This window comes from Arthrobacter subterraneus, from assembly GCF_900099735.1.
Lineage (GTDB): Bacteria > Actinomycetota > Actinomycetes > Actinomycetales > Micrococcaceae > Arthrobacter_D > Arthrobacter_D subterraneus.
Map to the genome: position 1 here is coordinate 172,148 of NZ_FNDT01000003.1, position 57,103 is coordinate 229,250.

The following is a 57,103-nucleotide window of genomic DNA, read 5'->3' on the forward strand; positions in this document are numbered from 1 at the left end:
CGTGCGCCCACCGATCCGACCCTTCACCGATTCCCGGTCCGAGCGGGTGTTGGTGGCACGGGGCAGCATGGCGTACTCGGCTGTCACCCAGCCCTTGCCCTCGCCCTTCAGCCACCGGGGAACTCCGGTGGTGAACGATGCGGTGCACAGCACGCGGGTGTTGCCGAACTCGATCAGGGCAGATCCTTCGGCCTGGTTCGACCATCCACGGGTGATGCTGATGTTTCTGAGCTGGTCCGGTGCCCGGCCGTCTGCACGGACAACGGCGCTTCCGATGGACGATGCCGACTCGGATGCAGACACGGAAGATGAGGGGGAAGTCATGGCTCCAGTCTGCCACGAGCCTGTTCCACAGGCGCGATCCGGCGATGTCAGCGGAACGGTGAAACTGCACCCTCACACCTGGTACGAAACCCCGGCAACCGCCACAGCGACGTCAGCGAAACGGTGAAAACGGCACCCTCACACCTGGTACGAAACCCCGGCAACCGCCACAGCGACGTCCCCCGAATAGCTGCTGCGCGCCTCTTCCATGGCCAGAACCGCATCATTCCAGACCGGAAGGTGCGTAAGCAGCAGTCTCCGTGACGCAGCGGCTGAGGCTACGTCACCTGCCCTTTTGCCCGTCAGGTGGACGCCGTGGATCCCGTCATCCCTGCCCTCGTGGAAGGCAGCTTCGCACAGGAAGATGCCGGAACCGGAAGCGGCCTCGATGAGCCCCTCACACGCGTCCGTATCTCCCGAATAGGTCAGCACCCTCTTCCCGCCCGGAGCTTCGGGGTCATCGGCTTCGACCCGGAGGGCGTAGGCCTCCTCCACCGGGTGCAGGACGGGATAGGGGGTGATGGTGAACGGTCCGATCCGCACGGGGGTACGGGGCGACCAGGCGCGGAAGTCGAAGTCCTCATGCATACCCGGCTCGAGCTCCAGACCGTAGGCGGTTGCCATCCGGTCTGCTGTGCCGGCCGGACCCCAGACGGGGATCCGAGGCCTGTTCCAGCCCGCCGGATCCCAGTGCACCGCTACATGAAGGCCGCACAGGTCCATGCAGTGGTCGGGATGGAGGTGGGTCAGCAGGACTGCGTCGATGTCCCGCAGGTCCATGTAACGCTGCAACGCGCCGAGAGATCCGTTGCCAAGGTCAAGGAGGATGCGCCAGGTCCTGCCGTCCTCCTGCACCGTCACGAGGTAACAGGAAGCCGGCGAGTGCGGCCCGGGGAACGAACCGCTGCACCCCACGATGGTGAGCTTCATGAACGGCGGTCTCCGCCGATTCCCGCGTCAGCCCGCGCGGCGGCGATCATCTCAGGCGTGATGCGGGACATGGATCCGGTTGGATACTGGGCCGACACATGGTCCACCTGTTCCACGCTCAGGACTTCGGGGCCGAGGAAGCGCCGGGCCAGCTCTTCGAACCGGGCAGCGTTTCCCGTTGCGACAAAATGGTGCCGCGGCTGGCCCGGCTCCTTGCGCAGCAGATCGTGGGACACGAGGGCGCGGTAGACGTCCTTGGCCGTTTCCTCCGCACTCGAAACCAGGGTCACCGAATCGCCCATGACGTAGGAGATCACTCCAGTCAGCAGCGGGTAGTGCGTGCAGCCGAGAACCAGGGTGTCGACGTCGGCCTCCTGCAGCGGGCGAAGGTACCGGGCAGCGGTTTCCAATACCTCCTGGCCGGCGGTCACACCCGCCTCCACGTAATCGACGAACGCCGGACAGGCGGCGGAGAAGATCTCCAGATGCGGGGCGGCAGCGAAGGTGTCCTCGTAGGCTCTTGACCCCACGGTGGCGCTGGTTCCGATCACGCCCACCCGACCCGACCGGGTCGAGGCGACGGCGCGCCGGACTGCGGGCTGGATGACCTCGATGACCGGGATACCGTAGCGGGCCGTGTAGCGCTCCCTCGCATCACGGAGCACTGCCGCCGATGCCGAGTTACAGGCGATGACCAGAAGCTTGACGCCGGAATCCACCAGTTCATCCATCACGCCGAGCGCGTAGGCCCGAACCTGGGCGATAGGCAGGGGGCCGTACGGGGCGTGCGCGGTGTCTCCCACGTACAGCACCGATTCATGGGGCAACTGGTCGATGACCGCCCGGGCGACGGTAAGGCCACCGACGCCTGAGTCGAAGATGCCTATGGGTGCTTCAGTGGACCTCAAGGCGGCCAGCTCGGCAGCCGCAGAGTCGGCGGAGTCAGAACTCATGATCCTTTGAGGATAGGACCCGGCGCTGCCGTTGGCTAAGCGGAAGCACGTGTCCTTAATCACAGCACCGCTCCAGCGAACCGCGCGGGGCTGCCTCCGGGACCTATTCCTGAACCTCGACAGAAGCCAGCAGCGCCTGCATCAGGCCTTCCTGTACCCAGGTGACGAAGTTGTAGACGAGCGCGAGATAGGACTCAAGATCCTCAGCGTCCTCGAGGTCCGAGATCCCGTGCAGCCTGGCTGCGTCTTCATCCGTCTTGATTTCCAGCCGGTCCGCCAGCACCAGGCGCACATCGTTGAGCGCACGGGCCAGTACCTGGGCCTGATCGGGGTTCAACAGGACCTGCGGATGCTCGAGGAGCAGCGCCGCCGCGCGCAGGGCGCTGACTTTTTCCTCCCGCAGGGAGCGTTCGGTGAGCCGGCGGAATTCCAGCGCACCGTCGTCGTCGTTCCTGACCGCGTCCGGCAGCAATCGGATCACCGCGCTGTCCTCCGGTCTGGTGGCTTCCTGATCCAGGCCCACGAGGGCCGCCAACGGGTCCTCGTTTTCCCGCTTCTCAGGCTCGAGCAGCTGGACCACGTCGGCGAACAGCCGCCGCAGCAGCCTCAGCTCGCCCTGCTCGAACTCACCGGCGATACCCCGACGTGTTTTCCGGAATGCCCTGGCCACTGCCGCCCCCTACGCGTCCGCTGTCTGGAAAGTAGCCCACAGGCCGTAAGAGTGCATCGCCATGGTGTCCTTCTCCGCCTGCTCCCGCGATCCGGTGGAGACAACCGATCTGCCCTGCTCGTGAACCTCCAGCATGAGGGTGCGGGCCTTCGCCTCGCTGTAACCGAAATAGGTCTGGAACACGTAGGTCACGTAACTCATCAGGTTCACCGGGTCATTCCACACAATGACCACCCACGGAACATCGGTCATAGTCAGCGAGTCCTCTTGCGTTTCCTCAGCCTGACGGGTTTCGGGAACAACGCCAACACTCATGGTTCCCATTGTAGGTTGGCGGGCGGCGCCTTCCGTGCCGGAACGGCGGTACTCACACGGTGGCCACGGGGCTAGAGTTTTCATGTGAGCCCACACAGAACCTGGCAGCACCCCAATTCCGCCCTTTACACGGACCACTACGAGTTGACCATGCTGCAGGCGTCCCTGCATTCGGGAGCCGCACACCGCAGGTCGGTCTTCGAAGTATTCACCCGGCGCCTGCCCGAAGGGCGCCGGTACGGCATTGTGGCGGGCACCGGGCGGCTGCTTGAGGGCCTGAAGCACTTCCGCTTCGGGCAGGCGCAGCTGGACGCACTGTCCGCCGCCGGTGTGGTTGACGACTCCACGCTCGGCTGGCTTGCCGACTTCCGCTTCAGCGGGAACATGTGGGGCTACGCCGAGGGCGACGCCTACTTCCCCTCCTCCCCCATCCTGATAGTGGAGGGAACGTTCGCCGAAGCCTGCATCCTGGAGACCTACCTGCTCTCCGTCCTGAACCATGACAGCGCCATCGCCTCCGCCGCGTCACGCATGACAGGTGCCGCGGGTGCCCGCCCCTGCATCGAGATGGGTTCGCGCCGCACACAGGAGGAGTCCGCGGTGGCAGCAGCCCGCGCTGCGATCATCGGCGGTTTCGCCAGCACCTCGAACCTTGAGGCCGGACGCCGCTACGGCCTGCGGACCGTCGGCACGGCAGCGCACTCCTTCACCCTGCTCCATGACTCCGAGCCCGAGGCGTTCGCAGCCCAGGTGGCAGCACTCGGGAAAGGGACTTCCCTGCTGGTGGATACCTACGACGTCGAGCAGGGCGTGCGTAATGCCGTGGCAGCCGGAGGTCCGGATCTCGGCGCGGTGCGGCTCGACTCCGGCGACCTCATCGAGCAGGCCCGGTGGGTGCGGCAGCTCCTGGATGATCTGGGCAACCACCAGACGCGCATTGTGGTCACTTCCGACCTTGATGAGTTCGCCATCGGCCTGCTTGCCGCGGCACCGGTGGACTCCTACGGTGTCGGCACGTCACTCGTGACCGGGTCCGGGGCGCCCACCGCCGGAATGGTCTACAAGCTGGTCAGCCGCACGGACGACGACGGCACCTTTGTTTCGGTGGCAAAGGCGGCCAAGAACAAGGTCTCCGTGGGCGGCCGCAAGTATGCGCTGCGGCGCCTCGACGACTCCGGGACCGCTGTGGCCGAGGTGATCGGGATCGGGAGCAATCCGCACGACGACGGCAACGACCGCCCGCTGCTGCAGCAGTTTGTGCACGACGGCGAGGTGCTCCCCGGCTGGACCGGACCGGAGGGCGTCCAGCGCGCCGTCGAGCGCCACCGGGACACCATGGCGGAGCTGCCCGGATCCGTCATGCGGTTGCAGCGCGGGGAGCCGGCCATCCCCACCGAGTACGAGGAGTCCGCATGACACGCGCACTGATCATCGTCGACGTCCAGAATGATTTCTGTGAGGGAGGCTCGCTCGCGGTCGAAGGCGGTGCCGGGGTTGCCCAGTCGATCAGCGACTACATCGACGCCCAGGGCGACCACTATGACTACATCGTCGCCACCCAGGACTGGCACATCGATCCGGGCTCGCACTTTTCCGACCAGCCCGACTACGTTGACTCCTGGCCGGTGCACTGCGTTGCGGAGCAGCCCGGCGCCCAGTTCCATCCCGACCTCGACACCGAAACGGTGGATGCCGTGTTCCGGAAGGGACAGTACGAGGCGGCGTACTCAGGTTTCGAGGGTGTCCTGGCTCCGGAGGACCAGGTACCGACCGGGGAACAACGACCGGCAATCGGTGTGTCCACCACTGCCGATGACGCCGTCTCGCTCGATGACTGGCTCCGGGACCACGAGGTCGATGAGGTGGCCATTGCCGGCCTGGCGGCCGATTACTGCGTACGGGCTACCGCACTGGATGCAGTGGTGGCCGGATACGCCGTCCGCCTGCTGGTGGACTACACCCGGCCCGTTCACCCCGAGCGCCTCGGCGACGTGCTCGCCGAACTTGAAGACGCCGGGGTCGAACTCATCGACTGACGGACAGCTGGTGCGGAAGCCGCAGACTCCCCCGGATGCGGGTGCGCTGGATCCGGTGAATCACGTGCGCCCGATGGATCCGGTGAATCACGTGCGCCCGATGAACCAGTCCTGAAGCTTCTTCAGCCGCCGCTGGAGCTGTTCCTCGTTGGCCTGCGCCACAGCCGGTCCACCGCATGCCTTGCGCAGTTCAGTGTGGATCACTCCGTGGGGCATGCCTGAACGCGCAGACCACGCCGACACGTTCTTTGCCAGTTGGCCGCGCAATTCGGTCAGCTGCCGGTGGTCGACCACCTGGGGCGCCGCCGGTTCGGAGGCTGCGGCGGGCCTGCGCCGCCGGGACTGCTGTTCCTGCTGCCTTTGCCGGAGCAGCACTCCCACCTGGTCTGCATCGAGCAGGCCCGGAATGCCGAGGAAGTCCAGCTCCTCTTCGCTGCCCATCTCACCGCCGGTGCCGAACTCGCCGCCATCGAACAGTACGCGGTCAAACGATGCCTGCGACTCGAGCGCCTCGAACTTCTGCTTCGTCAGCTCATCGGACGCCTTCTCCGCACGGTTTGCGGCCTCCATCAGCGCCTCTTCGGGCGCAAAGCCGTCCTCGTTGTTGTCCGGACGGTCAAGCGCGTGGTCGCGTTCCAGCTCCAGCTGGTTGGCCAGCGCCATGAGGTTCGGCACGGAGGGCAGGAAGACCGACGCCGTCTCCCCCCGCCGTCGCGCACGGACAAAGCGTCCCACGGCCTGTGCGAAGAAGAGCGGCGTGGCCGTGGAGGTCGCGTACACACCCACTGCCAGACGTGGGACGTCCACACCCTCTGACACCATCCGGACGGCCACCATCCAGCGGGTTTCGCTTGCCGAAAACTCCTCGATCTTCCCGGAGGCCTTCGCATCATCAGACAGGATGACCGTCGGCGACTCCCCGGTGATCTTCTTCAGCCGCCCAGCGTACGCGCGGGCGTCGTCGTGGTCGGTCGCGATGACCAGGCCGCCGGCGTCCGGGACAGTTCGCCGGACCTCGGTGAGGCGGCGGTCCGCGGCGGCCAGCACCGCGGGGATCCACTCGCCGTTCGGATTCAGGGCAGTACGCCAGGCCTGCGCGGTGATGTCCTTGGTGACAGCTGCCTCGCCGAGTGAGGCCGCCATTTCTTCCCCGGCGCTGGTCCGCCACCGCATCTGACCGGAATACGCCATGAAAATCACCGGCCGGACCACATGGTCGCGGAGCGCATCGCCATAGCCGTAGGTGTAGTCGGACCGCGAACGGCGGATACCGTCCGCGTCCTCGGCATACTCCACGAACGGGATCGCAGCGGTATCCGAGCGGAACGGTGTTCCGGTCAACGCCAACCTGCGGATGGCCGGTTCAAACGCCTCACGGATCCCGTCACCCCACGAGAGCGCGTCACCGCCGTGATGGATTTCATCGAGGATGACCAGCGTCTTTGCGCCTTCAGTCTTGGCCCGGTGCAGCATGGGCTTGCTGGCAACCTGGGCATAGGTCACTGCGACGCCGATGAAGCCCTCGCCGTGCCGTCCGTCGGCATTGCGGAAATTCGGGTCGATCGACAGACCTACCCGGGCTGCAGCGTCCGACCACTGCCGCTTCAGGTGATCCGTGGGAGCGACGACGACAATGCGGTTGACAATCCGCCGTTCCACCAGCTCCGTGGCCACCCGCAGGGCGAAGGTGGTCTTGCCCGCGCCCGGCGTTGCGACGGCCAGGAAATCCCGGGGGGAGTCGGCAAAGTACTTGGCGAGTGCTTCTTCCTGCCACTGCCGAAGCTTGGGAGCGGTGCCCCACGCTGCGCGTTCCGGGTACGCGGGAGGGAGAGCCGGGCCGGCACCGAACAGTGCGTGGGTACTCACTCTTGGAACGGCACCTTTCGTGTCTCGGATGTTGCCGGAAGCGGGTCCCGGTCGCCCCGGGTGGCCCTCAACCCGGCCACTATACCGACAACGGCAAAGACGCACAGAGCCAGCCAGATTGCAACAAAGACCGGCACCTGACCCGGCGCTTCCGGGTCCCGCAGCAGGGCGAACAGCCCTCCTGCTCCAGCGGTTCCGATCACCCCGCCCAGCTGGTCCGAGAGCTGCAGCGCCGCCGAATTCCGTCCCTGCTCATGAGGTGGAGACAGCTTCAGCACAAGTACAGACGTGCTCGACAGCGTCAGACCCATGGCGAAGCCCGCCGCACTCCACACCACGACGAGGACCCAGAAGGGAACCTGGGCGGCCGCTGCGAGCGCCAGTCCTCCGATGCACAGCGACAGCAGCGAAGCCCCGATGACAAGCAGCCACTGACGCCGGAAGCTCACCCGCGCCTGGACAAAGGAGCCCGCGCTCCAGCCGATGGCCGCGGCACTCAGGGCAAGGCCCGCCGTCGAGGCACTGAGACCGCGGGCTGACACCAGCATCAGCGGAACAAATGCCTCCGCGCCGAAAAAGGTCACGGTCAGCAGTCCGCGCGTGGCAATGACGCTGGGAAGCCCGGGCGCCAGCCGCACCGTGCCGGCGGGCAGGAGCCGTGGAAACGCTACGGCAGCTGCGGCCGTTCCGGCCACGCCCAGCACCACAAGGAGCCAGGCCGGAACGGGATCCGCGAAGCCGTCGGCGGCAATCCTGGTGAGGGCGAACTGGGCAGCGAACACGCCAGCGGCCAGCAGCAGACCCATCGCCACGCGGCCCCGGGCCGCGCTGTCCAGCGGGCCCCCCTGCCGGGGCACCGCCAGCTGTGCGGTACGCGGCCAGACCAGCAGGAATGCTGCGACAACGACCGGCGCCACACCCAGGAAAACCCAGCGCCAGCTTGCCTGCTCTGCGAGCACCCCGGAGATATACGGCCCGATCAGCGAAGGCACTACCCACGCTGCCGCAAGCCAGCCGAACACTACCGGCTGCATTCGCTGCGGATAGGCCCTGGCGATGATTACATAGACGGCAACGATCATGAACCCGCCGCCGAGGCCGGAGACTGCACGTCCGGAGGTCATGATCCAGAAGGCCGGTGCAGTCCCGGATATGGCGAGCCCGGCCACCATGAGTCCCAGCCCGGATGCGAGCGCCGGACGTGGGCCACGCCGGTCGGACCAGATTCCGCCCAGGACGCTGCCGAGCAGGGAAGCGGTCAGATACATGGAGAAGGCCAACCCGTAGCTGGATACGCCGTCCAGTTCCGCCGCAACGGCGGGCATTGCGGTCACCACGGCCATCGCCTCGAAGGCCGCACAGGTGATGATCGCGATGACTCCGATTGTCAGGGGCCGCAGTGATGCGGACATCGCCCCGCCGCTCGGCACCGCCTCGGGTTGGAACATGGTTTCCTTCCAGGCACAGACAAGCCCGCCGGGCAGGCGGCCCGGCGGACTTGTCATCAGGTGCTAGGAGTCTTCCCCTGAGCGCATTGAGCTGTAGATTTCCTTGCAGGTGGGGCATACCGGAAACTTCTCCGGGTCCCTGCCGGGGGTCCACACCTTGCCGCACAGGGCAATGACGGGCTCTCCGGACAGCGCCGACTCCATGATCTTCTCTTTACGGACGTAGTGGGCGAACCGCTCCCGGTCCCCGGGTTCCACTTCCTCGCGCAGTTCTTCGCGCTCGATGGTGGCCGTGGAGGTTCCGGAGTCGCCCGGCGCTCCGTGGGGGCTGTCGTCAAAGGGATCTGCTGGCGTACTCATGGCTCCATCCTACTGCCGATGCTCCGCGCACAGGCGGGACTCATTTGTTGACAGCCACTGCCTCCAGCAGTTCGGGCCCCCGCTTGTCGTACCACGCCCCGCCGATCCGGATCCCGCCGTAAAAAACAGCAGTCCCGACCACCACTCCCGCGCAGAGTGTCAACCAACCGAATACCGTGCTCCCGGTGGCAAGGTAGGCGATTGCCAGTCCGACCTCCGGCGCGAGGAGGACCATCAGGACTACCCAACCGATGCCCTGGATGGCAAGCATGGAGAAACCGGTTCCGGGGGGTGTCTTGAATGGGCTCTCCCCCGGTAGCGGGACGTTGTAGGTGTAGCGCGCTGACACGACGCTGGCAAAGCCGGTGCCCGTCAGTAGGGTCCCGACGGCCAGCCCGAGCATCATGGGCAGATCGGCCAGTGACCCGCTCAGCCAGAGCGGAGCAATGGTGAAGACGAGCACCACGGGAACCGCAAAGACGAGGAGCGCCGCTGCCCTGCCCGCGCGGTCGGCCCGGCCGCTTACGCCGGCCGACAGGTGCATCCAGAACGCGGTGTTGTCGTAGGAGATATCTGCTGAGATCGACCAGGCAAGCAGGAACGCAGTGACCGGGCCGAGGTAGTTCAGCAGGAAAAACCCTCCGGAATCGCCGCTGATGAACCACAGCAGGATCGGCAGCAGGGGCACAACGAGGATTGACGCTGCGTACCTCGGGTCACGGACCCAGTAGGTTAGCGCGCGGGCGGCGACTGCACCGGCGGGTGTGGCCGGCACACGTGCAAACAGTCCCACGTTGCCGCCCGGCTTGCGGCTCACTGCGTTATACGGCGGGGTGACAAGGGCATGGCTGAGGCTGGCATGCCACAGGTACGTCACTCCGGCGATTGCGCCGAGACCGATACCAAGACGCGCCAGCGCCGTGAGCCCGTCGCCGGCAGCGAGATCGGCCGGTATTGCAACAAAAACTCCGAGCGGCGTCCACGCCAGGATGTTCGCCAGTTCTCCGGCGAATTCAGGGGAATTCCGGAAGCCTGCGGTAACGCCCGCGAAAATGGGCCCGAGAAGGACGAGCGGAATGATTGCCACCATTGAGCTGACATCCCTGAACCGGCGGAAAGATGCAAGGGCCGTGCCAGCCGTCGTCACCAGGCGGGAACCCGCTACGCAGAGCAGGACGGCGCAAACGGCGCAGATCGCCGCCGCGAGCGCGGCAATCGGGTAACGGATCCATGTCAGAGTCAGGGCAAGGAAGGCAATCAGCGTGACGGCACCGGGGATGCCGATCACCCCGCTGAGGGTCAGCCCTGTCATGAGTTGTCGCAGGGGAATCGTGAAGGTGACAAAGCGGGCCGGATCCAGAGTCATATCGACGCCGGAGGCAACCAGCGGGATGACCACCCACCCAAGCACGGCAGCCGAGCCGCCCAGTACCACCACAGTGCGCATCAGTTCCAGGTCGAGGGCTCCGAGCGCTATCAGGCCGGCAACGATCATTCCGAGCAGGCCGAGGCCGTACAACGCACCAAGGATGACTCCGACAAGCTGCCAGGTACTGCGGCGCAGGGAATTGCGCAGTAACAGGAGCTTGAGCTTCAGGAGGTGCGCAACCATGCCAGTCCCGCCCCTGGATTCCTGCCGCCGACAAGCTCGACGAAGCGGTCCTCGAGGGTCGCATCGCCGCGCACATCGTCGACCGTACCGGCCGCCAGAACCGTTCCGGCGGCGATAACCGCGACGTGATCGCACATTCGTTGGACGAGATCCATGACGTGGCTCGACACGATCACCGTCCCGCCACCACTGGCATAGGTGGCAAGGATGTCCCGGATGTTGGCTGCCGATACCGGATCCACTGATTCGAACGGCTCGTCCAGCACCAACAGCCGCGGCGCATGCACAAGGGCCGAGGCCAGGGCAATCTTCTTCGTCATGCCCGCCGAGTAGTCAACAACGAGCGTTCCGGCGTCCTCGACGAGGTCCAGCGCCTCCAGCAGGTCCGACACCCTCACCGCAACCTCCTCCCGGTCCATCCCGCGGAGGAGGCCCGCATAGGTCACCAGTTGCTCTCCGGTCAATCTGTCGAACAGCCTGACGCCATCCGGCAGGATCCCCATCAGCTTCTTGGCCTCCAGCGGCGCCCGCCACACGTCTACTCCATGCACCCATATCTGGCCGTAATCCGGACGCAGCAGTCCGGTTGCCATGGAGAGCGTGGTTGTTTTGCCGGCGCCGTTCGGCCCGACCAGCCCGTAGAAGGACCCCGTCGGAACATCAAGATCGATGCCGTTGACCGCGATCCTGTCGCCGAAGCGCTTTGCCAAGCCGCGCAGGGCCAGCGCCGGCCGCACTCCCGGAGCCTGCGAGCCGCCGGACCGGCCGGACGGTTCCGGCGCAGGCGGCATGGAGGGCAAGGGCTGGGAAGTCATGGGTCCACGCTAACAACGGCGCACGTGCGCCTTCGTCATCCGAAAGGACTAAAAACCGCCCGCACGCTGGTACTGGGGTGCCCACGGCAGATCGGCGCCGAGCTTGTCGGCCGCCCTCGCCCACCAGTGGGGATCCCGCAGCGCGGCACGCGCGATCAGCACCGCGTCCGCTTCACCGTTCCGGATCACCCCGTCCGCAACCCCCGGATCATTGATCAGGCCGACAGCGCCGGTGGGTACCCCGCTGTGCCTTCGGACCTGTTCGGCAAGGTGCACCTGGTACCCGGGCTCGGCGGGTATGACTGCATCAGGAACAGCTCCGCCTGAGGAAACGTCGACAAAGTCCACACCGCGCTCGGCCGCTGCTGCGGCCAGACGCCCCGAACTGGCGCCGTCGAGGCCTCCGTCTACCCAGTCCGTCCCGGAAATTCTCAGCAGCAGCGGCATGGAGTCCGGAAGGACTTCCCGGACTGCGTCGATCACAGCCAGGGTGAGCCGGAACCGGTTTTCCTCCGATCCACCCCAGCGATCCGTGCGGGAGTTCACGAGAGGACTGAGGAACTGGTGCAGCAGGTACCCGTGAGCCGCGTGTATTTCGACCGTGTCGAAGCCTGCCTGGACTGCCCGGGCCGCAGCGGACCGGAAATCCTCGATCGTGGCGAGGATTTCGTGTTCCGTCATGGCCCGGGGCGGAGCATAGCTGCCGAACGGCTCGCCGGTAGGTCCCACCGTCTGCCAACCGCCGTCGCCGGCCGCAACAGAGCCGCGCCTGCCGCTGAAGGGCCACCAGGCGGACCCTTTGCGCCCGGCGTGCGCGAGCTGGACGCCGATCTTCGCGTCCACCGCGCCGTGCCGGTGCACAAAATCGGTGATACGCCGCCATGCCGCCGTATGTTCATCGGTGTAGAGCCCGGTGTCGCGGGGACTGATCATTCCGGCGGCGTTCACGGCGGTGGCCTCGGTGATGATGAGCGCTGCGCCGCCTGCGGCGAACTGGCCCAGGTGCATCAGGTGCCAGTCATGGGGAACCCCCGGCGCATGCACAGCGTCCGCGGAATACTGGCACATTGCCGCCACCCACCCACGGTGCGCCAGGGTCAGGCTGCGCAGCGTAAGTGGGGAAAACAGGCCCGTGTCAGCCATCAGAACAGGGCCCTCGCCAGCGCGCTGCGCGCCTTGTTCACTCTGGGATCGGTAGGGCCGATGATGTCGAACAGCTCCAGGAGCCGCACCCGTGCCGCTTCCCGCTCCTCACCCACAGCACGCGCGATGAACGTGGTGAGCCGCGCGAAAGCATCCTCCACGTGTCCTCCCGACAGGTCGAGGTCTGCCACCGCCAACTGTGCGTCCAGGGAGTCCGGCGACTCTGCGGCGGCAGTGCGCACGGCCGTTGCGTCAGCGTCCTGCAGCCGCTGCATGAGCTGCACCTGCGCCAGCCCGGCTTTCGCGTCCGCGTCGGCGGGCTGTTCGGCCAGCGCTTTGCGGTAAGCCGCGGCTGCAGCCTCATAATTGCCCGCCTCGATTGCGTCGAACGCCTCCTGGTGCAGCGGCGGAAGCGGTGCTTCAGCCGGCTCACCCGCGGTGTCCGGCTCACCGGCAGGAGCGTCGTTCAGGGAGCCGCTCACGCCGTTGGCCTGGGCGACCTTCAGAAGCTCATCGACATAGGTCCTGATCTGGGGTTCTGCGAGCACTCCCTCGAACAGGGGTACCGGCTGTCCTTTCAACACCCCGACGACGGTGGGCACGCCCTGTGCCTGGAACGCCTGGGCGATCCCGGGTTGGGTCTCGAAATCCACGCGCGCGAGCAGGATCCGGCCGGCCTGTTCCACCGCGATTGCCTCGAGCACGGACAGAACCTGTGCCGACTGGTCGCTCCAGGAAGCACCGAGCGCAACGATCACGGGCACCTGCGCCGACAGCTGGACCAGCTGCGGGAAGACCTGCTCGGTGACGTCGACAATATAAGGACTGCTGCCGGGGGCGGCAGCCGCGGGCGCCGGGTTCGCTGCACCCGGTCCGCCCTGGGCACCGGCCGGCGCGTTGGCTGATTGCGCCCGGGACTTCAGCGCGGACAGGTCGACAGCGCCGCGCAGGTTCATCGACGACGGCGCGGGGCCGCCCGGAGTGTTGGGAGTGCTCATGCTTTCACCTTATTACTGAAGCCGACATCAATGGACAACTCGAATCCGTCCGGGATTCTCCGGGTCAGCGCAGTTCTGCAGAGAGCAGCTGCTGCGCAGCGCCGATCACGGTGATCTTCTGATCGCTGCCGGCCGCCGGAACGTACATCATGACCGCCTCGCCGTAGCGCACATCAATACCTTCCTCCGTGGACTCCTCACCCGTGAGGGTCTCGTAGACCGTGCCTTCCAGCGCGATCGAATCGCCGGGTCCTTCGGGAACGCTGCTGTAGGTGTGGTCGAGGTATCCGAACACCATCGCTCCCCCGTCCCCGGTGGAGATCGCCCTTGTGTGCTCGGGCACGGGCTTGTGGGTGAAGGTGATGTCTGCGGAGTCATTTCCTGCATCGGCCACCACATCGGACTGGAAGGAAGTGATCGCGTCCGCGAAGGAGTTGGGCTCGAAGGTTGCCGCGTTGCGCCCCTCCGGCTTGGTCAGGTAATCCGCGATGGCGGCGACCGCGTCCTCGGGAGAGGCAACAAGCTCCTCACCGCCGTCGACGGGCAACATCTGCAGCCCCTCCGGCGTCCCGGCCGTGGGGAAGGTGGTTCCCGGCAGCATCTGGATCGACGAAGTAAGCCTGTAGTTCGACCGGGGATCATCCTGTACCAGTACCAGCGCCTGCGGGACCGGATTGGACTCTCCCTGGGTGAGCGCGACGACGGTGCGCGGCCACTCACTGCCGGTGGGGATCATGCTGGTGAGGACGGGATCCGCTGCCACAGGGGTGGGCGCTGCCACCTCGTCGGCCTGTGACCGGACTGAATAGTTGGCGGTTCGCAGCGAAGCGGCCGCACCGGCAACGCGGGACTCAAGCAGTGTTGCGTCGGCCGCGGCGTCGGCCTCCGCCACCGTGGTGGCCACGGATGCCAGAATCCGCTCAAGCTGGGTTTCCAAAATCACGGGGTGCTGTTCCGCAGATTCCGCTTCAGCCGATCCGGAAGGCGCTGCGGGTTCGGTCCCGGTGGCGTGGCCGGCCGCGGTTCCGGAAAGCCCGAGCGCGACGGTGAGTCCGAGGGCAGCCAACGGCCGCACCGGGTGGGCCGTGAAGCTGCTTCCCCGGGGGCCGCGGCGTCCCTCGTTCCGGGCACGGGCACGGGTGCCCGCGGCAGCCGGGTCGCGGCTGGGCCTGCGCGGCTTCGTGAAGCCAAGGGCCACACCGAGAACCAGCAGGAGTGCTCCGACGATGATCAGCGGGACGGCCCAGGGAGTGGCTGTGTCATTGGGGCTGGTGATGGAAACTGCAGTCGGCGCGGGAGTTTCACCGTCCGCGGCGATGAGGATCGACCACTCGCCCTCCCCCGGGTCCAGCCAGCGGTGGGTCAATGAACCGTCAGCGGTTTCCTCGCTGGTCCAGAGATCGGCACCGCTCGGATTTGGAACGGTCTCCTCGCCCTCGGTGAACTCGGTGGCCAGCTCTTCCTCGCCGATACCGGTGACGGTCAGGTGCGCGGCATCCGCCACCCAGGCGTCGACGTCGGACGCCCGCCCGACCGCGAGAGTAAAGGTACCCTCGGACTGCACGCTGATGTCGATGTCCTCAGCGTCCCCCTCCTTGGCGCCGGCATCTATGACCGTCACCGGGCCGCTCTGCGCATCGGCGGGGACCGAAACCGTCACCGTTTCCGGCGGTGCCCACCAGGTGAGCTGGCCGATGCCCAGCAGTACCAGCAGCGCGCCGATCGCCATGACGGGAACAGCAAGAGGAAAGCGCACTCGAGAAACCTAACGTTGAAATGGGTGGGCCCGGGTGAGCCGGGCTGGCGGGACTAGATCCCATCGTAACGAAGATGTCTCAACGGAACCTGAGCGTCAACGCCACCGCACTTCCCAATGGCCCGGACACCGCCGGCGACTCCCGCGCAGCGCGTTCCGGTCCTGTTAGTGTTTCGCTAGTTGAGCAACCGGTGTTGACCGTGCCGACACGCAAACGAAAGCGGACCATACGTGAGTGAACGCGAAGACGTGCCGATCAGCGAGCCCCTGCCCCGCCCGGCGTCGTCAGTGAACCAGACGCCGGAAGAACCCGGCGCAGAGGAGCCGGCACCCCGAGTGGAACCGGCCCCCCGAGTGGAGCCGCGCCGTCGGGGACTGGGGCCGGCCATGACCCGGCTGCGTTCCATGGTGCCGGTTGCTCAGCCCCGGCCGCGCTTCGAGTTCCCGCCGGAGCGCGCCGGCAGGGTTCCCGTGGACGAGTCGGTAAGCATCGGCGATGACCGGCTCAAGTTCGGTGGTGCGCAGCCCCGCTCCATGCGCCAGCACCCGATCCACTTCGGGTTCATGGCCAGCGTCGGGGTGGGACTGGCACTGCTTGCGTATTTCATGATCACCAACGTCGGTCAACTGCTGGTCTGGATCGGCGCCGCGCTGTTCATTGCGCTCGGCCTCGACCCCATTGTGCGCTGGCTTGAAGGGCGGAGGGTTCCGCGTCCGGCAGGGATCACGCTGGCCCTGGTGATGCTGGTCGGCATCATCGTCGGGTTCTTCGCGGTGCTGATCCCCACGATCGTCTCCCAGACCGGCCAGCTGGTCGAGCGGGCTCCGGGCTACGCGAGCGACTTCCTCGCCTCCGATTTTTTCCAGACGATCGACCAGCAGTTCCAGGTGCGCGAACGCGTCACGGATGAGGTCGACAAGTTCTTCGCGGACTCCGAAGCAGTCGGCGGGATCTTCGGCGGCGTGCTTGGTGTGGGCACTGTCATCCTCAACAGCATCTTCGGGGTGCTGGTCATTCTGGTGCTCACTCTGTATTTCCTCGCCTCGCTGCCGGGCATGAAAAAGTGGGCATACCGCCTGGCGCCCCGCTCCCGCCGCGAACGCGTGGAGCGGCTCGCCGAGGAGATCACGAGCAGCGTCGGCAACTACGTCATCGGCCAGGCGTGTGTGGCCCTGCTGAACGCGTCCTTTGCCTTCATCTTCATGACTATCGCTGACGTTCCGTTCTCGGTCCTGCTCGCATTCATTGTGGCGATGCTGGCGTTCGTTCCGCTGGTCGGCGCGGTGATTGCCGCCGTCGTCGTCAGTCTTGTGGCCCTCACCGCCGGGTGGCAGACCGCGGCACTGTTCGCAGTGCTGTATGTGGCCTATCTGCAGGTGGAGGCATATTTCATCTCTCCCCGCATCATGCAGAAGGCTGTGGCGGTACCCGGTGCGGTGGCCGTCATCGCGGTGATCGCGGGCGGAAGCCTTCTTGGCGTGCTGGGTGCACTGATCGCCATTCCGCTGGCCGCCGGTGCCATGCTGCTCCTGAAGGAAGTCTTCATCGCACGGCAGGACAACCAGTAGCCGTCAGCTCCGGCGCGGACGGCGTCACTCGGCGCGCGCTGTGGGCCCCGTCCATTCAGTGGGCAGCTCCACCGCCCTGCCGAGTACGACGCCGGCAATCTCCTCAAGCGCCCGGCTCACGTACTTTTCCCCCACCCAGAGATGCTTGGCGCCGTCCACGCCCACCACGCGTGCCTGCGGCACCCGCGCAAAACGCTCGGCAGCTTCGGGCGGCTGAAGGTAATCGTCATGCTCCGGCACCAGCACATGGAGGGGAAGCTCTGCCTGCGCCCACGAGTCGAGGTCAGCGTCGGACGCACGATGCAGCGGCGGTGACAGCAGGACAGCGCCCTCGATGAACTCGGCGACCGGCTCCCGGGCACCGTACTTGAGGCACAGCTCCGTACCGAAGCTCCATCCGACCAGCCACACGTTTTTCAGCCCCTGCTCCACGACCCACCGGACCGCGGCCTCAAGATCATGCCGTTCCAGGTTGCCGCCGTCGAATTCACCGTCACTGCAGCCGTGCGGTGAGCAGGTACCCCGGGTATTGAAGCGCAGGACGGCGATGTCCGCCAGCGCGGGCAGCCGGAAGGACGCCTTGCGGTAGACGTGGGAGTCCATGAAACCGCCCGCTGTGGGCAGGGGATGCAGTGTCACAAGCGTGGCCGCCGGCTCCCTGTTCTCCGGCGCGGCAAACTCACCGACCAGGGTCAGGCCGTCCGACGTGGTCAGCTCGAGAGCTCGCCGCTCGGCCGGCAGAACCGTGCCTGCCCTGATTTCGGATGGTTCGGAGCTGTCGGAGAACTGGTACGCAGGCGCTGCACTCATCATCCAATGCAGTCTACTGAAGCCGTGGAGTGCCTGCGGAACCGCGACGGCGCAGCTGGCCACAGGTACTCACGCCGCGGCCAATCCAGTCAGCCGGATCGCCGGGTACGCCAGCAGGTCAGATGCCAGTGGCGCCGGTCCGCCAGCGCGGTTTCCGCACCGAACAGGGAGTCCTCCTGCCAGGCCACCAGGTGGGCAAGACCGGGCGGAATATCCCGGTGGCACCCCGGACAGACATAGTACTTGGCGGCATTCCGTTCGGTGATCCGCCTGACTGACCAGACGCCGTCGGGCGCTGATTCCCTGGTGGGGATGCCGGCCCGGGCGCGCTCAAGATCCAGCTCCGGAGCCTCGGACCACTTTCGCCGCGACTGCCCGCGGGGTCTGCGCGGCTGATTGGAACGGGGCATGGATCCAGTCTGCACCGGGTGCGCTGTGAACAGGAAACCCGCCGGTGCCGGTAAAGTGCCAAGGGTGCGTCTAGTCATTGCCCGCTGCTCCGTGGATTACATCGGACGTCTCCGTGCCCACCTCCCGCTCGCTACCCGGCTGCTGATGGTCAAGGCCGACGGGTCGGTGCTGGTCCATTCCGACGGCGGCTCCTACAAGCCGCTGAACTGGATGAGCCCTCCGGCCACCCTCCGGATCGTCGAGCCCGCCCCCGAGGACGCGGAGCTGGGGGTATCCGAGACCTGGAACGTGCAGCACGCCAAGAGTGACGACCGCCTGGTGATCAGCATCCATGAACTCCTCCACGAAAGTTCACACGACCTCGGCGTGGATCCCGGACTGGTCAAGGATGGTGTGGAGGCTGACCTGCAGAGACTGCTCGCCGAACAGATCAACCTCCTCGGAGACGGTTACTCCCTGATCCGCCGCGAATACATGACGGCAATAGGCCCTGTGGATATCCTCGCCAGGGACGGCCAGGGACGCACGGTGGCGATTGAGCTCAAGCGGCGGGGTGATATTGACGGTGTGGAACAGCTGACCCGGTATCTGGAGCTGCTGAACCGGGATCCGCTGATGGCCCCCGTGCGGGGAGTCTTCGCAGCGCAGCAGATCAAACGCCAGGCGCGGGTACTTGCCCAGGACCGCGGCATCGACTGTTTAACGCTCGACTATGACGCCATGCGGGGCGTTGACGACGTCGATTCCCGCCTCTTCTAGCGTTCGCGACAAGGCCCCGGCAGCGCCTGAATTCGCTTTGAACCGGTTACCTGAACCCGGAACTTCCGCAATAGCCGAATTTCCGCTTAACAATCGGTTTATTCACCGGATTGTCCGTTGACCAGCCCATACGGCTATGTGATGCTTATTTCAGTCTTTGTGTACGTGGTTTTTCATGCTCGCAAGACAGGTTGCGAGCGTGAAGCTCCTCGTCAGTGCAGGGTCATTCTTGTCCTCGATGGAATTCACGCGGAGTAACTCGCGGCCGGCATACAGTGTGCCGGTCAGAATATGTTCCATTATGAGGAGAAATATAAATGGCACAGGGAACCGTCAAGTGGTTCAACGCTGAAAAGGGATTCGGCTTCATCACACCGGATGACTCCGAGGGCGACGTCTTTGTTCACTACTCGGAGATCCAGACCGGCGGATTCCGCACCCTTGATGAGAACCAGCGCGTGCAGTTCGAGATCGGTCAGGGCGCCAAGGGCCCCCAGGCCACCGGCGTCACCGCGCTGTAACTCGTTTCCGCGTAATAGTGACGGCCCCCGCAATCCTGCGGGGGCCGTCACTGCTTAAGCTGTTCTGCTGTGCCTGATGCGGTTCTGCTGTCAGATTCGGCCGCTTACCGCCAGGTACCGATCCCAATGACCGGACCGGCCTCCAGCCACGATGACAGCCCGGCGTACACATCGAACTTCATTGCCAGCAACACGTCGGTCCCCTCATAGCTCAGCGAAACGATGATTGTGCCGGGCTGGACCTGGGCCTTCTCCTGCTCGGAGGGCTCACGCCAGCCCTTCAGCTCGAGCGAGCTCCGAAGGTAGCGGTGCCTGGGACGCGGGCTGAGGGACACAAGACGAAGCCACTCCAGATGCTTGTCCGTATAGCGACAAACCCCCATCCGCCATCCCCGGTCAGGGAGGCGAATGGAGGCGTCAAAGGTTCCGAGTGCAGTGCGCAGCTGGTAGCGGCGGAGGCAGAAGGCGCCGATCATCAGCACGAGCAGTGCGCAGAGCACCGCCAGGGTGATGAACGTGATTCCGATGCCGTCCATCAGGGTTTCGCTACTTGGTGTCTGCGGTCACTGAACCGCCAATCCTGGCATTGTCGGCAACGATCACCACGCGGTTGCTGTCCACGGAGAAGAAACCGCCGTCGACACCAACCGTGAGTCGTTCGCCGGAGACCGGCTGAATGGCAAGTTCGCCTTCGGCGAGGATGGCAAGCACCGGTGAATGGCCGGGAAGAATGCCGATTTCCCCGTCAGAAGTGCGGGCTTTGACCATGGTTGCCGCACCGGACCACACGAAGTGGTCCGCCGCGACAATTTCAACTTCAAGTTCAGCCATGGGGGCTTACTTTCCGCTCTGCTCTTGGATCCGCGCCCACTGACGCTCAACGTCATCAAGACCGCCGATGTTGAAGAACGCCTGCTCGGCGATGTGGTCGAGATCGCCATTGCAGATCGCGTTGAATCCCTCGATGGTGTCCTTGATGCTTACAGTCGATCCCTCGACACCGGTGAACTGCTTGGCAGTGTAGGTGTTCTGCGAGAGGAACTGCTGGATGCGGCGGGCACGCGAGACCACGATCTTGTCTTCTTCGGACAGTTCGTCAACACCGAGGATGGCGATGATGTCCTGAAGTTCCTTGTTCTTCTGCAGGATCTGCTTGACCCGTACGGCGGTGTTGTAGTGATCGTGACCGATGTACTGCGGATCGAGGATACGCGAGGTAGAGGTCAACGGGTCGATCGCCGGGTACAGACCACGCGACGCAATCTCACGCGAGAGTTCCGTGGTCGCATCGAGGTGCGCGAAGGTGGTTGCCGGCGCCGGGTCCGTGTAGTCATCCGCGGGGACGTAGATGGCCTGCATCGACGTGATCGAGTGGCCCTTGGTGGAGGTAATGCGCTCCTGCAGCAGGCCCATCTCGTCAGCCAGGTTGGGCTGGTAGCCCACAGCCGACGGCATGCGGCCCAGGAGGGTCGACACCTCCGACCCGGCCTGGGTGAACCGGAAGATATTGTCGATGAAGAGGAGAACGTCCTGCTTCTGGACGTCGCGGAAGTACTCAGCCATCGTGAGAGCTGACAGCGCAACCCGAAGACGCGTTCCCGGCGGCTCATCCATCTGGCCGAACACAAGGGCAGTGTCCTTGAGAACACCGGCTTCTTCCATTTCAACCCAGAGGTCGTTGCCCTCACGGGTACGCTCACCCACGCCGGCGAAGACCGAGGTACCGCCGAAGTTCCGTGCCACACGGGTGATCATTTCCTGGATGAGGACCGTCTTGCCGACGCCCGCACCTCCGAAGAGCCCGATCTTTCCACCCTTGATGTAGGGGGTAAGCAGGTCGATGCTCTTGATTCCGGTCTCGAGCATCTCGGTGGAACCTTCGAGGGATGCGAAGGACGGAGCCTTGCGGTGGATCGGCCACCGCTCGGTGATTTCCAGCTGCGACTCGTCGACGTCAAGGGGCTTGCCCAGAACGTTGAAGATGTGGCCCTTGACGCCGTCACCGACCGGAACGGAGATGGCAGCGCCGGTGTCCTGCACCGTCGTGCCGCGGACCAGGCCGTCGGTTGCCTGCAGGGAGATGGCGCGCACCAGGTTGTCGCCCAGGTGCTGCGAGGTTTCAAACGTGATGGTGCGCGTCTCGCCGTTGAGGGTCACCTCGGTGGTCAGCGCGTTGTAGATGGCGGGAATGGCGTCAGCGGGGAACTCGACGTCGACAACCGGGCCGATGACACGGGCTATGCGGCCGGTCGCGCCGGGGGCAACTGAGTCCGTACTGTTCTCAACAGTCTGGGCAGTCATCTCTCTCACTTCATTCGGTAGATGGCGTGGTGCTAATAATAGTGCGTTGGGAACCCGGAGGGGTCCGCGGAGGCCGGGGGTCAGGACGCGCTGAGCGCGTCCGCACCCGCCACGATCTCCGAAAGCTCCTGCGTGATTTCCGCCTGGCGGGCGGTGTTGCGAAGGCGCGTGTACTTCTTGATCAGGTCGGTGGCGTTGTCCCCCGCCGACTTCATGGCCCGCTGGCGTGCTGCGAGCTCGCTCGCGGCAGCCTGGAGCAGGGCCGCGAAGATCCGGGACTCGATGTACCGCGGAAGCAGTGCATCCAGAACCCGCTCGGGTTCGGGCTCGTATTCGTAGAGCGGGAGGAGATCGGACTCGCTGCCGGCTTCCTCTTCCACAACCTCCAGCGGCAACAGCCGGACCACCGTGGGCTCCTGAATGACCATCGAACGGAAACGCGTGTAGACAACGTGGATCTCATCCACGCCGCCGTCTTCGAAGTCCGTTCCGAACTGGTCAAGCAGCACCCGGCCGATCTCACGCGCGGTCTCGAACTCCGGCGCATCCGTGCCGCCGGTCCACACCTGCTCGTAGGACCGGCCACGGAAATCGAAGTAGGCCTGGGCCTTGCGTCCAACGAGGTAGGGCTTGACTTCCTTGCCCTCCTCACGGAGCAGCTCAAGAAGCGACTCCGCCTGCTTGAGCACGGTCGCAGAGTAGGAACCTGCCAGCCCCCGGTCCGAGGTCATGATGAGCACTGCCGCCCGCCGGATCTGCTCCGGTTCGGTGGTCAGCGGGTGGTCAATCTCGGACTGCGACGCAACAGCGGAAACTGCACGGGTGATTGCATTGGCATAGGGCAATGACGACGACACACGCGCCCGGGCCTTACCGATGCGAGAGGTGGCGATCAGTTCCATCGCCTTGAAGATCTTCCGCATCGACGTAGTCGACACGATCTTCTGGCGGTAGACCCGGATCTGGGCTCCCATACTTGTCCTTTCCTTCGTAGTCCCTGGAAGGCACTACGGCTCAGGCTGCGGGCGTCCGCGCGCGGTGCGCGCTTTCGCTCGAGCCGTTAGCGCTTCTGCTTGACGATCTTTTCCTGGTCCACAGCGCCCTCGTCGAGCGGGCTGTGCTCCTCGTGCCCTGCGACCAGGCCGTCGTGGCCCTCACCGAAGAATCCCTGCTTGAAGTCGGTGATCTGCGACTTCAGCTCATCCACGGTGGAGTCCTCAAGCTGGTTGGTCTGTGCCAGCGTGGTCAGCACGGAGGACTTGTGACGGAGATGCTCGAGGAACTGCGACTCGAACTTCCGGATGTCCTCGACCGGAACATCATCAAGGTAGCCGTTGGTTCCGGCCCAGATGGAGACGACCTGCTCCTCGACGGGGAACGGCGCGTACTGGCCCTGCTTGAGCAGTTCCATGAGGCGGGCGCCGCGGGTCAGCTGCTGGCGGGACGCCGCATCCAGGTCCGAGGCGAACATGGCGAATGCCTGCATGTCGCGGTACTGGGCGAGGTCGAGCTTCAAAGTACCCGAGACCTTCTTCATCGCCTTGACCTGCGCAGCGCCACCGACGCGGGAAACCGACACACCGACGTCGACGGCCGGCCGCTGGTTCGCATTGAACAGATCAGACTGGAGGAAGATCTGGCCATCGGTGATGGAGATGACGTTGGTCGGGATGTAGGCAGAGACGTCGTTTGCCTTGGTCTCGACCAGCGGCAGGCCGGTCATCGAGCCGGCGCCCAGCTCATCGGAGAGCTTCGCGCAACGCTCCAGCAGGCGGGAGTGCAGGTAGAACACGTCACCGGGGTACGCCTCGCGTCCCGGCGGGCGGCGCAGCAGCAGCGAAACTGCGCGGTAGGCCTCAGCCTGCTTGGAGAGATCATCAAAAATGATCAGGACGTGCTTGCCGCCGTACATCCAGTGCTGGCCGATGGCCGATCCGGCGTAGGGCGCGAGGTACTTGAAGCCCGCGGGGTCCGAGGCCGGAGAAGCCACGATTGTGGTGTATTCGAGGGCGCCCTTGTCTTCGAGGGTCTGCCGCACGGCCGCGATGGTCGATGCCTTCTGACCGATGGCGACGTAGATGCAGCGAACCTGCTTCTGGACGTCACCGGAAGCCCAGTTGGCCTTCTGGTTGATGATCGTGTCAACCGCGATGGCAGTCTTGCCGGTCTGGCGGTCGCCGATGATGAGCTGGCGCTGTCCGCGGCCGATCGGGATCATCGCATCGATGGCCTTCAGGCCGGTCTGCATCGGCTCGTGCACAGACTTGCGCTGCGTAACGCCGGGCGCCTGGAGTTCCAATGCTCGACGCGACTCCGCCTTGATCTCCCCGAGGTCGTCGATGGGCTGACCCAGAGGATCAACCACACGTCCAAGGAAGGCGTCGCCCACCGGAACTGAGAGGATCTCCCCGGTCCGGTGTACTTCCTGGCCTTCCTCGATCCCTGTGTAGTCACCGAGGACGACGACACCGATTTCACGGGTGTCGAGGTTCTGGGCGAGGCCCAGAGTGCCGTCCTCGAAGCGCAGCAGCTCATTCGCCATGACCGAGGGAAGACCCTCTACCCTGGCAATGCCGTCGCTTGCGCTCGTTACGCGGCCCACTTCGACCCGCTCGGCGTTTCCGGGTTCGTAGGACGCCGCGAACTCGTTCAACGCATTACGGACGTCGTCGGCGTTGATGGTCAATTCGGCCATCTGCAGTCCCTGCTCTCCTGTGTTGTGATCACCGCCGGTAAGCGGCGACCGGTGTTGTTTTCGTCTGTATCGAAGCTAGCTTCAGCGGAGCCGTAGCTGAACGGCTAGACAGCCATCTTCCGGCGGAGTTCAGACAGGCGGGTTACCGCCGTAGCGTCCACCACTTCGTCTCCGACCTTCACCCGAACGCCGCCCACGAGGGAGGGCTCCAGGTTGACATTGATCTTGAGGTCCCGGCCATACAGCGCGTTCAGCCCTGCCTGGAGACGTGCAAACTGCTCATCCGACAGCGGACGGGTGACGCTGACGTTGGCAATCCACCGCTCCTGGCGAAGCGCGACAAGCTCAATGAACCGCTGAACGAGTGCGGACGGCTTCAGACCCCGGGGCGAAAGCACCGCCTGACGGATCAGGAGCCGCGCCTCGTCTCCCGCAAGGGGAACAAGCTTCAGGGCCAGCGCCACTTTGGCGGACCCGTCAGCCTGGGGCTCGGACAACGCCCGCTGAAGCTCATGGTTCGATTCAACGACACTCAGGAAGGAGAAGAGGTCATTTTCCAGACCTTCCAGTCCCTGAATCCCCTCGCCCCTGTTCTCGGCCACAGCGATAGCGACTGTTGCGGCGAGAGTTTCGAGTGCATCACCGAGATCACGCGGTTTGGCCCAGCGACGGGCAACCAGCCCCCGCACAATTTCTGCTGCTTCCGGCGAGATCCGTCCGGCGAAGAGCCGGGTTGCCAGGGCAACCCTGTCCTCGCTCGGGCGGTTCGGGTCCGTGAGGGCTCGGCGGAGTCCTGCATTTGTATCGAGTGCATCGAGGGCGCCGAAGAGTTCCTCCGCCAGCGTCAGTGATGCTGAGCCGAGACGGAGTTCAAGCTCCTGCCGTGCCTCCGTGAGGGACTGGCTAGATACGCCTGCCATTACTTGGCTGCACCTGCGCTCTGGGTAGCGGACTGCTCCTCCAGGTCAGCGAGGAAGCGGTCAACGACGCGAGCGGAACGCGCGTCATCGGCCAGGGACTCACCGACAATTCGGCTGGCCAGCTCGGTGGCGAGAGTACCGACCTCGGCCCGCAGCGCGACCACTGCAGCCTGGCGATCGGCCTCGATCTGCGCCTCGGCCTGGGCCGAGATGCGGTTCGCCTCCGTGACAGCCTTCTCCTTGAGCTCCGCAAGGATCTGGGCGCCCTCGGCACGTGCCTCCTCGCGGATGCGGTTCGCCTCGGTACGAGCATCGACCAGCTGCTGCTTGTACTCTTCGCGTGCGGCGTTGGCTTCCGCCTGCGCGGCTTCCGCCTTGGCGATGCCGCCCTCAATGGCTTCAGTGCGCTCTGCAAACGTCTTCTCAAACGCCGGCATCACGAACTTGATAACGATGTACATCAGTACAGCGAAGCCCGCGACCGTAACCAGCAATTCCCACAGGTTCGGTGCGAGGGGACTTTCAGCTGCAAGTATGACTGCGCTATCCATGTTTCACCCGTCTTTCTACAACTAGTCTGTTTGGTTGACCAGCGACTCTTCTAGAGAACGAAGGCGAAGACCAGACCGAGGATGGCGAGGGCTTCGGTCAGTGCCAGACCAAGGAATGCGATCGGCTGCAGCACGCGCTGTGCCTCCGGCTGACGAGCAACACCGTTGATGTACGCGGCGAAGACCAGGCCCACACCGATACCACCGCCGATTGCGGAGAGACCGTAACCTACGAGGTTCAGATTGCCTTCCATTTTTTTCCTTTCAAGATGCCGCTATGCGGCAGGTTGGTTGGGATCATCCCCAGCGGGGAAGACTTTGTTACGTGTTGTTAGTGGGCGTCCGCGTGGAGCGCGCCCTCAATGTAGATCGCGGCCAGCAGGGTGAAAACGTACGCCTGCAGAACCATGATCAAGGCTTCGAGCATGTACATCGCGACCGCACCGCCGAGAACCAGCAGGCCGGTTCCCTGCAGCAGCACGTTCCCCGACAGCGTCATGAATTCGATTGCGCTGCCTGCCAGCATCACGATCAGGTGACCGGCAAGCATCGTCGCAAACAAACGGAGTGAGTGAGTGACCGGACGGACAAGGAAGTTCGAGATGATCTCGATCGGAACCACCAGCGGCATGATGTACCACGGGACGCCAGAGGGAACCACTGCCAGCTTGAAATAGCGCAGACCGTGCTTCTTGACGCCGACCGCAATCCACAGGAGGTAGAAGATGGCCGCAATGGCGTAGGCACTGCCCGGATGGGAGAAGCTCGGAATCTGAAGCAGCGGGATGGCACCGAAGATGTTGTTCACGAGGATGAAGAAGAACGCGGTGAACAGCCAGGGCACGTACTTGAGGTACTCACGTCCGCCGATGATGTCCTTGCCGATGGAGTTGCGCACGAAGCCGTAGGCGGCCTCACCCACGAACTGCAGTTTCCCGGGAACCAGCTGCCCGCGGCGGGACGCCACGTAGAAGAAGGCGCCGATCAGGATAACGGAGAGGATGACCAGAAGCATCTGCTTACCGAAGCCCGGAGCAAACCACACGCCGTACTCGGTATTCCACGGGAGAATGTTCGGCGGATGCGCCTCTTCGATCGTGGGTGGGACAAAGCCCTCTTCAGTGGTGGTTTGAGCGGGGAGCGCAAGCGCGATCAACGCGTTTCCTCTCTGCAGTGTCCATCGTTGGGCGTAGTTGGATCGGGCACAGCATTACTGCTCCGACAAATGAAGTTATTCGACATTGCTCTGGGAACCTTCCTCCGGACCGTGCTTGCGTTCCGGCACTGGGCCGGCACCGGTGGAGCTGGAACGGGTGAGGTTGTGCTTGTAGGAGAGATAGAAACCGCCCACTGCACCCAAGAGGCCTCCGGCGAGCACGAGCCAACGCATTCCCAGGAGATTGTCCAGCCCCCAGCCTATCAAACTCCAGACGATGATCCCGCCAACGATGTAGCTGAAAACAGCGATTCCATCGTTGTAGCCGGCTTCGCCATACCTTCCGCGGGGATCGCGGTCCGACGGCTTGCCGGGCACTTCCCCACCGGTTCCCGGAACGTTTTCAGGCATGTCCGTCAACCGCCCGCTGGCCGGAGAGCGGCGCCCCGTCGTCGTCGTGATAGAGCTGGTGGCGCGCCCTGGCGAACACGGCAACCTCGATGATCTGCCACAGCACCACCGCCCCGACTGCAGACCCGAAGAACCAGGTGCGATCGAGCCACTGCGGTGCACCGACAAAAAAGAGGACAGCCGCGAAGCCGACCACTTTGATCGCGTAGGTGACGACGAAGATCCCCAACGCTCCGCTTGGGTTGGAACGGCCCACAAAGTGGCCGATCAGCAGACTGACCCCGAAGAAAAGCGCCACGACCGCATAACCGAAAGCGGCACTTGCGGCGGCACCGCTTCCATGCAGCATGAACGCGACGGCGGCTGCCACTATCAGGGCCGCGCCCGTTCCGGCGACGCAGCGCAGCAGGATGTGCAGCCAGAGCGATGGGGTGGGCCCGGAGGCGGAAACACCGGAGCCACGGGCGCGCGAGGCGTCAGGTGAGATCATGGGATTTCCGTCCATCACAGGTGGGTGGCGCCGGCGGAAGCTGCCTGGCTACTCCTGAAATTCTACAACAGATAGAAATCGCACCCTCCTGTAGTTGCTCAGGTTAACGATCGGCTGAAGCCGACCGTCGGAGCCGTGCCAGGATCACCGGCGAGTAGATATAGAGGGCGACGACGGCGGCCGCAAACAGGGAGCAGGCGATGGCGAGCGGCGGCGGAGCGGTAGCGAGGATGAATCCTGCCACTCCAACCAAGGCGGAACAGACCGTCACCACAAGCGCGGACTGGAGGTGGGTCAGACCGACATCGGTGAGTCGCTGATAGACATGCTCACGGTGGGATGCATACCAGCGCTTGCCCGCGCGGACCCGCCGGAGGAAGGTGAGGAAGGTGTCGGCCAGGTAGATCAGTACCGGGGAGAACAGGTATTCGAGGTACACGCCGGCCAGCAGACCGGCAACCGCCATTCCGGCGATGGAAGCGCCGAGCAGGTAGCTGCCGACGTCGCCCAGGAAAACGAATCCCCGCCCGAGGTTCCAGGGCAGGAACCCGGCAAACGCCGCCGCTACGACGAGGCCCGCAACGGTCAGCCAGAACTGGCCCACCATGGTGCCTGCCACGGAGTAGAAGATGCCTACCAGGACTCCGTGCAGCCCTGAAATACCGTTGATGCCGTCCATGAAGTTGGCGGCGTTGATGTAGGCAGCGACTGCAAGTGCCCCAACGGGAACCCACCAGTACGACTGTTCGATGGTCCAGGCAAGTGCCAGAGTCCCTACCGCTCCGATCATCAGCTGGATCAGCGCCCGGGACCTGATGGACACTCCCCGGTAGTCCTCGATCCAGCCGAGCAGGGCGGCGGCGGAAAGCATGAACAGGACAATGAGCACCACCGACCGGTCAACCGGAACCAGGCCCGTCAGCACGGACAGTGCAAGCCCGACGACGATTCCCACCGCCACCGTGATGCCCACCCCGCGGATCACCACAGAATGATGGGATGACCGTTCGTTGGGGATATCCAGTACACCGAGCCTGTGCAGGATGGGCTTCAGGACGAATGGCAGCACCAGGCTGAGCAGCAGGGAGGTACCGACCACGGTCCAGAGCAGCATGCTCATGCCCCCTTTTCGGCCGGCGGAACGTTCTCGGAGTACACCTCGATACCGCCCTTCACTTTCCAGTCGCGCAGGTTCAGCACCGCCGGATCCAGCGCGGTGACCCGCGTGTGCGAAATCTTGGGATGGAGGGGGCGTGCGTCATCCTCGTCGATTCCCACCAGGTCCTCGTGCAGTTTCTCGCCCTTGCGCAGACCGGTAAAGACGATGTCGATGTCCTTCCCTGACATGGCAATCATGCGGCGGGCGACATCGAGGATCTTGACCGGCTCACCCATATCCAGGATCAGGACCTCTCCTCCCCTGCCGATCGCCCCTGCCTGAATAACCAGCTGGCAGGCTTCCGGGATGGTCATGAAGAAACGGGTGACCTCCGGATCGGTGACGGTGATCGGCCCGCCCACGCGGATCTGTTCGGTGAAGAGCGGGAGCATGGATCCTCGACTGCCGATCACGTTCCCGAACCGGACGGAAACATATTTCCTGCCTTCGGCACCGGCAGTCCAGGCGGTCAGCTTTTCGGCAACCCGCTTCGAGTGACCGAGGACGCTGGTGGGGTTGGCGGCCTTGTCGGTGGAAATATTCACGAAATTGCTGACTCCGGCCGCTTCAGCGGCCCGCAGGACGTTGAGGGTGCCGAGCACGTTGGTCTTCCAGGCTTCCTCGGGGTACTGCTCGAGCAGGGAAACGTGTTTGAGCGCCGCGGCGTGGAACACCACCTCGGGAGCCCGGTCGAGAAAAATGTCGCGCAGCGTGTCCGCGTCCCGGATGTCCGCCAGGACCGTATCCCTTCCCGTGAGCAGTCCCCTGCCGGTGAGGGAGATCTGGGTTGTCTGCAGCCCGGTTTCGTCGCGGTCGAGCATGATGAGTTCGGCGGGCCGGAATTCGGCGATCTGCCTGCAAAGTTCGGATCCGATGGATCCGCCTGCACCGGTCACCAGCACGCGGCGCCCGGCGATGTAGCCGGCTACTTCATCCGCGCGGATGTCCACAGGGCGCCGGCCGATAAGGTCTTCGACCGCAACGTCCCGAAAATCAGCCAGCCCCTTCTCTCCGCCTGCCAGCATGTCGCGCAGCGGCGGGAGCACCAGGACACGGATGCCGAGCCCGTCCACCAGGTCCGAGACGCGCCGCACCTGGGCTGCTTCGACATCCGAGAACGCAATGACAAGGGCGGTGGCCCGCGTCCGCCGGGCGATTTCGGGTAGGTCCTCCAGCCTGCCCAGCACCGGAACCGTGGCCAGCCGCAGGTGTTTCTTGGCCGGATCATCGTCGATCAGCCCCACCGGGAAGTAGGGCGAGTCGCGGTCCTGCATCATCCGGGTGACAAGCGATTTGCCGAGGAAACCGGCCCCATAGATGAGCGTGCGCTGGGCGTCGTCGCCCGGCTTGGCCTTGCTCTCCACGTACATCCGTTTCAGATACCGCGTGGACGCCATGAAGATGCACGCAAACGGGAAGGCAATGATTGCCACGCTTCGCGGGATCTGGATAACGCTGATGAAGGCAATGCTCACCAGCAGCAGGATGACCGAGACGATCACCGTGACGATGACGAGCAGCCTTGCCTCGTGGAAGCTGCCGAATGCATAGCGTCCCCGATAGAGGGCGAAGCTTATGCCCACAATGAGCTGGGACACCACGGCTACCGCGCAGAAGATCACCACGCCCGGAACGTTGATCTGGTTCACCAGCAGCTCCAGGCGCAGGATAACTGCCAGGAAGACTGCCACAATCCAGGCGAGGGAATCGAAAGCGTACTGGGACCACAGCCACAGTGCCGGCTTCTCCGTCTTGCCGGCGGAGCCGTCCCGATTCACGCGAGCCGCGGAATTCTGGTTGTCCGTCTGTGTCATGATTCCTTTGGATGGAGCCTGTAGCGCGGTCACGCCACCGTCGGATCCTGGGCGAAGTGACCGCCTGGGCCGTGTAATAGACTTTCCCTACCCGAGAATACTAGCCCGAGTGATGCGCGCTCTCCGTGACCACCTCACCGAGTTCCCACGCGCCGCGCAGGCTGGCCGAAAGGACCGTTTTGCAGGAAACCGTGGCTGTAGCGGCAGTGACTTTCGACAGGCCGGATGACGTACAGACACTCCTCGAAGCTCTCTCGCGACAGGATCATTCCATCGCCTCGGTGGCCCTCGTCGACTCCGGCACCCAGGACGTTGCCGCCCTGGCAGCGGGCTCGGATGCTCCCGTCAACTACATCCGTTCTGCCACCAACCTCGGCGGCGCCGGCGGATTCTCCCTCGCCATTCTTTCCGCGATGGCCAGCGGCGCCGAGTGGATCTGGATCATGGACGACGACGCGCACCCGGAAGACACGGGCGTGCTCAGCAGCCTGCTGGCGGCCGCCCGCAGCCGCAACCTCGACGTCGTCGTCCCGCTGATCGTAGCGCCGACCGACTCGTCCCGGCTGTCCTTTCCCTTCCGGGTTGAGGGGCGAACCACCCATGACCGCGCTCAGGTGGAAAAGCTCGGCTTCATCCCGGGCACGGCGCAGTTCTTCAATGGCGCCCTGATCCGCTCCGATGTCTTCTTCCGCGTCGGGCTTCCGGACCTGCGCCTGTTCATCCGGGGCGATGAGACCGACTTCATGCTGCGTCTGCGCCGTGCCGGGATCGCCTTCGGCACGGTCACGACCGTTGCCCTCAGCCATCCTCCGGGATGGGCCGAAGTCCAGCAGGTACTGGGCGACAGGCTCCACGTCCTGGTTCCCGAGACAGAGTTCAAGCGCTTCTACTTCTTCCGGAACCGCGGGCACCTCACCCGCCGGTATCTCCGGGTGCGGTCGCTGGTCGCCGATGTGGTGGGCTACCCGGTGTACTACCTGCGGCGCGGCGACGTCCGCGGACTCACATCCTGGGCCCGGGCCTACCTGGCGGGGGTGCGCGGGCGAAGCTTCGGTCCGCCCTCGGACTTCGGGTTCTGACCCGGTGACCGCCCTTCCGCCGGTCACCGTGGTGGTGACCACTTTCAACCGGGCCGGCTATCTAAGCCGCCTGCTCGAGTCGCTGGGCCGCCTCGATCCCGCTCCTGCCGCCGTCGTCGTCGTTGACAACGCAAGCACCGACTCCACCGCAGAGGTGCTGGAGGCCGCCGCCTCCTCGCTGCCGGTTCCGTTGACCGTACACCGGCTCCCCGCAAACGTCGGCGGTTCCGGCGGTTTTTCCGCTGGTGTGGAGCGTGCCCTCGCCCAGGGCGCCACCTGGCTTTGGCTGATGGACGACGACGTCGAAATCCTGCCCGGCGCACTCGCCGCCTTCGCTCCGTGGCTCGGGAAGTACCGCTGCCTGCACGGCCGGCGCCTGGACCATACCGGTGAGCCGTTCTTCTGGCAGCACAGGTTCAATGATTTCCTCGGCGTGCACTTTCCCGTTCCCGGCAATGTATTCGCCCACGCGCCGGTCTTCCGTACCAACGTGGCGTGCTTCGAGGGAGTGATGCTGCACGCCGACGTGGTCCGCGAGGTCGGGCTGCCGGATCCACGCTTCTTCATCAATGGGGATGACACCACGTACGGCTGGCTCATCTCGCAGCGGGAGCCAGTGGTGTACATCGATGCGTTCGTGCTGCGGAAGGCCCGGCCGCAGAAACAGATCGATCTTGGCCTGCGTCACCTGAACGACTCAAGCAACCTGGGCCGCTACTGCGGGATGCGGAACCGCGGCCACCTGGCGAGGTATCTCATGGAATACGGAAAGTTCAGCCGCGCAGGATTTGCTCTCGGCACCGCGCTGACGGCGGCGAAGGAAATCCTCAGGCTGGCCGCCGTTGAGCATACGCTGTCCGGCGTGAAGCCGCTGTGGAACGGCTGGCGGGAATCCCGCTTCATCCTGCGGGATCCGGACTGGTCACCGATGCCCACGCTGGCCCCCCGTCCGACGGACGCGGCCTCATGAGGTGGTCAGTGATCGGAGGCAGCGGCTTTGTCGGCGGCGCTGTGCTGAAGACGCTCGCCGGAGCGGGCGAGGAAGCGCTGCCGGTCCGCGCCCCGCGCGTGGCCTCTGCGGCGCGGACGCCGCTGGAACTGCTCGCCGACGCCGACCGGCAGGGCGCCGTCGTCGATCTGCTGGCCCGCGAACTGGCTGGCAGCGCGGTGGTGGTCAACGCGGCAGGCGCCGCCGCTCCCCGCAGCCCGGAATCCCTCCAGCTCACCGGTGCCAACGCGCTGCTTCCGGTGCTGATTGCCCGGGCGTGCGCCACGGCAGGCGTTCCGCGGTTTGTTCACCTCAGCAGCGCGGCTGTGCAGGGACACCGCCCGGTTCTCGACGAGTCGCCGGACACCGCTCCCTTCTCGCCGTACTCGCGCAGCAAGGCCCTCGGAGAGCGGGCGCTGCGGATGATTCCGCCGGGCGGACCTGAGATCATCTCGGTCCGTGCCACTTCGGTCCAAGGCATTGAGCGGCCGACGACGGCGGCACTCGCCCGCTTCGCAGCCTCGCCCCTTGCCTCGGTCGCCTCCCCCGGCACAGCGCCCAGTCCGGTGGCGTCCGTCGATGCGCTGGCAGAACTGGTGCGGACGGTGGGATCCCATGAGGGTCAGCTGCCGCAGATTGTGCTCCAGCCCTGGGAGGGTATGACCGTGCGGACGGTGCTGGAGGCAACCGGCGGCACGCCCCTGGTTCTCCCCCGCTCCCTGTGCCGCGTCGTCCTGCGTACCGGGTACACCGTGTCAGCCCTTCTCGGGGAGCGCCTGCACGGGTCCGTCAGGCGCGTCGAACTGATGTGGTTCGGCCAGGATCAGGTGGCCGGTTGGACGGCTGAAGAAGGCGTCGTCCTGCCGTCGAGGGTCAGTTCGATCCTTGAGGAGGCAGGTGCCCGTCGGCGCGGCCGGCGCCAGCCGAGGGGTTCCGGGCAGGAGTAATGTCCTCCGGGTCCCCGGTGGCCGGGCTTCCGGTGGCAGGGTTCCCTGCCGGGGCATCAGTCGCCTCAGTGCCGGTCCCCAGAACCACCCCGGGGACCACAGCACGCAGTTCCTCGAAGGAGATCACTCCTTCCCGGACCACGATCGGCAGGTCGCCGGTGGTATCCACGATGGTTGAGGCGCCTGCGTCGGCAGAGCGCGGCCCGTCCTCAAGATAGACCTCGACGGCGTCGCCCAGCTGCTCATACGCCTCGGCTGCAGTGGCCGCCGCCGGCTGCCCCGTGCGGTTCGCCGAGGAAACCGCAAGAGGACCGGTCAGGATGAGCAGGTCCAGCGCGACGCGGTCGTCCGGCATGCGCAGTGCCACGGTTCCGAAGGTGTCGCCGAGGTCCCAGCTGAGCGAGGGTTGGGCGTGGCAGATGAGGGTCAGGCCCCCGGGCCAGAATTCCTCGGCGAGGCGGCGCGCCTCAAGGCTGACGTTCACGGCGAGGCCGTCCAGGGTCTGCACACGCGGAATAAGAACCGGAGGCGGCATGCTGCGTCCCCTGCCCTTGGCTGCCAGCAGCGCGGCAACAGCCTGCGGAGCGAAAGCGTCGGCAGCGATCCCGTACACCGTGTCGGTGGGAATCACCACGCACTGCTGTGAAGCGAGCGCGCGCTGGGCGCGCGCCAGCCCTTCACTGCGCTCGGTCGGATCGGAACAGTCAAACATGGCACTCACGCCAGCCATCCTTTCACTTCCTGCCGTCCAACGGCATATCGGTTCGCGTGGCCGACGTCGCACGGTCGCGGCCGGAAAGGTCCTGGTGGGTGAGGACCGTTGTCCAGGAGGGGTCTGCACCGAGTATTGCCGCGAGCGCTGTGGCCTGCACCTCGGCATGTTCCATCACAAAGTAACCCCCGGGCTTCAGGAGACGTGCGGCAGAAGCCGCGGCCGCGAGCGGGAGGCGCAGACCATCGGCGCTTCCTCCGTAGAGCGCCATGTCCGGATCGTGCTCAGCCACCTCGGGCTCACGGGGCACAGCCTCGGTGGGGATATAGGGAGGATTCGACACCACCACATCGAAGGTTCCATTGTGTTCGGTGAGCGCCTCCGCGTAGTCCGCCCTGACCAGGGTGACGCCGAACGGCGTGAGATTGCGTTCGGCCCAGGCGAAGGCCAAGTCGCTCAGCTCGACGGCGAAGACGAGCGCATCCGGCACTTCCTGCGCGACTGAGCCTGCAATGGCGCCCGACCCCGTGCCGAGGTCGGCAACCCGTGCACCCGGAATGAGCCGGGCAGCATCGATGGCGAGCTGGGCAACCGTCTCCGTCTCGGGACGGGGAATGAAGACGCCGGGTCCCACGGCGAGCTCCAATCCGCGGAAGTAGGCGACACCGGTGATGTGCTGGAGCGGCACCCGCCGGGCACGCTCCGCAACCAGTTCTCCGAACCCTTCCGGAGCGGCCGCCCCGACAAGGGCAAGCGCCCGGACCCTGCCGACGCTCTCCCCCAACAGGTGTGCGGCGAGGAGCTCTGCGTCAGCCCGGGGACTCGGTACGCCGGCGTCCGCGAGGGTAGAGACGGCAGCGCGCAGGGCTTCGTCCAGCGAGTCCATGGTGTGCGGCGGGCTTAGGCGTCGTCGCCGATGGCATCGAGCCGGGTCTGCTCATCGAGCTCGATGGCTGACTGTACTACCGGCTCCAGTTCGCCGTTCATGACGGCGTCAAGATTGTAGGCCTTGTAGCCGGTCCGGTGATCGGCGATCCGGTTCTCCGGGAAGTTGTAGGTACGGATGCGCTCCGAACGGTCCATGGTGCGCACCTGCGACTTACGGATATCGGAGTTCGCGGCGTCGATCTCTTCCTGCTTCGCGGCAAGGATGCGTGACCGGAGTACGCGCATCGCCGCTTCGCGGTTCTGCAGCTGCGACTTCTCGTTCTGCATTGCAACCACGATGCCGGTGGGGAGGTGGGTGATGCGGACCGCGGAGTCGGTAGTATTCACTGACTGCCCGCCGGGACCCGAGGAGCGGTAGACGTCGATCTTGAGATCATTCTGGCTGATTTCGACCTCTTCCGGCTCATCGACCTCCGGCAGCACCAGCACTCCGGCAGCCGAGGTGTGGATACGGCCCTGCGATTCAGTGACGGGGACACGCTGGACGCGGTGGACACCGCCCTCGAACTTCAGGCGTGCGTACACGCCCTCAGCGGGATCGTTGGATGAACCCTTGATGGCCATCTGGACATCCTTGTAGCCGCCGAGGTCGGACTCGTTGGCGGAGATGATTTCCGTCTTCCAGCCCCGGGATTCGGCGTACCGGGTGTACATGCGCAGCAGGTCGCCGGCGAAAAGGGCAGCCTCGTCGCCGCCTTCGCCGCCCTTGACCTCGATGATGACGTTGCGGGCGTCGTTGGGGTCGCGTGGAATGAGGAGCCGGCGGAGGCGTTCCTGTGCAGCGGCCAGCTGCTGTTCGAGCTCGGGGATCTCGGCGGCGAACTCGGGGTCGTCGGACATTTCGCGGGCCGCCTCGAGGTCGTCCTGGAGGGCCTTCCAGCGCGTGTGCGCTTCGACGATGCCGCTGAGCTCGGCATAGCGCCGGCCAAGTTTGCGTGCCAGTGACTGGTCAGTATGTACGGCCGGATCGGACAGGCGGACCTGCAGGTCAGCATGCTCATCGAGCAGGCCCTGTATGGACTCAAACATGACGGACACAACCTCTTTCTGGCCTTTCAAGCCAGTCTAGATTAGGGCGAATTCCCCGGACTTTTGAAGCGACGGCGGCTTAACGCCGGAAGCCGCTCGAGACATGCCGGCCAGGGAGCGTTCGACGACTCCCAACCTTCGCAAGCTCAGGTCGGGGCCCTCGTCGTCTCTCTTACGGGCCTGGCACCACCAGCAGGGGCGGGGCCGGCATGTCTCGAACGGCTACTTAGCTAATCGTTGTCGCTCTTCGATCCCAGTGTGGTCTTTTGGACCTGCATGAGGAACTCGACGTTGGACTGCGTCTCCCGGATCTTGTTGGTGAGCAGCTCAAGTGCCTGCTGCTGCTCAAGCCCGGACAGGACCCGGCGGAGCTTCCACATGATCTTGACCTCGTCCGCAGAGAGAAGGTTCTCCTCACGGCGGGTACCCGATGCGTTGACATCCACGGCGGGGAAGATGCGCTTGTCCGCAAGGTTGCGGGACAGGCGCAGCTCCATGTTGCCGGTGCCCTTGAACTCCTCGAAGATCACCTCGTCCATCTTTGAACCGGTCTCGACCAGCGCGGTAGCGAGAATGGTCAGCGAGCCGCCGTTCTCGATGTTGCGCGCTGCTCCGAAGAAGCGCTTCGGCGGGTACAGCGCAGCCGAGTCGACACCACCGGAGAGGATGCGGCCCGACGCCGGAGCGGCAAGGTTGTAGGCACGTCCGAGGCGGGTCATCGAGTCCAGAAGTACGACGACGTCCATTCCCATCTCGACGAGACGCTTGGCACGCTCGATCGAGAGTTCGGCAACGGTGGTGTGGTCATCCGCCGGCCGGTCGAAGGTTGAGGCGATGACCTCTCCCTTGACGGTGCGCTGCATGTCGGTGACTTCCTCGGGACGTTCGTCGACGAGGACCATCATGAGGTGCACTTCGGGGTTGTTGACCGTGATGGCGTTGGCGATCGCCTGCAGGATCAGGGTCTTGCCGGCCTTCGGCGGCGAAACGATCAGGCCGCGCTGGCCCTTGCCGATCGGCGCCACGAGGTCAATGACGCGGGGCCCGATCTTCCTGGGCTCGGTTTCCAGGCGAAGCCGCTCGGAGGGGTACAGCGGAACGAGCTTCGCGAAGTCGACGCGGTCCTTCAGTTCCTCCGGGGTCTTGCCGTTGATCGAGGTCAGGCGTACCAGCGCATTGAACTTCTGGCGGGTGCTGCCCTGGTTCTCCCCGTCACGCGGTGCACGGATGGCACCGACCACGGCGTCGCCCTTGCGCAGGCCGTACTTCTTGACCTGTGCCAGCGAGACGTAGACGTCATTGGCTCCCGGGAGGTACCCGGAAGTGCGCACGAATGCGTAGTTCTCGAGGACGTCCAGGATGCCGGCTACGGGCAGGAGGACGTCATCTTCGGTGACCTCGACGTCGTCGACGTCGGGGTTCTGGTTGCGGCCCCGACGGCGCTCGTTGCGGTCGCGGAAGCGGCTGTTGCGGTCGTCCTCGCGGTTGTTGCGGTTGCGGTTGCGCCGGTTACGGCCGCTGCCGTCGTCGCGGTTATCCCGGTCGCCGCGGTTATCCCGGTCGCCGCGGTTATCCCGGTCGCCACGGTTGTCGCGGTCGCCACGGTTGTCGCGGTCGCTACGGTTGTCCCGGTCGCCACGGTTGTCGCGGTCGCCCCGGTTGTCGCGGTCGCCACGGGCGTCGTCGTTGGATCGGCGCTCGTTGCGGTCGCGGTTGCGGTCCCGGCGGTCGTTCCGGCGCTCTGACTGGCCTTCGCCCTGGGTGTCTGCTCCATCTGTGTCCCCGCCCTGCGGAGCACCGGCGTCGGTGCCGTCGGCTTCAGGAGCAGGCGCACTCTGGGTTTCCGAATCCGAGCGGCGTCCACCACGGCGGCCGTCGCGGCTGCGGCGTCCGCGTTCGGTTCCGGCTTCCTCGGAGACAGTGTTCTCCTGGGCTGCGCTGCCCTCCGTGTCAGCAGTGGAAGCTGCGGCGGGTTCCGTGGAGGCGCTCTCCGGAGCGGCCTGTTCCGTCTTCACGACGCCGTCGCTTCCGGCACGCCGGTTCCGGTTGCGCGTGCGGGTGGGCCTCTCGGCAGGCTCCGCAGCCTGCTCCTGCTCCGTGGCACCGGCGGAGTCGGATGCGGATGCGGAAGCGTTGCGGCCCCTGGCAGGCGCAGCCTGCTCCTGGGCCGGTGCGGATGCGGTGGGGCGGTCTGCTACTGCCGAGCCGCGCTGGTGGTCCGAGATCGCGGCCACCAGGTCGCCCTTGCGCATACGGGAGCCCACGGAAATGCCGAGCTGACCGGCAAGCGCCTGCAGCTGGGCGAGCTTCAGTCCGGCAAGTCCGGAACTCTTGGAAGCTGGTGCGCCGTTCGTCTCGGCGGCTTGGCTATCCACGCCTGTCGGCAGGTCAGTGGTTTGAGTCACGAAGGATTCCTTCCCCCTCGTCGGGCGATCCATCTCTGATGTGGATCGCGGTTTGGTTTGCCCGCCGCCAAGTCGGAAGAGTTGGAAGCTAAGGTTTCGGTGCTGACCGGATGCTCTCCGGTGTGGCCGAGCGTGCTGGAGACCTCTAACCCGGTGCGTACCAGTCACACGCGAGAACGTGCTGTATGCATCAGGTTCTGGGAGGTACACCTGAGATTGAGCCACTGCTGACACACAGGCAGTTTCACGACGGTCACAGAACATGACGGCCAGATCAACAGAAGCACATCTGAATACGGAATTGCCTCATAATCTGGAAGTGACTACCGAGAGCTATTACCGTTGGTGCACCTTCACTTTAGCACCTTCTGTGTCAACGTTCAGCCGAAGAACACGCCAGTCAATGCCGTCGTCCGTGCTGCCGACGATGCGCTCCGCCGCCGAAATCACTGCAGCGGCCTGTTCCTCCCCTACCGCGAGGGTCATCACGGTAGGGCCTGCGCCCGAGATCACCGCAGCGAAGCCCTCTGCACGCAGCGCCCGCATCAGCGAGGCGCTGTTCAGCATGGCCTGTGCACGGTAGTCCTGATGCAGCAGGTCCCGGGTTCCGTCGAGGAGGAACTCCGGCGCCGACTGCATGGCATGGACCAGCAGTGCCGCACGTCCGGCATTGGCCGAAGCACTGTTGTGGGGCACCGAGGCCGGCAGCAGCGCACGCGCTGCCTCAGTGGACAGCTCACTCGCCGGAATCGCGACGACCGGCACTATGTCCGGGTGCACCGGAATAACCGTGCTCTGGTAGGCACGGCCGGTTTCCCAGGACACCGCCAGCGACCCGAGCAGCGCCGGAGCCACATTGTCCGGGTGACCCTCAAGAGTTGAGCACAGCTGCAGTACCCCCCGGGCATCCATGCGCGCCGGATCCGGAAGGAGCGCGTTGGCAGCCAGTACGGAGGACACGATCGCCGCGGCCGATGATCCGAGGCCGCGGCCGTGCGGAATAACGTTGCGCGTTTCGATCTCAAGGCCGGGACTGGCGTAGCCCGCGCGCTCAAGAGTTCCGAGGATCGTCGCCGCAACAAGGTGCGTTTCATCGCGGGGCAGGGAGGCTTCACCCTCACCGGTGACCTTCACCGTCGTCGTGCCGGTGTCGGTGGTGCGGACCAGCACGGAATCGTACAGCGTCACCGCCAGCCCAAGGCTGTCAAAGCCCGGGCCGAGGTTTGCGCTGGTTGCCGGCACTTCCACAGCCACTTCCTGCCCGGAAGCCACCACTGCCGCTGCTGTCATGGCCGGCGCTCCGCTAGGCATCGGCCGGCTGGTCCACGTGCGAGTCGGCCAGGCCCAGCGCACCTGCAACGCTGACGACGTCGAACTCCACCTTGGTGGGTTCCACATCCGATCCATCGGCCGCCTTAAGCGCCCACTGGGGGTCCTTGAGTCCGTGGCCGGTCACCGTGATGACGATGGTCTTGCCCTCCGGCACATCCCCGGCAGCGTGCTTCTTGAGCAGCCCGGCCACACCGGCCGCCGAGGCGGGTTCCACGAAGACACCCTCGCGGGCGGAAAGCCAACGGTGTGCCTCGAGGATCTCCTCGTCGGTGACGGCCTCAATCAGCCCGCCGGACTCGTCGCGGGCCGCAATTGCCTGGTCCCAGGAGGCAGGATTGCCGATCCGGATGGCCGTGGCGATGGTGTCCGGTTCCGTGACCGGGTAACCCTTCACCAGCGGCGATGCACCCTCAGCCTGGAAACCCCACATGGTGGGGGTCTTGGTGGAGACCGCCGGCAGCTCGCCGGCCGTCGCTGAGGTGTAGGGCTGGGAATACTCCTTGTAGCCCTTCCAGTACGCCGTGATGTTGCCTGCGTTGCCCACCGGCAACAGATGGTAGTCAGGGGCATCACCGAGGAAGTCGACAACTTCGAACGCGGCCGTCTTCTGCCCTTCGATCCGCGCCGGGTTCACCGAGTTCACGAGGAACACCGGGTAGGACTCGGCCAGCTTGCGGGCAACCTCGAGGCAGTTGTCGAAATTACCGTGCACCTGCAGCAGCTCGGCACCGTGCGCAATGGCCTGGCTGAGCTTGCCCATGGCGATCTTGCCGTCCGGCACCAGCACGGCACAGGTCAGGCCGGCCTGGGTTGCATAGGCCGCAGCGGAGGCCGAGGTGTTCCCGGTGGACGCGCACACCACGGCCTTCGCCCCCGCTTCGACTGCCGCGGTGATCGCCATGGTCATGCCGCGGTCCTTGAATGAGCCCGTCGGGTTCATTCCCTCGACCTTCAGGTACACGCTGCAGCCGGTGAGTTCCGACAGTGCCGGCGCATGCACCAGCGGGGTTCCGCCCTCGCCCAGGGTGATCACCCGGGTGGACTCTGTGACAGGCAACCGGTCAGCGTATTCGCGGATAACTCCGCGCCATTGGTGTGCCATCAGATTCCCTCTACTCGGAGGACAGAGGTCACCGCGTTGATGACGTCGAGGTCCTGGATATGTTTCACGGTGGCGGCAAGTGACGATTCGGCCGCCCTGTGCGTCACGATGCGCAGCTCGGCACTGGCTTCGCCGCCGTCCTTTGCCGGGTGAATGGTCTGCCGCATGGTTTCAATGGAGACTCCGTGCTCGGCGAAGAGGTGCGCAATTTTCGCGAGTACGCCGGGCTGGTCCGCCACATCAAGTCCGATGTAGTAGCTGGTGTTGACCATGTCGATGCTCAACGCAGGCACGTGCCCGGTGGTGGTTTCGGTGCGGCCGGGACCGCCCAGCACCATGCGGCGGGCGGCGCTCACCACGTCGCCCAGGACGGCGGAGGCGGTCGGTGTTCCACCGGCTCCCTGGCCGTAGAACATAAGTTCGCCCGCGTTCTCCGCTTCGACGAACACAGCGTTGAAGGCACCGCGCACCGCTGCAAGGGGGTGATCCCGCGGCAGGAGGGTGGGGTGCACGCGGACGCTGACGCCGTCGTCGCCCGCTTCATCCTTCAGCAGCTCAGCGATCGCAAGGAGCTTGATGACGTAGCCGGCGTCCTTCGCCGAGGCGATGTCCTCGGCGGTCACCGAGGTGATGCCCTGGCAATGCACGTTTTCCAGCGCAAAGCGGGTGTGGAAGGACAGGGAGGCAAGGATGGCGGCCTTCGAGGCGGCGTCGTATCCCTCGATGTCCGCGGTCGGATCGGCCTCGGCGTAACCGAGCCGCTGCGCGTCGGCGAGGGCATCGGCAAACTGTGCGCCGGTGGTGTCCATCTGGTCGAGGATGTAGTTCGTGGTTCCGTTGACAATCCCGAGGACACGGGTGATGCGGTCGCCCGAGAGGCTGTCGCGGATGGGACGCAGGATGGGGATGGCGCCGGCCACCGCAGCTTCATAGGACAGCTGGACGTGGGCGGCATCCGCACGTTCGTAGAGGGTGGGTCCGTCCTGTGCCAGGAGCGCCTTGTTGCCGCTGACAACGCTGGCGCCGTGGTCGATGGCGCGCAGGATCAGGGTCCGGGCCGGTTCAATGCCGCCCATCAGCTCGATGACGATGTCCGCGCCCTCAACCAGTGATTCCGCGTCGGTGGTGAACAGCTCCCGGGGCAGCTCGGCTTCGCGGGGCGCGTCGACCGAGCGCACCGCGATCCCGGTGAGCTCCAGACGGGCGCCGATACGGGCGGCCAGGTTGTCCGCGTCCTCCAGGAGGATCCGCGCGACCTGGGAACCGACATTTCCGCAACCCAGCAGGGCAACACGCAGTGTGGGCTGGGGCTCGGTGGTGTGGGGGGCATTCATCAAATCGATCAGGCTCCTGCTTCCAGAGTTGCTCGGTCGTTGTTCTCCCCGCGCAGAACGTCGCGCGCCAGGAGGTCTTCTTCGGTCTCGCCGCGCACAATCAGGCGCGCTTGCCCGTCCTTGACCGCGACGACGGGCGGACGGGTGAGGTAGTTGTAATTGCTGGCCAGTGACCAGCAGTAGGCGCCGGTCCCGGGGACGGCGATGAGGTCGCCGTTGGTGGTGTCGCCGGGCAGATATACGCTGCGCACCACGATATCGCCGCTTTCGCAGTGCTTGCCCACCACCCTCGAGAGCACGGGCTCGCCGACCGAGGTGCGCGAGGCGAGCACCGCCGAGTAGTCCGCGTCATACAGCACCGGACGCGCGTTGTCGCTCATGCCGCCGTCCACGGAAACATAGCGGCGGGGGTGGGAGGCGCCGTCCAGATCCACCTGCACCGTTTTGGTGGTGCCGGCGGTGTACAGCGTGAAGGTGCTCGGTCCAACGATGGCGCGGCCGGGTTCGATTGAGATCCGCGGCGCCCGGAGCCCGTGCTCGGCGCAGGCGTTTCCGACGACGGCGGCCAGCGCCTCTGCGATGACCGCCGGCGGGCGCGGCGCGTCCGCTTCCGTGTAGGCGATGCCGTAGCCGCCCCCGAGATCGAGTTCCTCCAGTGCGACGCCGTGGCGGTCCCGGACCTCCGCCAGGAACCCGAGGAGCCGGCGCGCCGCTTCCTCGAATCCTGCGGATTCGAAAATCTGCGAACCGATGTGGCTGTGAACCCCCAGCAGCCTGATGCACGGGTGCGCCAGCGCAGCGGCGACGGCCTGTCCGGCCGGTGAATCCTCACCGGACGACGACGGCGCGAGCGACAGCCCGAACTTCTGGTCCTCATGCGCTGTGGCGATGAATTCGTGCGTGTGCGCGTGCACGCCGGGCGTCAGCCGGAGCATGACGTTGGCGGTTGCGCCGCGTGCCTGGGCCAGCGCTCCGACGCGCTGGAGCTCATCGAGGCTGTCGACCACAATGCGGCCCACCTCGAGGTCGAGCGCGCGGTTCAACTCGGCGTCGGACTTGTTGTTGCCGTGGAGCGCGAGTTGGCGCCCCTTCAGCCCCGCACGGACCGCGACGGCGAGCTCCCCGCCGGAAGACGTGTCAAGGCGAAGGCCCTCCTCCGCCACCCAGTGCGCCACTTCCGAACAGAGGAATGACTTGCCCGCGTAATACACGTCCACTCCCCCGCACAGATCACGGAAGGCGGCATTGAAGGCGTCCCGGAAACCCCGCGCACGGGCACGGAAATCATTCTCGGAGACCACGTAGACGGGCGTGCCGAACCGCTCGGCGAGCTCCGTCACAGGCACACCGTCCACGGACAGCACGCCGCTGGAGGACCTGCTGACGGGCGAGGCCCAGAGGGCGGGGTTGAGCGTGTTGGCGTCCTCCGGGTAGGACAGCCACCCGGGAGCGAGGGGCGAGGCGGGCATCGCTACATCCGTTCCGGCGCGGACACGCCAAGCAGGTCCAGTCCATTGGCGAGGACCTGGGTCACCGCGTCATTGAGCCACAGCCGCGTGCGGTTGGTGTCGGTGACCGGTTCATCGCCCAGGGGTGTGACCCGGCAGGCGTCGTACCAGCGGTGGTAGGCGCCGGCGATGACCTCGAGGTGGCGCGCAACACGGTGGGGTTCACGGAACTTCGCCGCCTGCGCAACAACGGCCGGGTAGGAACCGAGGTGGGCCAGCAGTTCCTCATCCGCGGCCTGGTCCAGTGCGCCGGCGTCGAACGCGGACCGGTCAACACCTGCTGCTGCGGCATTCCGCGCCACTGCGCAGGTCCTGGCATGCGCGTACTGAACGTAGAACACCGGGTTCTCATTGGTGTTCTTCTTCAACAGTTCCGGGTCCAGGGACATGGCGGAATCTGCCGGGGACCGGCCGAGCGAATAGCGCAGGGCATCCGCGCCAAGCCAGTCCAGCAGGTCACGGAGCTCGATGATATTGCCGGCACGCTTGGACAGGCGGGCGCCGTTGACCGAGACCATCTGACCGATCAGCACCTCGATGTTGGCGTCCATGTCATCACCGGCGCAGGCGGCAATGGCCTTGAGCCGGCCGATGTACCCGTGATGATCAGCGCCCAGCAGGTAGATCTTCTCCGGAAAGCCACGGTCCTTCTTGGACAGGTAGTACGCGGCATCCGAAGCAAAGTAGGTCGGCTCACCGTTCGCGCGGATCAGGACGCGGTCCTTGTCATCACCGAAGTCCGTGGTGCGCAGCCAGACCGCACCGCCGTCGTCGTACACGTGCCCCTGTTCGCGCAACCGGTCCACAGCCTGCTCCACGGCACCGGCGGCGTGCAGGCCCTCCTCCGAGAAGTAGACGTCGAAATGGACGCCGAAGGCCGCGAGCGTTTCCTTGATGTCATCCATCTGCGCCCGGTAGGCGATGCTGCGGACCACCGGGAGCGCGTCCTCATCGGGGAGGTCGGCGGCGTCCGGACGTTCGGCAAGCACGGTGCGGCCGAGGTCGGCGATGTATTCTCCGGGGTAGCCGCCCTCCGGTGTGGGCCTGCCCTTGATGGAGGCCAGCACGGAAGCGGCGAAGTTGTTCATCTGGGTACCGGCATCGTTGATGTAGTACTCCTTGGTGACCTCGGCTCCGCTTGCGGAGAGTACCCGCGCAATGGAGTCACCGACTGCGGCCCACCGCGTGTGCGCCAGGTGCAGGGGTCCGGTGGGATTCGCGGACACGAACTCCATGTTGATGACATGGCCCGCCAGCGCGGCGTTGGTGCCGTAGGTGCGTCCTGCCTCCACGATGCTGCGCGCCAGCTCACCGGCCGCTGCGGCGTCGAGGCGGATGTTGAGGAAGCCCGGACCGGCGATGTCCACCGCGGAAACGCCCTCGATTCCCTCCAGCCGCGATTTCAGGATTCCGGCGAACTCCCTGGGGTTCATGCCCGCCTTCTTCGAGAGCTGGAGGGCGATGTTCGTGGCCCAGTCACCGTGGTCGCGGCTCTTGGGCCGCTCAACCCGCACCTCAGAGGGCAGCTCCACGTCGATTTCGCCGGCAGCGACGGCGTCTTTCAGGCATGAGGAGATTGAGGAGGAGAGTTCTTCGGGAGTCACCCATCCAGCATAACGGCGCGGGTCTAATCCCCCGGATTCTGTGACGGACGCCTTATCAGGGCCGGTCCTGGGCCCCGCCCATCCGGCAGGCCCCACCGAACCGAATCCACGGTATTAGCGTTAGTACCGGAGCAGGCCCACCCACCCAAGGAGATCTCGTGACCCACGCCGTGAAGAAACCCCACCAGCGCTGGGCACTGACCGGGCTTGCAGCGCTCTCGCTCCTGGGTTCAGCTGCCTGCGCCGCCAGCCCCACGCCGTCGCCCGGTGCAGGAGGAGGTGCCGGAGGAGATGCGGCCAACGCAGCCGAGCCCACGTCCGGCGCCGGCGGGGAAGCCGGTTACACCGACGGGATGTTCTCGGCCACGGGCTCCTACCAGACGCCCGGCGGCGAGGAATCGATCGGGGTGACGGTCACGCTTGAATCCGGCATCGTCAGCGACGTGCAGACCGAGCCGATGCCGAGCAACGGAACCACCGAGCTCTACCAGGGCAAGTTCAGCAGCGGGATCCGGGAGCAGATTGTCGGGACTCCCCTTGATGACCTCAGCGTGGACAAGGTGTCCGGATCCTCACTGACCAGCGGCGGCTTCAGGACCGCGATTGAGCAGATCAAGACCGAAGCCGCACAGTGAGCCCGGCGGGCTGGTCCGGACAGTTCAGTTTCGACGCCATCGGCACGAGCTGGCGGATCGACACCCCCGGGGAACTTCCGCCGGAAATCCGCGATGACGTTGAGGACGTGATCCGGGATTACGACGCCGTTTACTCCCGGTTCCGGTCCGATTCACGGATCGCGGTACTCGCTTCCGGCGGCGGGGAAGTGAACCTGCCGCCATCCGGTGAAGCGCTCGGGACGCTCTACCGGACCCTCCACCGCCTCACCCGCGGCGGAATGTCTCCGCTGGTTGGCGGTCCGCTGGAACACCTGGGGTACGACGCCGGCTACTCCTTCACACCGCAGGGTCCGCCGATGCCGGCGGCTGCCTGGGACGAATCCTTCCAGTGGCTGGGGACGACCATCCGGTCCCGGCGGCCGGTCACCCTTGATGTGGGCGCCGCAGGCAAGGGACAGCTTGTCGACCTCGTGTCGGAGTACCTCCACCGGGCCGGCCACCCGCACCACACCGTTGATGCCGGCGGGGACATGCGGCACTGTGGGCCGGACACCCTGCGGATAGCGCTCGAACACCCCTATGCTCCGGATACGGCCATCGGCGTGGTTGACCTGCGCGACCGGGCGCTGTGCGCCTCCGCGTCCAACAGGCGCCGGTGGGCCGACGGCCTGCACCATGTCCTGGATGCGACGACCGGGCACTGCGTCGATACAGTGGTTGCTACCTGGGTACTGGCCGACGACGCGCTCGTCGCCGACGCGCTGGCCACGGCCCTTTTCCTTGCCCCGCCCGAGGTTCTGCTGACCGAGTTCGACTTCGACTATGTCCGCATCTCCTCGGAGGGTCAGGCACTCTATTCATCATCATTGGCAGGAGCGCTGTTCTAGATGGCCGACCGGCTGAACCCGCTGACCAGGCTGGACACGCTGCTGGGGCGCGTCACGATGTACCGGCTGGTGCTGGTGCTGCTTCTGGTGCTCACCGCGTACGCGTTCGTCCTGTCCCTGCTGGGCCTGCTGGCATTCAGTCCGGCGGAGCTGGGAGCAACGCTGGCAACTGCCGTTGTCACCTCGTGGGGCGGCACCCGGGTGATGGCGATGATGTTCCGCACCCGTCCGCACACTGAATCCTCGTTCATCACCGGGCTGCTGCTCTTTTTCGTGATGTTTCCCTCCGACGATGCAGCTGGGGTCGGCGGGATTGCGCTGGCGGGTCTGGCTGCGGCTGCTTCCAAGTATCTTGTTGCCGTCCATGGCCGCCATATCTTCAATCCCGCCGCGTTCGGGGCGGTGGCCGTGACGCTGCTGGGACTCGGTGCAGCAGCCTGGTGGGCGGCAAACCCCGCCATGCTGCCAGTTGTACTGCTCTGCACGCTCGTGATCCTGTACCGGACCCGGAAGCTCCCCATGGGGGCCGTCTTCCTTGGCCTGGCCGTCGGGATCCTGGTGGTCCGGCTGGCAGCCGGCGGCACCGACCCGGCCGCCGCGCTGCAACTGGTCCTGGTGTCCTACCCGTTGGTGTTCCTCCTCGGCTTCATGCTGACCGAGCCCCTGACGCTGCCTCCCCGGCGCTGGCAGCAGCTGCTGGTTGCCGCCGTCGTCGCCGTTGTTCTGGCACTGCAGCCCTCTATCGGTCCAGTATTCCTCGGACCGGAGTTTGCGCTCCTGATCGGGAACGCGGTTGCGTTCACCATGGGACAGCGGCGGCGTATCCGCCTCCGCTACACCGGTTTACGCCGGCCGACCCCCACCAGCGTGGAGGTCTCCTTCGCTCCCGAGAAACCGGTGCGCTTCAGGCCGGGCCAGTACATGGAACTCACGCTCCCCCACGCCCGCCCGGACGGCCGCGGGGTCCGCCGGATTTTCAGCATCAGCTCTCCGTCCCGGGACGGTCAGATCCGCTTTTGTCTGCGACTGTCCGACCCGCCGAGCTCCTTCAAGGCCGCGCTGCTTGACCTGCGTCCCGGATCCTCCGTCGATGCGACCACGGTCGCAGGCGACTTTGTACTGCCGGCCGATCCCTCGGTACCGCTGCTGCTGTTCGCCGGCGGTATCGGAGTGACCCCGTTCCTCAGCCAGTTGAGGTCCCCCGAGGTTATGGATCAGGGCCGCGACACAGTTCTTGTCTACGTCGTCAGGGCGCCGGCCGAACTTGGCTATACCGACGAACTCGCGCAGTTCCGGGTGATCCTTTTCTGCCCGGGCGACCCGGGTCCGCTACCGGAGCGCTGGACACATGGCGGCACTCAGTTCCCGACTGCCGCTGAGCTGCGCTCCCTCATACCGGACGTGGCGGAGCGGCGTCCCTACGTTTCCGGCTCGCCGACACACCTCTCCCGCGCCGCATCCGTCATCCGCGAAGCGGGCGGAAAGTCGATCCGGACCGATGCATTCCTGGGGTACTAACGCTTTTCCGGGCGCCGCCGGCAGCGTTTCGTTCAGCCAACTTTTCCCTGCTAAGCTTCATAAGTCCCTTTCGGTCACTGATATTTATCAGTGGGCCGTGCCCTCGTAGCTCAGGGGATAGAGCGTCTGCCTCCGGAGCAGAAGGTCGTAGGTTCGAATCCTATCGAGGGCACCATTCCTGTTTTGGCCGCCTGTTGTCACTTCCGGCCCTCTCCTCTCACAGCGTCCCGCCGTGCACATAGCGGTGCGCCCACAGATCCCGCAACAGGGCCACCTCGGCCAGGTGATGGATCATTTCCCGGTTGATGTGCTGGACCAGCGCCGCCATGGGAGCCTCAGCGAACGGTCCCTCTGCCGGTCCCACCGGCTGCCCCAGTTCCTCCAGGGAAAGCCTGGACACCGCACCCGACCAGTCCGCGTACATGCCGTCGAGCTGCTCAAGGGCTTCCCGGGCGCTCGCCGGATACTCATACGTTTCATAGCTGACCACGGGACCGCCGAAGTGCGAAGCCAGCCGGCCACCCAGCACACCGACGAGAATATGGCCGAGCCGCCACGCGATGGTGGTCACCGGAGCGGGATCGGGTTCCGGAATGGCGAAATCGATGGTGTAGTCTCCCTGGCCCACCTGGATCGCCGCCGCACCGGTCCCACGCGGCCGGATATTCCAGCTGCCGGGGACCGGTTCCCAGAAGTACTCCCCGTCCGTCAGTCCTTCCAGCCGTGGGCGTGCCTGGTTCTCCCAGTGCCACTGGAGCTGATCGGTCAGTTCCCTGCGAATGTCCATGGTTCCTCCTCCTGCGCGGGTACAGGAAAAGCGTAGGAAAGCTTGAGGACAACAACTGTCCGCATTGCTGGGTACCGTGGTGCCATGTTGGAAACTTCAGCACGGCTGCTCCAGCTGCTCTCCCTGCTGCAGCTTCGGCGCGAGTGGACGGGAGCTGCCCTCGCCGCACGGATGTCCGTCACTGAGCGCACCGTCCGCAGGGATATCGGCAAACTCCGCACCCTCGGCTACCCCATCCATGCCTCCCCCGGAATCGCCGGCGGCTATCAGCTGGGGGCCGGAGCCCAGCTGCCGCCGCTGCTCCTCGATGATGAGGAGGCACTCGCCGTCGCCATCGGCCTGAGCGCCGTCACAGCCAGCCCCGTATCGGGCCTCGGAGAAGCGTCCGTGCGCGCCCTCACGAAGCTGGAACAGGTTCTCCCCGGCAGACTGCGTCCGAAGTTCTCCGGGCTGCGCTCCGCCGTAACCCGGATGGCCGCTGTGAGCACCCCGGTGGATCCGGAAGTCCTCACCGCCCTCTCGGCCGCCATCACTGATCGGCGGGTAGTGGTGTTCAGGTATCTGCGCCATGACGGGGAATCCTCCCGCCGCGTCGTCGAACCGGTACGGCTGGTGGACACCGGGCGCCGCTGGTATCTGGTGGCCTGGGACGTTGACAGACAGGACTGGCGCACCTTCCGTGTGGACCGCTGCCTCAGCGTACCCGCACCGCGCGAAAGGTTCTCCGGACGCCCGCTGCCGGCTGACGACCTCGCGGCCTACGTGCAGAGGTCCATCACCCGCTCCCCCTACAGGCACGACATCCTCGTGCGGGTCGCCGCACCCGTGGCCGACATCGCCCAGCTGGTCCCGCCGAACGTCGCAGAAATCGAGGACGACGACGGCGCTACCCTCATGCGCTTCGGCGCTGACTCCCTGGACTGGCCGCTGATGCACGTAGTGGCGCTGGGGTTCGACTTCGAGATCCTCGAGCCGCCGGGGCTCCGGGAACATGCCGTCGCGGCCGCCGGACGCCTGATGCGGGCCGCGGGTTCCGCGATTCCTGGCGCAGGACCGGCCGCAGGTGCCGCATCCGCCGGTCCGTCGTAGGCTGAACCAGCAAGGGAAGACAGGAGAAGCACGTGGCCGGACCAGCACAGACACAGACCACCGTTGCCGAGGTGATGGACGAGTTGTCCGCGCTCGAAGACCCGAGAATGCGCGAGGTCAATGCCAGGCACGGCGACGACCACGGCGTGAATCTCTCGCGGCTGCGCGCGCTCGCCAAGCGGCTGAAGACCCAGCAGGACCTGGCGCAGCAACTGTGGACAACCGGTGACACGGCAGCGAGGCTCCTGGCCATCCTGATCTGCCGCCCCGGGTCCTTCGGACGGGACGAGCTTGACACCATGCTTCGCTCAGCACGTGCACCCAAGATCCAGGACTGGCTCATCAACTACGTGGTACGGAAGAACCCGCACACCGAGGAACTGCGCGTCCTCTGGTCTGCAGATGCCGACCCGGTGGTCGCAGGCGCGGGCTGGGCACTGACGGCCGACCGCGTGGCAAAACACGCTGAGGGCCTGGACCTCGCCGGACTGCTGGACATCATCGAAGCAGAAATGAAGGACGCACCGGAACGGCTGCAGTGGGCGATGAACACCTGCCTGGCCCAGATCGGAATTCACCACCCGGAACACCGTGAGCGCGCGCTCCGGATCGGCGAACGCCTTGGGGTGCTGAGGGACTATCCGACCTCCCCGGGCTGCACATCGCCCTTTGCCCCGGCATGGATCAATGAAATGGTGCGGCGGCAGGACGCCGGTTAGGACCGGTTGTCCACCGCCCCTTGACCCGGCACGGTTCACTGAAACAGTGCGACGGCAGGACGCCGGTGAGCACCGGTTGCCGCTCTCACAGCCGGTGATGGGCGCCGGCGAACACCGGTGAGCGGCTGCCCGCCACCGCGCCGAGTAAACTTGGAATCAATCATGTCACTGACAATTTCCTACCCTGCCCAGCTCCCAGTCTCTGAACGCCGGGCGGACATCATGGCAGCTATCGCAGCCAACCAGGTCACCATCATCGCGGGCGAAACCGGCTCGGGGAAAACCACCCAGATCCCCAAAATGTGCCTGGAGCTCGGCCTTGGCCGGTCAGGGATGATCGGCCATACCCAGCCCCGCCGCCTGGCAGCCCGCACGGTCGCCGAGCGGATCGCCGAGGAACTGGACGTGAAGCTCGGCGAAGAGGTCGGATACCAGGTCCGGTTCACCGGGGAGGTGGGCCGGAGCACGCGCATCAAGCTCATGACGGACGGTATCCTGCTCGCCGAAATCCAGCATGACAAGCAGCTGTTGAAGTACAGCACCATCATCATCGATGAGGCACATGAGCGCAGCCTCAACATTGACTTCATCCTCGGGTACCTGAAGCGCATCCTCCCGAAGCGGCCGGACCTGAAACTGATCATCACCTCCGCCACCATTGACCCCGAGCGCTTCGCGAACCACTTCGCTGCCGATGAAGCCGCGCCGGTCAAGAAGCCCGCACCCATCATCGAGGTCTCGGGGCGGACCTACCCCGTCGAGATCCGCTACCGTCCGCTCAGCCAGCCTGCGGGCGACACCGAATCGGACAGCGACGATGAACTCGAGGAAGACCGGGACCCGCTGGATGCGGTGTGCGATGCCGTCGATGAACTGGCAGGCGAGCCACCCGGGGACATCCTGGTGTTCTTCTCCGGTGAACGCGAGATCCGCGACGCCGCCGATGCCCTCCGCGCACGCGTCCAGGTGAATCCGCGGCTTCGCGGTACCGAGATTCTCCCGCTCTTCGCCCGGCTGTCACTGCAGGAACAGCACCGGGTGTTCAGGCCGGGCGGGTCAGCACGGCGAATCGTCCTGGCGACAAACGTCGCTGAAACGTCGCTGACCGTCCCCGGAATCAAGTACGTCATTGACACGGGAACCGCCCGCATTTCCCGCTACTCGCACCGTACCAAGGTGCAGCGGCTGCCGATCGAACGGGTGTCGCAGGCATCAGCGAACCAGCGGTCGGGCCGTTGCGGCCGCGTGTCCAACGGCATCGTCATCCGCCTGTATTCCGAGGAGGATTACGAGTCCCGGCGCCCCTTCACGGATCCGGAGATACTGCGGACCAACCTCGCAGCTGTCATCCTGCAGATGACGGCGATGGGCGTGACCCGTGGTCCGAAGGACGTCGCCGCCTTCCCCTTTGTCGAACCGCCGGATTCGAAGGCAATCAACGACGGCGTCACCCTCCTCCGTGAGCTGGGTGCCCTCACCGCTGACGGCAGCATTTCCCCGGTGGGCCGGCAGCTTGCCCAGCTTCCGGTGGATCCGCGGCTCGGCCGCATGATTGTGGAAGCCGGTCGCCGTGGCTGCGCCAGGGAAGTGATGGTGCTAGCCGCGGCGCTCACCATCCAGGATCCTCGGGAACGTCCCCAGCCTGACCAGACGGCGAAGCTCCAGGCTGCCACCGAGAAGCACCGAAGGTTCACTGATGAAAAGTCCGACTTCACCGCCTACCTGAACCTCTGGCGGTATCTGCAGGAACAGCAGAAGGCTCTGTCTTCGACGCAGTTCCGCAAGCTGTGCCGGAATGAGTTCATCAATTACCTGCGTGTGCGCGAGTGGCAGGACCTCTTCACCCAGCTGCGCCAGCTGGCCAAACCCCTCAACATCACCCTTTCTCCGGGGGAGGTTGACCCGGTAGCGCAGCACGACGCCGTCCATATCAGCATGCTGTCCGGTCTGCTCAGCCACATCGGCCTGTATGACCAGCGCAAGCGCGAGTATGCCGGCGCGCGCGGAACCCGATTTGCCATCTTCCCCGGCAGCGCGCTCTTCAAGAAGAACCCGGATTGGGTGATGGCGGCCGAGCTCGTGGAAACCTCACGGCTGTGGGCACGGGTTGTCGCCACCTTCGATCCGCTGTGGGCAGAGGACGTTGCTCCGGACCTCGTGAAGCGCAGCTACAGCGAGCCGCATTGGTCCCGCAAGATGGGCTCCGTCATGGCCTATGAGAAGGTCACCCTCTACGGAGTGCCGATCGTGCCCCAGCGGCGAATCAACTACGGTCGCATTGACCGGGAACTGGCGCGTGAGCTCTTCATCCGGCACGCCCTCGTTGAGGGTGACTGGCGAACGCATCACAAATTCTTTTCGCGCAACAAGGCGCGGATCGCGGAGATCGAAGAGCTGGAAAACCGGATGCGCCGCCGCGACCTCATGGTCGACGACGACACCCTGTTCGCGTTCTACGACGCGCGGGTGGGAGCCGAGGTGGTGTCCGAACGGCATTTCGACAAGTGGTGGAAGCAGGCCCGCCAGGAGAACCCCGGGCTGCTCGACTTCAATCCTGAAGAACTGCTCAGCCGGGATGCCGATCTCGACGAGCAGGCCTTCCCGAAGACCTGGCATCAACAGGGGTTCGAGCTGCCGCTCAGCTACGAGTTTTCTCCCAACGTTCCCGGGGCTTCGGACGGGGTGACGGTGCAGGTGCCGATCCTGTTCCTGAACAAGCTTGAACCGGCACCGTTCCAGTGGCAGATTCCCGGCCTGCGCATTGAACTGGTGACGGCGCTGATCAAGTCGTTGCCGAAGCAGGTCCGCAAGAACTTCATTCCGGCACCGGACGTCGCCCGGGCAGCCGTCGATTCCCTCCACGCGGACTTCGACCCTGCCCGCGACGAACTCGAACCCTCGCTGGAGCTGGCCCTGCGCCGGCTGAGAGGCTCCATCATCCCGCCGGGTTCCTGGAACCGGGACGCCCTCCCGCCTCACCTGCTGATGAGCTTCCAAATTGTCGACGCGAACGGGCGCGTCCTGGACGAGGACAAGGATCTGTCTGCGCTGAAGGACCGGCTTGCCCCGCAGACGCGCCGCGCAATCGCCGAGTCCCTGGGCGCCACACCGGCTTCGATTCAGCGGACCGGCGCTGAAGAGCGGCGCAAGCAACAGTCTCCACCGCCGTCGTCGTCATCGGTTGAGCAGTCGTCGGTCCAGTCGTCGTCATCGGCACCGGAGAGTCCTGGCATCACGGAGATCAGCGGCGCAACCGCGTGGAACTTCGGCACGGTGCCGCAGGAAGTGTCCCGCATCGTCGGCGGCCACCGGGTGACCGGTTATCCCGCTCTGGTCGATGAGGGGAAGTCCGTCGGCCTCCGGGTCTTCCCGAACCCGGACGAGCAGTCCGCCGCGATGCGCGCCGGCGTCATCAGGCTGCTCGCCCTGCGGGTGCCGAGCCCGGCACGCTACGTCCTGGAGCATCTGAGCAACGCGGAAAAGCTGACCTTCACGCAGAACCCGCACGGCAGTGTCAGTGCATTGATCGAGGATTGTTCCATCGCGGCGATCGACAGGCTCACGCCGGAGGGTCTGCCGTGGACGGCCGGAGAGTTCGACGCCCTGTATGAGAACGTCCGCGCGGAACTCATCGACACCGTGTTCGCGGTGACGGCAATCGTCGAAAAGATCCTCGCCAGTGCGCGCAGGATCGAAAAGCAGCTCAGGGGAACCACCAGCCTGGCCCTCATTACGGCGCTGAATGACGTGAAGAGCCAGCTTGAGCAGCTCGTCTTTCCGGGATTTGTTGCCCGGACCGGTTACGCCCAGCTCGCCCACCTGCCGCGGTATCTCGCCGGCATCGAGAAACGGCTGGAAAAGCTGGCCGGCAACGTCCAGCGCGACGCAATCAACACCGCGACCGTCCAGCGTCTCGAAGACGAGTACGACGACGCCCTGGCCGCCGTTGCGCCCAACGGACGGACAGTGCCGCCGGCCCTGGCCCGTGTCCGCTGGATGCTGGAGGAACTGCGGATCAGCCTGTTCGCGCAGGAACTGGGAACGGCCTACTCAGTGTCGGAAAAACGCATCCGGGCCGCGCTCGGGGAAGCCCTCGCCGCCTGAGGACCGGCAAGTTTCGGGCAGTTCCGGCGGGGTGCGCACCTGGCAACCCGCCAGAGCTGCGCAACAGTTCAGTGGATCAGGTCAGTCGGGAACGTAGGCCGCGTGGCCGGCATCCCGCAGCGCACGCCGGAGCCGGTCCGCATTCTCGTCGAGCTTTGCCGGCTCGGGGTTGTGGTCCACCTTGTGCACGTCGAAATCGGCTGCGCTCTGTGTCGGCCAGATGTGGACGTGCACATGCGGAATTTCGTAGCCCTCCATCAGCACTCCGATGCGCCGGGCGCTGAACTCCTTCTCCTGCACCCGGGCGATTCTCTGCGCCACGGCCATGACCTTGCCGAGGAGATCCGGGTCCAGGTCCACCCAGTGGGCCACCTCGCGGCGCGGCACCACCATGACGTGACCGTCGGTGATGGGGGCGATGGTCAGGAACGCCGTGACGTCGTCGTCCTTCCAGACAAAGCGGCCGGGAATCTCCCCCTCGATGATCTTCGTGAACAGTGTGCTCATGAATCCTCCTTCAGTGATCCGGCGTCGAGGACAAACCGGTACAACACATCACCGGCAACCATGCGGTCGTAGGCCGTGTTGAGCTGGTCGGCGGTCACCAGTTCGATGTCGGATGCGACACCGTGCTCGGCACAGAAATCGAGCATCTGCTGCGTTTCCGCGATGCCGCCGATGAGGGATCCGGCATAGGTGCGCCGCTTCCGGACCAGCAGCGCGGGGTCCACTGCAGGCATCGGATCGGCGGGCAGCCCCAGCTGGAACAGGGCTCCGTCCAGCCGCAGGGTGCGGAGCAGTTCGTTGAGGTCATGCGGGGCCGCCACCGTATCGAGGATCACGTCCAGTGTGTTGGCAGCATCGGCCATGGCGTCCGCATCCCGCGAGACCACCACGTGGTCGGCTCCCAGCTCCCGCGCAGCGTCCACCTTGCCGGGGGACGTGGTGAACACTGTCACTTCAGCACCCATCGCCCTGGCGATCTTCACGGCCACATGCCCCAGACCGCCCAGTCCAACGACGCCGACAGCATCACCCTTCTCCACACCAAAATGGTTCAGCGGGGAGAAGGTGGTGATCCCGGCACAGAGCAGGGGCGCGGCGGCGGCCGGATCCAGGCCCGCCGGTATCCGAAGGACGTACCCCTCATTGACCACAATGGACGTCGAGTAACCGCCCTGGGTGATCTCGCCGTCGCGCCTGCGGTCAGGCGTTCCGTAGGTGGCGGTCATCCCGCGTTCGCAGTACTGCTCCAGACCGTCGGCGCAGCTCTCACACTCACGGCAGGAGTCCACCATGCAACCGACCCCCACCCGGTCCCCGACCGCAAAGGAGGTGACGGACTCCCCTACCCGGGTGACCCGGCCGACAATCTCATGGCCGGGCACCAACGGGTAGCGGGCAGCCCCCCACTCACTCCTGGCCGCATGCACATCCGAGTGGCACAATCCGCAGAATTCGACGGCGATTTCGACGTCGTCATGTTCCGGCTCCCGGCGTTCAACGGTGGTGCGTCCGAGTCCGCTGGACGGCGAAGTCGCCGCGTAGGCATAGGCAGTGGTCATAGCGGCTACTCTCTCACAACGAGGGTTTTCCGGACG

54 protein-coding genes and 1 tRNA gene (1 of these 55 only partly in view) are annotated in these 57,103 nt (G+C 65.4%); 15 read left to right on the top strand and 40 right to left on the bottom strand.

What is annotated here, in order from left to right:
- The 5 genes from rph to clpS form a co-directional block, all read right to left on the bottom strand.
- Window positions 1-324: the 5' portion of a ribonuclease PH gene (gene rph, locus BLS52_RS05670; RefSeq protein WP_035779420.1), read on the bottom strand. 474 nt of this gene lie to the left of the window's left edge; only the first 324 of its 798 coding nucleotides appear in the window; its start codon is at window positions 322-324; the stop codon falls past the left edge of the window.
- A 138-nt stretch (window positions 325-462) separates the two neighbouring features.
- Window positions 463-1,254: an MBL fold metallo-hydrolase gene (locus BLS52_RS05675; protein ID WP_090585054.1), complete on the bottom strand. Its 792-nt coding sequence runs from the start codon at window positions 1,252-1,254 to the stop codon at window positions 463-465.
- A complete protein-coding gene (gene murI / locus BLS52_RS05680; protein ID WP_090585056.1) occupies window positions 1,251-2,207 on the bottom strand; it encodes a glutamate racemase in 957 nt (318 codons plus the stop codon). Before murI ends, BLS52_RS05675 begins: the two co-directional genes overlap by 4 nt.
- A 103-nt stretch (window positions 2,208-2,310) precedes the next feature.
- On the bottom strand, window positions 2,311-2,877 hold the full coding sequence (locus BLS52_RS05685; protein ID WP_090585058.1) for a DUF2017 domain-containing protein: 567 nt from the start codon (window positions 2,875-2,877) through the stop codon (window positions 2,311-2,313).
- A 9-nt stretch (window positions 2,878-2,886) separates the two neighbouring features.
- A complete protein-coding gene (gene clpS / locus BLS52_RS05690; RefSeq protein WP_026545858.1) occupies window positions 2,887-3,192 on the bottom strand; it encodes an ATP-dependent Clp protease adapter ClpS in 306 nt (101 codons plus the stop codon).
- Window positions 3,193-3,276: 84 nt separating this feature from the next.
- On the opposite strand from clpS, the gene BLS52_RS05695 reads away from it, so the two are divergent.
- Both BLS52_RS05695 and BLS52_RS05700 read left to right on the top strand, forming a co-directional pair.
- A complete protein-coding gene (locus tag BLS52_RS05695) occupies window positions 3,277-4,608 on the top strand; it encodes a nicotinate phosphoribosyltransferase (protein ID WP_090585060.1) in 1,332 nt (443 codons plus the stop codon).
- Complete coding sequence (locus tag BLS52_RS05700; RefSeq protein WP_026545860.1) at window positions 4,605-5,228, top strand: isochorismatase family protein; 624 nt, start codon at window positions 4,605-4,607, stop codon at window positions 5,226-5,228. Before BLS52_RS05695 ends, BLS52_RS05700 begins: the two co-directional genes overlap by 4 nt.
- Before the next feature lie 87 nt (window positions 5,229-5,315).
- Here the strand turns inward: BLS52_RS05700 and BLS52_RS05705 are convergent, their stop codons facing one another.
- The 8 genes from BLS52_RS05705 to BLS52_RS05740 all read right to left on the bottom strand — a co-directional run bounded on the left by BLS52_RS05705 (window position 5,316) and on the right by BLS52_RS05740 (window position 15,226).
- A complete protein-coding gene (locus tag BLS52_RS05705; protein WP_090585062.1) occupies window positions 5,316-7,094 on the bottom strand; it encodes a DEAD/DEAH box helicase in 1,779 nt (592 codons plus the stop codon).
- A complete protein-coding gene (locus BLS52_RS05710; protein WP_175460098.1) occupies window positions 7,091-8,542 on the bottom strand; it encodes an MFS transporter in 1,452 nt (483 codons plus the stop codon). The genes BLS52_RS05705 and BLS52_RS05710 overlap by 4 nt, the downstream gene beginning before the upstream one ends.
- Before the next feature lie 63 nt (window positions 8,543-8,605).
- The gene (locus tag BLS52_RS05715) at window positions 8,606-8,902 is read right to left on the bottom strand and encodes a DUF3039 domain-containing protein (protein ID WP_026545862.1); all 297 of its coding nucleotides are present in this window, start codon (window positions 8,900-8,902) and stop codon (window positions 8,606-8,608) included.
- A gap of 40 nt (window positions 8,903-8,942) precedes the next feature.
- Window positions 8,943-10,514: a transporter gene (locus BLS52_RS05720; RefSeq protein WP_090585066.1), complete on the bottom strand. Its 1,572-nt coding sequence runs from the start codon at window positions 10,512-10,514 to the stop codon at window positions 8,943-8,945.
- The gene (locus BLS52_RS05725) at window positions 10,496-11,305 is read right to left on the bottom strand and encodes an ABC transporter ATP-binding protein (protein ID WP_051470843.1); all 810 of its coding nucleotides are present in this window, start codon (window positions 11,303-11,305) and stop codon (window positions 10,496-10,498) included. Before BLS52_RS05725 ends, BLS52_RS05720 begins: the two co-directional genes overlap by 19 nt.
- Before the next feature lie 72 nt (window positions 11,306-11,377).
- On the bottom strand, window positions 11,378-12,472 hold the full coding sequence (locus tag BLS52_RS05730) for an NADH:flavin oxidoreductase/NADH oxidase (RefSeq protein ID WP_090585068.1): 1,095 nt from the start codon (window positions 12,470-12,472) through the stop codon (window positions 11,378-11,380).
- Window positions 12,472-13,470 carry a tetratricopeptide repeat protein gene (locus BLS52_RS05735; protein ID WP_090585070.1) on the bottom strand — a complete coding sequence of 333 codons (999 nt, stop codon included), beginning with the start codon at window positions 13,468-13,470 and terminating at the stop codon, window positions 12,472-12,474. The genes BLS52_RS05730 and BLS52_RS05735 overlap by 1 nt, the downstream gene beginning before the upstream one ends.
- A 64-nt stretch (window positions 13,471-13,534) precedes the next feature.
- The gene (locus tag BLS52_RS05740) at window positions 13,535-15,226 is read right to left on the bottom strand and encodes a DUF8094 domain-containing protein (protein WP_090585072.1); all 1,692 of its coding nucleotides are present in this window, start codon (window positions 15,224-15,226) and stop codon (window positions 13,535-13,537) included.
- Window positions 15,227-15,457: 231 nt separating this feature from the next.
- Here BLS52_RS05740 and BLS52_RS05745 point away from each other — a divergent pair, with 231 nt between their 5' ends.
- Window positions 15,458-16,795 (top strand): AI-2E family transporter, encoded by a 1,338-nt coding sequence (locus BLS52_RS05745; protein ID WP_400582484.1) that lies wholly within the window; start codon window positions 15,458-15,460, stop codon window positions 16,793-16,795.
- 24 nt (window positions 16,796-16,819) lie between these two features.
- Here the strand turns inward: BLS52_RS05745 and BLS52_RS05750 are convergent, their stop codons facing one another.
- Window positions 16,820-17,605, bottom strand: a complete 786-nt coding sequence (locus BLS52_RS05750) for an alpha/beta hydrolase (protein ID WP_090585205.1) — start codon at window positions 17,603-17,605, stop codon at window positions 16,820-16,822.
- A gap of 89 nt (window positions 17,606-17,694) precedes the next feature.
- Window positions 17,695-18,015 (bottom strand): hypothetical protein, encoded by a 321-nt coding sequence (locus BLS52_RS05755; RefSeq protein WP_026545869.1) that lies wholly within the window; start codon window positions 18,013-18,015, stop codon window positions 17,695-17,697.
- 64 nt (window positions 18,016-18,079) lie between these two features.
- Between BLS52_RS05755 and nucS the strand changes: the two genes are divergently transcribed.
- Window positions 18,080-18,775, top strand: a complete 696-nt coding sequence (gene nucS / locus BLS52_RS05760) for an endonuclease NucS (protein ID WP_090585075.1) — start codon at window positions 18,080-18,082, stop codon at window positions 18,773-18,775.
- Window positions 18,776-19,092: 317 nt separating this feature from the next.
- Entirely contained in the window at window positions 19,093-19,296 is a 204-nt protein-coding gene (locus tag BLS52_RS05765) for a cold-shock protein (protein ID WP_026545871.1), read from the top strand.
- A gap of 104 nt (window positions 19,297-19,400) precedes the next feature.
- Here the strand turns inward: BLS52_RS05765 and BLS52_RS05770 are convergent, their stop codons facing one another.
- The 13 genes from BLS52_RS05770 to BLS52_RS05830 form a co-directional block, all read right to left on the bottom strand.
- A complete protein-coding gene (locus tag BLS52_RS05770) occupies window positions 19,401-19,832 on the bottom strand; it encodes a DUF2550 domain-containing protein (RefSeq protein WP_090585076.1) in 432 nt (143 codons plus the stop codon).
- A 10-nt stretch (window positions 19,833-19,842) separates the two neighbouring features.
- Window positions 19,843-20,127, bottom strand: a complete 285-nt coding sequence (locus tag BLS52_RS05775) for a F0F1 ATP synthase subunit epsilon (RefSeq protein ID WP_026545873.1) — start codon at window positions 20,125-20,127, stop codon at window positions 19,843-19,845.
- A gap of 6 nt (window positions 20,128-20,133) precedes the next feature.
- Window positions 20,134-21,597, bottom strand: a complete 1,464-nt coding sequence (atpD, locus tag BLS52_RS05780; protein ID WP_026545874.1) for a F0F1 ATP synthase subunit beta — start codon at window positions 21,595-21,597, stop codon at window positions 20,134-20,136.
- An 80-nt stretch (window positions 21,598-21,677) separates the two neighbouring features.
- Window positions 21,678-22,571: a F0F1 ATP synthase subunit gamma gene (locus tag BLS52_RS05785; RefSeq protein ID WP_026545875.1), complete on the bottom strand. Its 894-nt coding sequence runs from the start codon at window positions 22,569-22,571 to the stop codon at window positions 21,678-21,680.
- An 86-nt stretch (window positions 22,572-22,657) separates the two neighbouring features.
- Complete coding sequence (gene atpA / locus BLS52_RS05790; protein WP_026545876.1) at window positions 22,658-24,292, bottom strand: F0F1 ATP synthase subunit alpha; 1,635 nt, start codon at window positions 24,290-24,292, stop codon at window positions 22,658-22,660.
- A gap of 104 nt (window positions 24,293-24,396) precedes the next feature.
- Window positions 24,397-25,212 (bottom strand): F0F1 ATP synthase subunit delta, encoded by an 816-nt coding sequence (locus tag BLS52_RS05795; protein ID WP_090585078.1) that lies wholly within the window; start codon window positions 25,210-25,212, stop codon window positions 24,397-24,399.
- Window positions 25,212-25,763, bottom strand: coding sequence for a F0F1 ATP synthase subunit B (locus BLS52_RS05800; RefSeq protein WP_026545878.1), 552 nt, complete (start codon window positions 25,761-25,763; stop codon window positions 25,212-25,214). Before BLS52_RS05800 ends, BLS52_RS05795 begins: the two co-directional genes overlap by 1 nt.
- 50 nt (window positions 25,764-25,813) lie before the next feature.
- A complete protein-coding gene (atpE, locus tag BLS52_RS05805) occupies window positions 25,814-26,017 on the bottom strand; it encodes an ATP synthase F0 subunit C (protein ID WP_009356484.1) in 204 nt (67 codons plus the stop codon).
- Between the two features lie 77 nt (window positions 26,018-26,094).
- Window positions 26,095-26,919 carry a F0F1 ATP synthase subunit A gene (gene atpB, locus BLS52_RS05810; RefSeq protein ID WP_026545879.1) on the bottom strand — a complete coding sequence of 275 codons (825 nt, stop codon included), beginning with the start codon at window positions 26,917-26,919 and terminating at the stop codon, window positions 26,095-26,097.
- A 75-nt stretch (window positions 26,920-26,994) separates the two neighbouring features.
- Window positions 26,995-27,330: a hypothetical protein gene (locus tag BLS52_RS05815; RefSeq protein ID WP_245702706.1), complete on the bottom strand. Its 336-nt coding sequence runs from the start codon at window positions 27,328-27,330 to the stop codon at window positions 26,995-26,997.
- Window positions 27,323-27,820 carry a hypothetical protein gene (locus BLS52_RS05820; RefSeq protein ID WP_090585081.1) on the bottom strand — a complete coding sequence of 166 codons (498 nt, stop codon included), beginning with the start codon at window positions 27,818-27,820 and terminating at the stop codon, window positions 27,323-27,325. Before BLS52_RS05820 ends, BLS52_RS05815 begins: the two co-directional genes overlap by 8 nt.
- Before the next feature lie 103 nt (window positions 27,821-27,923).
- A complete protein-coding gene (locus BLS52_RS05825) occupies window positions 27,924-28,940 on the bottom strand; it encodes an MraY family glycosyltransferase (RefSeq protein ID WP_245702707.1) in 1,017 nt (338 codons plus the stop codon).
- A complete protein-coding gene (locus BLS52_RS05830; RefSeq protein WP_090585085.1) occupies window positions 28,937-30,793 on the bottom strand; it encodes a polysaccharide biosynthesis protein in 1,857 nt (618 codons plus the stop codon). Before BLS52_RS05830 ends, BLS52_RS05825 begins: the two co-directional genes overlap by 4 nt.
- A gap of 179 nt (window positions 30,794-30,972) precedes the next feature.
- Between BLS52_RS05830 and BLS52_RS05835 the strand changes: the two genes are divergently transcribed.
- Genes BLS52_RS05835 through BLS52_RS05845 form a run of 3 tightly spaced genes read left to right on the top strand, consistent with a single transcriptional unit; the run spans window position 30,973 to window position 33,807 of the window.
- Window positions 30,973-31,872 (top strand): glycosyltransferase, encoded by a 900-nt coding sequence (locus BLS52_RS05835; protein ID WP_090585087.1) that lies wholly within the window; start codon window positions 30,973-30,975, stop codon window positions 31,870-31,872.
- A gap of 4 nt (window positions 31,873-31,876) precedes the next feature.
- A complete protein-coding gene (locus BLS52_RS05840) occupies window positions 31,877-32,842 on the top strand; it encodes a glycosyltransferase (protein ID WP_090585088.1) in 966 nt (321 codons plus the stop codon).
- Window positions 32,839-33,807 (top strand): NAD-dependent epimerase/dehydratase family protein, encoded by a 969-nt coding sequence (locus tag BLS52_RS05845; protein ID WP_090585090.1) that lies wholly within the window; start codon window positions 32,839-32,841, stop codon window positions 33,805-33,807. Before BLS52_RS05840 ends, BLS52_RS05845 begins: the two co-directional genes overlap by 4 nt.
- Here BLS52_RS05845 and BLS52_RS05850 read toward each other — a convergent pair.
- From BLS52_RS05850 to argS, 9 genes are all read right to left on the bottom strand, one after another.
- Complete coding sequence (locus BLS52_RS05850) at window positions 33,734-34,528, bottom strand: L-threonylcarbamoyladenylate synthase (protein WP_090585209.1); 795 nt, start codon at window positions 34,526-34,528, stop codon at window positions 33,734-33,736. The two genes, BLS52_RS05845 and BLS52_RS05850, sit on opposite strands and share 74 nt — an antisense overlap.
- Window positions 34,529-34,541: 13 nt before the next feature.
- Window positions 34,542-35,405 (bottom strand): peptide chain release factor N(5)-glutamine methyltransferase, encoded by an 864-nt coding sequence (gene prmC / locus BLS52_RS05855; RefSeq protein WP_090585092.1) that lies wholly within the window; start codon window positions 35,403-35,405, stop codon window positions 34,542-34,544.
- Window positions 35,406-35,419: 14 nt separating this feature from the next.
- Window positions 35,420-36,496, bottom strand: a complete 1,077-nt coding sequence (gene prfA, locus BLS52_RS05860) for a peptide chain release factor 1 (RefSeq protein ID WP_026545884.1) — start codon at window positions 36,494-36,496, stop codon at window positions 35,420-35,422.
- Between the two features lie 230 nt (window positions 36,497-36,726).
- Window positions 36,727-38,901 (bottom strand): transcription termination factor Rho, encoded by a 2,175-nt coding sequence (rho, locus tag BLS52_RS05865; RefSeq protein ID WP_090585094.1) that lies wholly within the window; start codon window positions 38,899-38,901, stop codon window positions 36,727-36,729.
- A gap of 336 nt (window positions 38,902-39,237) precedes the next feature.
- Window positions 39,238-40,212: a homoserine kinase gene (gene thrB / locus BLS52_RS05870; RefSeq protein ID WP_026545886.1), complete on the bottom strand. Its 975-nt coding sequence runs from the start codon at window positions 40,210-40,212 to the stop codon at window positions 39,238-39,240.
- A complete protein-coding gene (thrC, locus tag BLS52_RS05875; RefSeq protein WP_026545887.1) occupies window positions 40,205-41,335 on the bottom strand; it encodes a threonine synthase in 1,131 nt (376 codons plus the stop codon). The genes thrB and thrC overlap by 8 nt, the downstream gene beginning before the upstream one ends.
- Window positions 41,335-42,669: a homoserine dehydrogenase gene (locus BLS52_RS05880; RefSeq protein WP_035779434.1), complete on the bottom strand. Its 1,335-nt coding sequence runs from the start codon at window positions 42,667-42,669 to the stop codon at window positions 41,335-41,337. Before BLS52_RS05880 ends, thrC begins: the two co-directional genes overlap by 1 nt.
- Window positions 42,670-42,677: 8 nt before the next feature.
- Window positions 42,678-44,138, bottom strand: coding sequence for a diaminopimelate decarboxylase (lysA, locus tag BLS52_RS05885; RefSeq protein WP_051470830.1), 1,461 nt, complete (start codon window positions 44,136-44,138; stop codon window positions 42,678-42,680).
- Between the two features lie 2 nt (window positions 44,139-44,140).
- Window positions 44,141-45,781 (bottom strand): arginine--tRNA ligase, encoded by a 1,641-nt coding sequence (argS, locus tag BLS52_RS05890; RefSeq protein ID WP_026545889.1) that lies wholly within the window; start codon window positions 45,779-45,781, stop codon window positions 44,141-44,143.
- 158 nt (window positions 45,782-45,939) lie between these two features.
- Here argS and BLS52_RS05895 point away from each other — a divergent pair, with 158 nt between their 5' ends.
- The 4 genes from BLS52_RS05895 to BLS52_RS05910 all read left to right on the top strand — a co-directional run bounded on the left by BLS52_RS05895 (window position 45,940) and on the right by BLS52_RS05910 (window position 48,978).
- Window positions 45,940-46,416 carry an FMN-binding protein gene (locus BLS52_RS05895; RefSeq protein ID WP_245702709.1) on the top strand — a complete coding sequence of 159 codons (477 nt, stop codon included), beginning with the start codon at window positions 45,940-45,942 and terminating at the stop codon, window positions 46,414-46,416.
- Window positions 46,413-47,285, top strand: coding sequence for an FAD:protein FMN transferase (locus BLS52_RS05900; RefSeq protein ID WP_026545891.1), 873 nt, complete (start codon window positions 46,413-46,415; stop codon window positions 47,283-47,285). Before BLS52_RS05895 ends, BLS52_RS05900 begins: the two co-directional genes overlap by 4 nt.
- Window positions 47,286-48,803, top strand: coding sequence for a ferredoxin--NADP reductase (locus tag BLS52_RS05905; RefSeq protein WP_090585096.1), 1,518 nt, complete (start codon window positions 47,286-47,288; stop codon window positions 48,801-48,803).
- 99 nt (window positions 48,804-48,902) lie between these two features.
- Window positions 48,903-48,978, top strand: a tRNA-Arg gene (locus BLS52_RS05910).
- Between the two features lie 42 nt (window positions 48,979-49,020).
- Here BLS52_RS05910 and BLS52_RS05915 read toward each other — a convergent pair.
- Window positions 49,021-49,590, bottom strand: a complete 570-nt coding sequence (locus tag BLS52_RS05915; protein ID WP_090585098.1) for a DinB family protein — start codon at window positions 49,588-49,590, stop codon at window positions 49,021-49,023.
- Window positions 49,591-49,674: 84 nt separating this feature from the next.
- Here BLS52_RS05915 and BLS52_RS05920 point away from each other — a divergent pair, with 84 nt between their 5' ends.
- The 3 genes from BLS52_RS05920 to hrpA all read left to right on the top strand — a co-directional run bounded on the left by BLS52_RS05920 (window position 49,675) and on the right by hrpA (window position 55,502).
- Complete coding sequence (locus tag BLS52_RS05920) at window positions 49,675-50,679, top strand: helix-turn-helix transcriptional regulator (RefSeq protein WP_090585101.1); 1,005 nt, start codon at window positions 49,675-49,677, stop codon at window positions 50,677-50,679.
- Window positions 50,680-50,753: 74 nt separating this feature from the next.
- On the top strand, window positions 50,754-51,398 hold the full coding sequence (locus BLS52_RS05925) for a DNA alkylation repair protein (RefSeq protein ID WP_173400925.1): 645 nt from the start codon (window positions 50,754-50,756) through the stop codon (window positions 51,396-51,398).
- 162 nt (window positions 51,399-51,560) lie between these two features.
- Window positions 51,561-55,502, top strand: a complete 3,942-nt coding sequence (hrpA, locus tag BLS52_RS05930; RefSeq protein WP_090585103.1) for an ATP-dependent RNA helicase HrpA — start codon at window positions 51,561-51,563, stop codon at window positions 55,500-55,502.
- Between the two features lie 81 nt (window positions 55,503-55,583).
- Here hrpA and BLS52_RS05935 read toward each other — a convergent pair whose 3' ends face one another.
- Window positions 55,584-56,009: an HIT family protein gene (locus BLS52_RS05935; RefSeq protein WP_090585105.1), complete on the bottom strand. Its 426-nt coding sequence runs from the start codon at window positions 56,007-56,009 to the stop codon at window positions 55,584-55,586.
- Window positions 56,006-57,067, bottom strand: coding sequence for an NAD(P)-dependent alcohol dehydrogenase (locus tag BLS52_RS05940; protein ID WP_090585107.1), 1,062 nt, complete (start codon window positions 57,065-57,067; stop codon window positions 56,006-56,008). The genes BLS52_RS05935 and BLS52_RS05940 overlap by 4 nt, the downstream gene beginning before the upstream one ends.
- Between the last annotated feature and the right edge of the window lie 36 nt (window positions 57,068-57,103).

Bases quoted from the DNA above. Each gene is read 5' to 3' on its own strand.
- BLS52_RS05935 (WP_090585105.1), bottom strand. From the start codon at position 56,009: ATGAGCACACTGTTCACGAAGATCATCGAGGGGGAGATTCCCGGCCGC.
- BLS52_RS05800 (WP_026545878.1), bottom strand. From the start codon at position 25,763: ATGGATAGCGCAGTCATACTTGCAGCTGAAAGTCCCCTCGCACCGAAC.
- BLS52_RS05700 (WP_026545860.1), top strand. From the start codon at position 4,605: ATGACACGCGCACTGATCATCGTCGACGTCCAGAATGATTTCTGTGAG.
- BLS52_RS05830 (WP_090585085.1), bottom strand. From the start codon at position 30,793: ATGACACAGACGGACAACCAGAATTCCGCGGCTCGCGTGAATCGGGAC.
- BLS52_RS05825 (WP_245702707.1), bottom strand. From the start codon at position 28,940: ATGAGCATGCTGCTCTGGACCGTGGTCGGTACCTCCCTGCTGCTCAGC.
- atpE (WP_009356484.1), bottom strand. From the start codon at position 26,017: ATGGAAGGCAATCTGAACCTCGTAGGTTACGGTCTCTCCGCAATCGGC.
- BLS52_RS05925 (WP_173400925.1), top strand. From the start codon at position 50,754: ATGGACGAGTTGTCCGCGCTCGAAGACCCGAGAATGCGCGAGGTCAAT.
- BLS52_RS05730 (WP_090585068.1), bottom strand. From the start codon at position 12,472: ATGGCTGACACGGGCCTGTTTTCCCCACTTACGCTGCGCAGCCTGACC.
- BLS52_RS05785 (WP_026545875.1), bottom strand. From the start codon at position 22,571: ATGGGAGCCCAGATCCGGGTCTACCGCCAGAAGATCGTGTCGACTACG.
- atpD (WP_026545874.1), bottom strand. From the start codon at position 21,597: ATGACTGCCCAGACTGTTGAGAACAGTACGGACTCAGTTGCCCCCGGC.
- hrpA (WP_090585103.1), top strand. From the start codon at position 51,561: ATGTCACTGACAATTTCCTACCCTGCCCAGCTCCCAGTCTCTGAACGC.
- murI (WP_090585056.1), bottom strand. From the start codon at position 2,207: ATGAGTTCTGACTCCGCCGACTCTGCGGCTGCCGAGCTGGCCGCCTTG.
- thrB (WP_026545886.1), bottom strand. From the start codon at position 40,212: ATGCCTAGCGGAGCGCCGGCCATGACAGCAGCGGCAGTGGTGGCTTCC.
- BLS52_RS05755 (WP_026545869.1), bottom strand. From the start codon at position 18,015: ATGCCCCGTTCCAATCAGCCGCGCAGACCCCGCGGGCAGTCGCGGCGA.
- BLS52_RS05720 (WP_090585066.1), bottom strand. From the start codon at position 10,514: ATGGTTGCGCACCTCCTGAAGCTCAAGCTCCTGTTACTGCGCAATTCC.
- atpA (WP_026545876.1), bottom strand. From the start codon at position 24,292: ATGGCCGAATTGACCATCAACGCCGACGACGTCCGTAATGCGTTGAAC.
- BLS52_RS05905 (WP_090585096.1), top strand. From the start codon at position 47,286: ATGGCCGACCGGCTGAACCCGCTGACCAGGCTGGACACGCTGCTGGGG.
- BLS52_RS05845 (WP_090585090.1), top strand. From the start codon at position 32,839: ATGAGGTGGTCAGTGATCGGAGGCAGCGGCTTTGTCGGCGGCGCTGTG.
- BLS52_RS05715 (WP_026545862.1), bottom strand. From the start codon at position 8,902: ATGAGTACGCCAGCAGATCCCTTTGACGACAGCCCCCACGGAGCGCCG.
- BLS52_RS05915 (WP_090585098.1), bottom strand. From the start codon at position 49,590: ATGGACATTCGCAGGGAACTGACCGATCAGCTCCAGTGGCACTGGGAG.
- lysA (WP_051470830.1), bottom strand. From the start codon at position 44,138: ATGCCCGCCTCGCCCCTCGCTCCCGGGTGGCTGTCCTACCCGGAGGAC.
- prfA (WP_026545884.1), bottom strand. From the start codon at position 36,496: ATGTTTGAGTCCATACAGGGCCTGCTCGATGAGCATGCTGACCTGCAG.
- BLS52_RS05750 (WP_090585205.1), bottom strand. From the start codon at position 17,605: ATGAGTGCAGCGCCTGCGTACCAGTTCTCCGACAGCTCCGAACCATCC.
- BLS52_RS05795 (WP_090585078.1), bottom strand. From the start codon at position 25,212: ATGGCAGGCGTATCTAGCCAGTCCCTCACGGAGGCACGGCAGGAGCTT.
- prmC (WP_090585092.1), bottom strand. From the start codon at position 35,405: ATGGACTCGCTGGACGAAGCCCTGCGCGCTGCCGTCTCTACCCTCGCG.
- BLS52_RS05735 (WP_090585070.1), bottom strand. From the start codon at position 13,470: ATGAGCACTCCCAACACTCCGGGCGGCCCCGCGCCGTCGTCGATGAAC.
- BLS52_RS05880 (WP_035779434.1), bottom strand. From the start codon at position 42,669: ATGAATGCCCCCCACACCACCGAGCCCCAGCCCACACTGCGTGTTGCC.
- BLS52_RS05775 (WP_026545873.1), bottom strand. From the start codon at position 20,127: ATGGCTGAACTTGAAGTTGAAATTGTCGCGGCGGACCACTTCGTGTGG.
- clpS (WP_026545858.1), bottom strand. From the start codon at position 3,192: ATGAGTGTTGGCGTTGTTCCCGAAACCCGTCAGGCTGAGGAAACGCAA.
- BLS52_RS05675 (WP_090585054.1), bottom strand. From the start codon at position 1,254: ATGAAGCTCACCATCGTGGGGTGCAGCGGTTCGTTCCCCGGGCCGCAC.
- BLS52_RS05770 (WP_090585076.1), bottom strand. From the start codon at position 19,832: ATGGACGGCATCGGAATCACGTTCATCACCCTGGCGGTGCTCTGCGCA.
- BLS52_RS05815 (WP_245702706.1), bottom strand. From the start codon at position 27,330: ATGCCTGAAAACGTTCCGGGAACCGGTGGGGAAGTGCCCGGCAAGCCG.
- thrC (WP_026545887.1), bottom strand. From the start codon at position 41,335: ATGGCACACCAATGGCGCGGAGTTATCCGCGAATACGCTGACCGGTTG.
- BLS52_RS05710 (WP_175460098.1), bottom strand. From the start codon at position 8,542: ATGTTCCAACCCGAGGCGGTGCCGAGCGGCGGGGCGATGTCCGCATCA.
- BLS52_RS05725 (WP_051470843.1), bottom strand. From the start codon at position 11,305: ATGCCGCCTGCGCCGGAACCGTCCGGCCGGTCCGGCGGCTCGCAGGCT.
- BLS52_RS05920 (WP_090585101.1), top strand. From the start codon at position 49,675: ATGTTGGAAACTTCAGCACGGCTGCTCCAGCTGCTCTCCCTGCTGCAG.
- BLS52_RS05820 (WP_090585081.1), bottom strand. From the start codon at position 27,820: ATGATCTCACCTGACGCCTCGCGCGCCCGTGGCTCCGGTGTTTCCGCC.
- BLS52_RS05765 (WP_026545871.1), top strand. From the start codon at position 19,093: ATGGCACAGGGAACCGTCAAGTGGTTCAACGCTGAAAAGGGATTCGGC.
- BLS52_RS05940 (WP_090585107.1), bottom strand. From the start codon at position 57,067: ATGACCACTGCCTATGCCTACGCGGCGACTTCGCCGTCCAGCGGACTC.